The following is a 52,410-nucleotide window of genomic DNA, read 5'->3' as shown; positions in this document are numbered from 1 at the left end:
CAGCGGCTCCAACTTCGGGCCCCGACGAGGAACTGACGCACCAGCAGCAGAAGTCACACAACAACTAACGATCAACTACTGACGCAGGACACTAGGGCCTGACTCGTCGATCACGCTAACTGCCCGTCCTGGACTCTTCAGCCCTGTCGTCGGGCAATCGGTTGCGGACGGCGGTATCAGGTGCCAAGTGCATCTGCTACCGCCGTTTCATGGGCAGTGGAGGGGGAAATTGGCGTGTCAGACCAAGGTCTGGGTGAGTTCGCTCCGCGTTGATGTGTGGACCAGGCGGCCGTGCGCCCCATTGACGATCGGCATGTATGGCGGGACGTGGCCGCATTCCACGTCGGCAATGATCGGCACATTCAATGGACCAAGCGCGTCCAGCACGGCCTGGTGCTGGGACAATGAAGGGGCGCCTGGTGCCGAGGTCCGTCCGACGAGCACCGCGTTCGCCGCGTCGAAGAAGCCGGCCAGCCGCATACCGTGCAGGTTCCGGCAGATGGTGAAGGCATCGTCGCCTGCGGCCTCCACATACACCAGCAGCGCGTCCGCAGCCTCAGTCCGTGCGAAGTCGGACACGTTGAGAAAGGCGGTCCCGGTGAGGTTGCACAGTGTCTCGATGCAGCCCCCGATCAGGCGGCCCTCGACTTCAAGATCTCCGCTTCCGTCCAGCCGTGTCCATGTGCCACGGGCGTCGAGCGTGTACTCCCGTACCTCGGGCTGGGCGGCGTAGTCGTCCCAGCCAGTGGATCTGTGGTGGCCAGGCGGGATCTGTGTGAACTGGTGCCCCCGTGGTGCGCTGACGATGTCGAGCCAGGAGACCAGCCCGTCAGGGGTCCGGTAAGGAGTGTCCATGAGGTTGTTGCCGTGAATGGTCGCGGTCCCGGTGAGGAGGGTCAGCGGGGTGATGATGGTCGACAGGTCGGAGAACCCCACGAGCCAGGTCGGTTCAGCGACGCGCAGTTGGTCCCAGTCGAGCAGCGGCAAGAGGTCAATCGCCAGCTCCCCGCCCCAGGGCGGCACCACAGCACTGATTTCGGGATCGGTCAGCAGCGACGTCAGTTCGTCTGCGCGCGCGGCGGCGGGAGCACTGACATGTCCCGAGCCGTCCATGCATTTTCCGAGGACCACCTCGAATCCGCGTGCCTCCACGTCGCGGATGGCCACGTGGAGGCGCTCGCGGAGCTTCTCGTTGACTCCGCTGGATGGAGAGGTGATTCCGACGCGGTCACCGGGGCGCAAGGGGCGCGGGTATCGAACTGGCATGCGCTGGATTCTGGCACGGCACCGTGTCGGCCGGGCAGCGAGTTTCAGCGCATGCCCTTCACCGCCGTGGGTGGCCTGTCGGTCACGTCCGGAGCCAGATGAGGAGTGCGGCGGCCGTGACAGTGCCCAGGTAAACGTAGCCGCGCTTGTCATATCGGGTGGCTACAGCCCTGAACTGCTTCAGCTTGTTGATCGCTTTTTCCACCGAGTTCCTGGCCCGGTATCGGGCCTTGTCGAAGCCCGCCGGCCGGCCGCCGCGTGAACCACGCTTCCGGCGGGCGGCCTTGCGGTCGCTCTTCTCCGGGATCACGTGCCGGATCCCGCGACGGCGCAGATAGGCGCGGATCACACTGTTGCTGTACGCCTTATCGGCTCCAACACTGTCCGGCAGACGTCGTGGTCTGCCCGGACCGAGCCGAGGGACACGAATCTTGTCCATGACCAACTCGAACTGGGTGCAGTCCGCCCGCTGCCCGGGGGCGACCACGAGGGAGAGTGGGCGGCACCTGCCGTCCGCACTCAGGTGGACCTTGGTGGTCAGCCCGCCACGGGAACGGCCGAGGGCTTCGCCTGCCGCGCCGCCTCCACCAGGAACAGGAGTAGGCGCACATGCGCGGCAAGTGAAGTGATCTTTGTGTGGCCCCTTTTGAGGCCTGGGCGGTCGGGGCGGCGGGTTCTTTGGAGCCCCTGCGGCATGCTGGTGGGCGCGGATCGAGGTGGAGTCGATGTTGACGTTCCAGTCGACTTCGCCCGCGGCGTCGGCGATGGCCTGGACACGCTGCAGCAATCTCTCCCAGGTGCCGTCGGCCGACCACAGCATGTGCCGATTGTGGACGGTCTGCCACGGGCCGAAGCGTTCAGGCAGCTTGCGCCACTGACACCCGGTGCTGGACTCAGAATGAGCCCTCAGCTGGTCAGGGGCGTTGTCCTTGGCCTTCTTGCGCTTCGTCGGAAGCGGGGGTGCCCTCGGCAAACGTGAGCTGCTCGACGACGTTGTCGTCGTAGACGGTCTTCGGCCGCGCCATCTGCTCCAAGAGCCGCAGATTCACCCGCGTGAGGTTGGTAATCGGATCACCCGTGACCGGATGAACTCCGGCCGTGGCCCTGGGTGGCACCGGGGTCATGGCCGCCGAGTGTTCAGGAGTGCGATGAACCGGCGGCCGAAGAGGTAGGCGTCGCCCGGCCAGCGGGCGGAGAGGTAGTTGCCGTCCTCCACGACGAACGCGGGAGTGTCGTCCGTGGCTGTCCCGCGGGTCGTAAGGGACTTGGGGCCGCGTTCGAACTGCCTGCCCGGGTCGGCCAGTGCGGCCCTGACCTCGTCCTCCACGTAGGCGGGATAGGTCCGGTAGTAACGGCCGAGCCGCCAAGCCGTCGTCAGATAGGCTGTCCGTTCCATGTACTTCGGCAGACATGTGGTACGGCGGTCCGCGAGCACACTCCGGTCTGAGCCGTCCTCACGCGCCCGCGCCAGGACCAGCACGCCGTGGCAGATCGCCCCGACGGGCCTGTCCAGCGCCCAGAACCTGGCGACCTGCTGCTGCAGCCCGGCGGAGCCGAGGTACTGCCGCATCCCTGGTGCGTGACCGCCGGGCAGGATCAGCCCGTCGAAGCCGGTCACGTCGAGATCCGCCCACGCCAGGGTGGTGCTGAACTCCTGGGACCGGACGAGCTGTTCGTAGAAGGCCTTCGGTTCCCTCTCCGCGCCGAGCTGCCCGAAGAGCACACCTGTCAGGAGTCTCGGATCCGCCGCGGGCCGCGTGCCCGCGTGCTCGGTGGCGAAGACGACCTGGTGCCCGGCGTCGGTGAGCATCCGCCAGGGCACGGCCACTTCGGTGACGTCGAAATCGCGGTCGGGGACCGGCATCAGCACACGCATCCGTGCATGATGGCAGGCGAAGTTGGCAGGCGAGGTGACCAACTGGCCTGACAGGATGGCGCGATGGCTGGCCATCTGTTCGCCGGTCCCGGTCTCGCCGTGTTGTACGACGTACTCAACCCGGCCGAGGACCGGGGCGACTTCGGCTTCTATCTGCCCTTGGTGATGTCCGCCCGGTCCGTGCTGGATGCCGGCTGTGGCACCGGCACGCTGCTGCACTCCGCGCGGGAGGCCGGTCATGGCGGACGGCTGTGCGGTGTGGACCCGGCGGAGGGGATGCTGGAACAGGCACGGCTGCGTACGGGCATCGAGTGGGTTCTCGGCGACCTCGGGACGGGTGGCTGGGACGGCGAGTTCGAGCTGATCGTGATGACGGGGGACGCGTTCCAGGTGCTCGTCGAGGACGGCGAGCTGCGCACCGCGCTCGCCGCGGTCCGCACGGCGCTGACCGACGACGGCCGCTTTGCGTTCGAGACGCGCAGTCCGCGGGTGCGGGCGTGGGAGAACTGGACGCCGGACAGAGCTGTGGAGGCGGTGGGCCCGACCGGTTGCGTGGTGCGGCTGGCCTGTGAGGTCGAGACGCCGGTCGGCGGAGACCTGGTCTCGTTCACGCAGACCTTCACCGGTCCCGACTGGGACCGACCGCAGGCCAGCCGCAGCACGCTGAGATTCCTCGACACGGACGCGCTCTCCTCGTTTCTGGAGGGCGCGGGCCTGGTCGTCGAGGAACAGTTCGGTGACTGGGACGGCAGCCCGCTGACCGACAGCAGCCCGGAGATCATCACCGTCGTACGGCGAGGCCCGTCGAGCAGGAGAAGACCGCGAAATTCAGTGCTCTGCTCACGAACGCGGTGATCTTCCGCAACGCCCTGGACATCGCCGAGATCGTGCGTCAGCTCCAGGAGGAGGGCCACGTCATCGACCCCGAGGACCTGGTGCACATCTCGCTGTACCTGACCGAGCACATCCGCCGCTTCGGCGAGTACTCCACCCATGAACTCGGCCTCCAGCCCGAGGCGTAGGACCCGCACCTGGACGTCGACTTCAGCCCGCTGCGCGGCGACGGCCCGCCCGCCCCGGACGGCTACGGCCAGGCCGCCTGACCCCGTCTCACAGGAAGACTTCTCCATGCCCGCTAAACAGTTCGGGCGCTGGTCCAGCGCCGCCACCACTGACCTTGCGCAGGGTGCGGCCGGCGCGGTGCTGGCTCGTCGTTAAGGAAGCTGTCACCAGGTACACGCGATTGCGGCGCATGACCACGACCGCCAGGTCCCGGCCGCCGCGTCCGCGTTGCGGCTGGCGTGCGAGCTACGGGCTGCCGAGCCGTGCACTTCGGGTTTGGTTTCCGGGCCGGAGCGTCAGCTGTTGGCCAGGGTGCGGTCGAGGAGGGCGAGCAGTCGGTCCCAGTGGCGCTGCAGTGCGGAGGGGTTGAAGGCGTCGGTGTCGGACATCGTGAAGCCGTGGATGGTGCCAGGGTAGATCTCGGTGGTGTGGCCGACACCTGCTGCATCCAGGGCCTGGTAGAGCTCGGTGGGGGCCTCGGCCGCCATGTCGTTCTCGGAGATGCCGAGGTGGACTTGGGCGGTGAGCTTGGGGAGGAGGCGGTGCGGGCTGTCGGGCGCGTCGGTGACCAAGGGGCCGGGGTGGAATCCGGCGAGGGCGGCCACCTGGCCGGGGTGGGCCGCTGCGGTGCGCATCGCATAGGCGCCGCCTATGCAGTAGCCGGTCACGGCGACCGGTCCGGCGCTGGCCTCGGGCTGGGTGGTGAGGAACCTGAGGTAGGCGTCGGCGTCGCGCAGGACGCGTTCGGTGGTGTGCGCCTCGATCAAGGGCATCAGCTGGGCGATGACCGCGGGCCGGATCTCTTCTCCGATGTGCCCGGGAAGTTCGATCACTGGTGCCGGGCCGTGCCGGTAGTAGAGGTTGGGGACGAGCACGTAGTAGCCGTGGTCGGCCAGTTCGCGGGCCATTTCCTTCAGCACGGGCCGCACGCCGAAGGCGTCCGTGTACATCAGCACCCCCGGGTGCTGCTGTACACGGTCGGGGCAGGCGGCGAAAGCGTCGGCCTGGCCGTCCGTGGTGGGGATCTGCAGTGTCTTGGTGGGCAAGAGCTTCCTTCCTTGGAGTTCACTCGATAAACGTTCATCGCACTAATGTTTTCGGCGCGAGTGACCGTATATCGTTAGTGGGACTAACGCAATGGGTAGGATGGGCGCCGTGATCAGAGCCGAAGCCGCGGACATGCCCGACGACGGCGCGCTCAAGACGCCCGACCGGCTGCGTCGACGGGCGAGCCGACTGTTGTCGCAGCTGACCATGCGGTCGGACCGGCTGATAACCGAGGGGCTGGCCCAGGCCGACGCCCACAAGTGGCACTACGCCGTGCTCGCCTCACTGCAGGACTTCGGGCCCGGCAGCCAAGCGACGCTGAGCGGGCGCACCGGCATCTACCGCAGCGACATGGTCGGCGTGCTCAACGAACTGGCCGAGCGTGACCTCGTCGAGCGGGCACCGGATCCCGGCGACCGGCGCCGCAACATCATCACGATCTCCGCCCAGGGCCGCCGCCACCTACGCCGCCTTGACAAGGTCCTGGACGACCTCCACGACGAACTGCTCGCGCCGCTGAGCCCGGCCGAACGCGACCAGTTCGTGCAGTTGCTCACCCGCCTGCTGGACCACCACACCCGGACCTCCTGAGCCGCGTAGCGGCATCCGGCATCAACGCCGCCCGGGGCGCTGTTTCATAGGTGGCCGCCTGTGAAACAGGCGGCCGTCCGGCGGTCCACCTGCGGCGATCATGTTTCATGAGTTGCTGCAAACGGCTGGACGTCTGAAACACCCTCATGAAACGGGCTGGGGTCGTGAGCGACGACTTCAAGCGCGTGGAAGCGCTGCCTGCCCGATGTCCACCTGCGCCGCTCCGGCGGGCTCGCCCTGCCGCACTGGGAAGGGCAAGGTGGCCATCCAGTACCACACCGCCCGCTTCCGGCTCGTGCCCCAACTCGCCAAGGCGTTGAACGTGCCGACCCCCGCCGTGCGCAAGCCGGGCTCGGCGTGGACCGAGCTGCCCCGGCCCGCGAGCGCCGGCACCGAGCCGGTCGGGCGCGTCCGCCCCGGGTACGCCCGCGCCTCGACCGCGCGGCAGTCCCTGGACGCCCAGTTGGACTCCCTCGCCGAATCCGGGGTCACCCGGGTCTTCTCCGAGAAGATCTCCACCCGCGCCACCAAGCGCCCCGAGTTGGAGGCCGCCGTGAAGGTTGCCGGGGAGATCCGTTCCTCCGGCGTGCGCGTCACCCTCGTCGTCCACGAACACAAACGGCTCGGCCGCGGCATCGAACTCGCCATGCTCGCCGAAGAGCTGAAGGCGAGCGACGTCGGCCTGGAGTTCCTCACCGGGGAACTGAAGGGCTCGCACGACCCCTCCGGCATCGTGTTCACTGTGCTCGCGGCCCTGTCCGGCATGGAGCGCGAGTACATCCGCGACCGCACCCTCGAAGGCCACGAGTCCGCCCGCAAGCGCGGCAAGACCATCGGCGGCGCGGGCGTCACCGACGAGGACATGCTGTCCATGGCTCTCCACCTGCGCGATCAGGAGATGAGCCTGCGCGACATCGCCAAGCGGCCCATCATCACCACGGGCGCGAAGAAGGGACTGCATCCCTCGCCCGCCACCGTCATGCGAATGTTGCGCGCGCACGACGACCAGGCGGCTGCGGTCTCGGCGTCGTAGACGACCCGTCAGACGCTCAAGGTCATCCTGCGGCGGGTTTCCGGCGTACCTGGGTCATGCCCCCACAGGCTCTCGGCGGGAGGCGTCACGCGGTTGACCATTCCCCTTCGACCAACTCCTTGAAGCGCTCGAGGTCGTTCCGTACCAGCCGTTCAATCGCGGTCGCCTGGGCGAAGCCCCTCGGCCCGCCGAACGCCTCTTTGACGGTGCCTGGGTCGTACTCGACCCGGGCCTGGACTCGGGTGTGCGCCCGGTCGATGGGCAGCAGTGAGAAGGTTCCCGCCAGGTCGGGACCCTTCGTGGTCTGCCACTCCATAGTGTGGGCCTTGCCACGGTCGGTGATCTCGGCCTCGAGCTCCTGAGCCCGGCCGCCCGCGTCGACCTCCAGGTGCGCCCCGTGCCCGCCCTCCGAGCGAGCCTCGCGTACTCCTTCAAGGAACCGCGGATAGGTCTCCACACGGTGGAGGCAGTCCCAGGCCACATCGCTCGGAACACGGACGTCGATCTGTTCTTCGAGAGTGCTCATCGGCCACCTCAAAACTCGGTTCGCGCTCTACGGGCCATGTCTCCAGTGTCCCCCCGGGGGGGCGATGGCGGCTGGTGTCAGTGCGTGAGGGCCGACGGGTAGGCGGGCTGGTGCCGGCCTCGGTGTTGCGCCGAAGGTCTCGTCGTCCTCACCCGCCGGGCTGACCCGACCCGGTCAGCAGCGTAGGCGCCGACGGCCGCTGCCGGAGCGAACGTGCGCCCGCACTCCGGATGAACCGCTCACGCCGTCCCCGGCCTCCCTTGCCGGACGACCGCGGTGCGGGGGCTGCTCACGGCGCACCAACTGCCACGGGGCCCTCGCCTGGACCGACCGGTGCCTGCCTCTTCGGCTCAAGGAGGCTCCTTGCCCGCACTCCTGATCCGACTGGCGACCCCCCTGGCGCAAGCACGAGCTCGTGTTCACCGACCGGGTACTCGTCACCCTGGTCCACCTGCGCACCCGGCTGCCGCATGCGGCGCGCGCCGAGCCCTACGGGGTGGGCCGCTCCACCGTCACCGAGGCCATCTGCGAGATGCGCCCGCTGCTCGCCGACCGGGGCTTCGCCGTCCCCGACCGGCCCGGCCTGCGGCTGCGGACCCTGGCCGATGTGTTCGCCTACGCCGCCGCCGAGGCTGCGGATCGGCGGCACCGAGACCCAGGTCCGCCGCCCCAAGGCCCACCGGTCCGGCCGCTGCGCGTTCGTGTCGGGGAAGAAGGAGCAGGTGGCCGCGTGTCTGGTTTCGGGGTGGGTTGGGGGCTGCCGGGGTGGGGTTTTTGTGGGGTTTTACCTGGTGTGTCTGGCTGCGTCAAGTCCCGAGTCCTCGGAACGTGACGGTGTGCTGCGGGTCGGGCCTACTGGAAGTGCGGCCCCACCCGAAAGGGAACGGGGCGGCACGGTAAAGCGGAAATCCTCGCCGAGGATTCTCCCTTCATATAGTCCCTCTTTATCAGTAGGAGAAATCCCATGAATCGCACTGTTCACACCCACAACGATGACCGTCCCAGGCGTCGGGGCCTTCGCCTTGCGACGGTTGTCGCTTCGGCCGCTGTGATCGGCGGAGGTGTCATTCTTCCGGCGACCGCCGCGACGGCGGCCCCGATGCCCGCCTCGTCGGTCGTGAGTCTCGCCGACTCCCACAAGCACCCCGACCACCACCCTGACAAGCATCACGGCAAGGGAAAGGACAAGGACAAGCACAAGAGCAAGGGAAAGGGCAAGAGCAAGAGTAAGAGCAAGGGCAAGAATAAGGGCGGTGACGCCAAGGGAGGTAATGCGTCCGGTATCGGCACCAATAAGGGCGGTAACGCCAAGGGCGGTAATGCGTCTGGTGTAGGTACCAATACCGGTGGTGACGCTCAGGGTGGTAATGCGTCCGGGACTGGCACCAACACCGGTGGTGACGCTCAGGGTGGTAATGCGTCCGGGACTGGCACCAACACGGGTGGTGACGCTCAGGGCGGTAATGCGTCCGGGACTGGTACGAACACCGGTGGTGACGCCACGGGCGGTAATGCGTCCGGGACTGGTACGAACACCGGTGGTGACGCTCAGGGCGGTAATGCGTCCGGGACTGGCACCAACACCGGTGGTGACGCTCAGGGTGGTAATGCGTCCGGGACTGGCACTAACACGGGTGGTGACGCTCAGGGTGGTGACGCTACGGGCTAGGAGCTGACGGGCGCGGACAGCGTCGAGTGAGTTCGCAGTCTGGCTGGGTGGCCAAGGCCGGCGGCCGCGCCACCCAGCCAGACCGCCAGTGTCCCCGCGGAAGCGGAAGGTGCGGCTGTTTCAGGCGGCCTCGCACGGTGCGGCGAATGCGCCCACCCCGGCATCGGGTAAAGACCCGTCTCGAAAGATTATGGTTTTCGCTCGTTCTCGCCTTCTCGAGAGCATGCGGAAGAGGAACGAGAATTCTTATGAAGCGTAGTATCCGGAAGAGCAGTCTGGCCGTAGCCACCGCCTCCGTCCTCCTGGCTGCCGGCGGTGTACTGATCCCGGCGGGCGCAGCGTTTGCGGCACCGACGCTGCAGAGCCAGACGGTGTCGGCAGTCAGCGGCGACCACGAGAAGCGTGACGGTCACAAGAAGCGCGACGGTCACAAGAAGCGCGACAGTCACAAGCACAAGAAGAGCGACGGTCACAAGCACAAGAAGCGTGGCGGCCACGGAAAGCACGACGGTCACAAGAAGCGTGGGAGCCACGGCGACTACTGCCGCAGCGGGACGGGCGGGGATGGCACCGGCGGCAACGGGACGGGCAGCAACGCCCCCGTCTGCCAGGCTCCGGGCGGCACCGGCACGGGCGGCACCGGCCGCGGCGGCAGGGGCAGCTGTGGTGGCCGCGATGGCAACGGCCGCAACGGTACGGGCACCAACGGCAACGGCGGCGGCCCCTGCCCGGACGCGCCGGCCCCGCACGCTCCGCCGAAGGACGACACCGGCAGCCCCTCTACTCCGGACGCGCCGGCCCCGCAGGCTCCGCCGAAGGACGACACCGGCGGCCACTCTGTTCCGGATGCGCCGGCGCCGCAGGCTCCGCCGAAGGACGAGACCGGCGGAGCCTCTGTTCCGGATGCGCCGGCGCCGCAGGCTCCGCCGAAGGACGAGACCGGCAGCGCCTCTGTTCCTGAGCCCGCCCCGCAGGCTCCGGCCGACGACGTCATCGTCACGTGACCGCGCGGGGGAACACGCCGAAGGCGGATGGCGCAGACCTGCGGAGGCGGCCCGGGACGGTCTCCTTGCCCTGGTTGCGGGTGTCGTGATGGTGCCGGGTGTCGCCTGGCTGGAAGGCTCGTGAGGATTGTGGGTTCCTGCCCCGCCGCATCTGCGGCGGGGCAGGACTCGTTTCCGTGGCGATGGGGGAGTGGGCGGGCCGTATGAAAGGACGCGGTGCACGATCTGGCCCGGATGCTCCTCAGCCCGTTCTCCATCTTCCAGCCGGTGCTGGGTGCTGCTCGGCTAGCAAATTGCGATGCGCGAGGACGGCAGATCCGTCAGACTCGCGGGCGTGAGCGCGAAGATCACCCGCATCAACCCTGAGCAGTTGCATGAAACGCCCGGCTACCACCACATCACAGTGGTGGAGGCCGGACGGACGGCCTACTTGGCGGGGCAGTGCCCTCTCGATCGGAGCGGTTCCCTCGTCGGTTCCGGGGCTCTGGAGGTGCAAATCGACCAGGTCGTGGCGAACGCGCTGGCCGCCCTGACAGTGCTGGGTGCCCAGCCACAACATGTCGTGCGCTCGGTGATCTACGTGCGGAGCGATGAGTCTGGAGTCCTGGGCACCGCATGGCGCCGGCTCACCGACTCGGCTATCGGTCCGGCGTTCACCACCGCCAGCACGCTCCTGGGCGTCGCGCAACTGGGCTTCGCGGGGCAGCTTGTCGAGGTGGACCTCACCGTTGCACTGCCCGACTGAGCTTGTTCATCATCTTCCGGCCTCGAACGGTTTCTCGAACTTGGTTGCTCGCCTGGGGATTCACCGGACGTGGGGGCGCCCTTCATCTGATGTCCCGTCTCAAATGATCTGGTCCATGGTTTATGGCTGTGACCTGCGGCGACCGGATGATTTGAGACGCTGGACTGGCGGATTTCTCAATTGATCTGGTCTCCGGCGAGCGCGGATACCGGCCGCCGTCTCAGACGATGTGGTCCGGATCTGTCGCTTTGCACTGATACCCGAGCCAGTCGGGCTCGGGTGGGGTGTCGCTGCAGGTGCACGAGGTGCTCAGCCGGAGGAGGTGCCCTGTGCGCGTGACCAGTTCGCCGGTTCGGGATTGGGTCTGCTGTACGTGGTTATGGCCAGGTACCGCGTGTCCGGCTGCGGCAGTCGGGCCACCAGGTCAGCAGGCGGTTCAACTCCAGAACCGATCGCGTCGACGAAGCGCAGGGCTTCGGCGGGGCTCAGCCCGCCCCCAGCATGGCGCACCGCCTTGAACGCGTCGAGCCGGCGCCCGAGATCCGTCAGACGCCGCACCTCGACATCGATCTCTCGTGGCGGGATCTCGCCCCGGACCTTTTGCCGGTACTGGTCCTCCCATTCCAGACCGTCGCTGCAGAACTGGAGGTGCACCATGTGCAGGCTGCCGTCCAGGGCGTCGACGAGGAACGGGCCGTGGCCGACGAAAGCGTCGCGCAGGTCGCGAGTCCGCGCGAACTGCGGTGACTGGCAGATGATCAGCCATCCCAACGCGTGCCGCTCCACGCTGATGACCACCATTGGCGGCAGGGACCTCTCGGCCCCTTCGCCGAGTAGGTGGCGCTCCACCAGCTCGATCGCCCACTCACGCGAAATCACGCAGCCACCGTACGCGGCCAGCCCACACACCCACACACCAATTTGCCGACCACCGAGCTGGCCGACACGCCCCGAGCGGGACGGCCGCCAACGGGCCCCCTTCGCCTGAGACGGCCTACGGATCGGACCAGATCACCTGAGACAGGGACCAGACCGGCTGAGACGGGACACCCTTCATCTGATCATGCATGGGGCATCGGTTGTCCCGTCTCATTCGATCGTGCCCCTGCTCGACGTGGTGACCTGGATGGATGTAACGGTCTGTGAGACAGCTTCCGGTAGGTGTCTCAGGTGCTGTTGTCTCCCTGGTTCGCTTCCTCAGGGTTGTCTGGCTTGATGTTGCCGGTGAGTGAGCTGGTCACGTTCGGATTGCCGGCCGCGTGGCCAAACCGCTCGGGTGAGTGGCGGTCTCAGCCGTTCGCCAAGAAGCTGAGCGACTCGCGGACATCCGCAGGCTCGCGGTAGTGCACGCCGCTCATCCCGAGCGCGACTGCGGCTTCGATGTTCTCCAGCCGGTCATCCACGAAGAGACAACGGTCAATCGCGACACCTGCCTGCTCAGCCGCGATCTCGTATATCTCCCGGTCCGGCTTAGCCACCCCCACCCGGGCGCTGTTGACGACGCGGTCTGCGAAATCCGCCAGCCCCAACGACACCAGGTCGTTCTCCAGCTCCAGGGATGCGTTCGTTACCAGGATCAGGGGCATGTGTGCCCGCACTCGACGAAGCAGGGCCACCACCACCTCGTCGGCCCAGAACGGCGCGTTGGCAAGTGCCGTACCCAGCTCACGCGCCTGCACCGCCGGTACGTGGCCCGCAAGGCCGAGGACGATGGACTCCACCCACTGCTGCTGAGTGATCTTGCCGAGAAGCAGGGGCAGATCTGTCTCCGGCGCATAGGCCACCTTCGCAGTCGTGCCGTGCGCCAGCCCCGCAACACGCTCCAGCCTTGCCAGCTGCGTCGTGTCGTAGAAACGGATCACGTTGTCGACGTCGCACAACACCGCGTCGAAGGGCCTGCCGGAAGTCCTGGAAGTCGTCACTGCCCTTGGATAACACAGTGATCAGCCGGCGGTTGGTTGTCTCACGCGACCGTGTCCCTGACGTGCGAACCGGACAACGTCAGATGAGACGGAAGCAAGGCCTCAAGAGACGGGACATCGACCTTCGAACCCAGGCATTCAGTCTCCGGTGAGGGTTTGTTCGGCCCAGATGGTTTTGCCGATGGGGGCGTGGCGGGTGCCCCAGCGGTGGGCGAGTTGGGCGACCAGGAGCAGGCCGCGTCCTCCTTCGTCGTAGGTGCGGGCGCGTCTGAGGTGGGGGGCGGTGTTGCTGGAGTCGTAGACCTCGCAGATCAGGGTGGTGTCGGCGTGGATGAGGCGGAGCTGGATGGGTGGTTTGCCGTAGCGGATGGCGTTGGTGACCAGTTCGCTGACGGTCAGTTCGGTGATGAAGGCGGCGTCGTCCAGTCCCCAGGCGGTGAGTTGGTCGGTGGCGTTTTTGCGGGCCTGGGCGACGATGGCGGGGTCGCTGGCCAGGTCCCAGGCGGCGACCTTGTCGGCGTGCAGGGCGCGGGTGCGGGCGATGAGCAGGGCGATGTCGTCGTCGGGGCGGTGGGTCAGCAGGGCGGTGAGGATCCTGTCGCAGATGGTGTCCAGGGTGGGGGCGGGGCGGGCGAGGGCCTGGAACAGTTTGTCCAGGGCTTCGTCGATGTCGTGGTGGCGGGGTTCGAGCAGGCCGTCGGTGTAGAGGGCGAGGAGGCTGCCTTCGGGCAGTTCGGTTTCCATGGTTTCGAAGGGCAGGCCGCCCAGGCCCAGTGGCGGGCCGGCCGGGACGTCGAGGAAGTAGACGGCGCCGTCGGGGGTGACCACGGCGGGCGGGGGGTGGCCGGCCCTGGCCAGGGTGCAGTGGCGGGAGACGGGGTCGTAGACCGCGTAGAGGCAGGTGGTGCCGATGCCGCCGGCGGTTTCTGCGGCGCCCTGCGTGCCGCTCTCGTCGGCGGACAGGTGGATGACGAGGTCGTCGAGGTGGGTGAGCAGTTCGTCGGGCGGCAGCTCGACGTCGGCCAGGGTGCGTACCGCGGTGCGCAGCCGGCCCATGGTGGCCGAGGCCCGGATGCCGTGGCCGACCACGTCGCCCACGACCAGGGCGACGCGCGCGCCGGACAGCGGGATCACGTCGAACCAGTCGCCGCCCACGCCGGCCTGGGTACCGGCGGGCAGGTAGCGGGAGGCGATCTCCAGTGCCGCCTGGTCGGGCAGCGTATGCGGGAGCAGGCTGCGCTGCAGGGTCATGGTGGTGGTGCGTTCCCGGCTGTGCCGGCGGGCGGTGTGGATGCTGAGGGCCGCTTGGGCCGTGAGTTCCTCGGCCAGCAGCAGGTCGTCCGGTTCGAAGGGCTCCTGGCGCTGGTGACGGCTGTAGAAGGCCACGCCGAGAGTGATGCCGCGCGCCCGCATCGGCACCACCATCACCGAGTGTGTTCCCACCTCGCGGATCCAGCCGGCCTGGGGGTCCTTCGCCGCCCACCGGGCGATGGCGGGGTCGCTCCCCTCGTACAGGGCGCCATGGCCTTGGGCCAGGCACTCGGCCACCGGTGACAGCGCCGGGTAGGTGGTCCTCTCGCCCACCGCGACCAGGGACTGCGGGCTGTCCTGGAGGACCGAGCGCACAGCGGTGCGGCCCAGGGTGAGGGGTCCTGCCGGCGGGACGGGGGGCGGCTGGTCGCCGTGCTGGGGGGCATCCAGCAGGTCGACGGCGGCGAAGTCCGCGAGCCGGGGGACGGCGACGTCGGCCAGTTCCTGCGCGGTGCGCTGGATGTCGGGGGTGGTGCCGATGCGGGCTTGGGCGTCGTTCAGCAGGAGCATCCGCTGCCGGGCGAGGTACCCCCCGGACCCGGAGTGCGCCGTCAGGCACACGGCGCGCACCCGGCCGTCGGGGTCCTTCAGCGGGGCCAGCGAGGTCGACCAGCCGCGCTCCGCGCTGACACCCGTGGGGCGGATGTAGGCCTCCACCTGCTGCGGCTCGCCGCTCTCCAGCGCGAGGCGCATCTTGCTCTCGGCCTCCTCGCTCACGGGATACGGCGCGATTTCCGGCAGGCGCAGCCCGCGCATCTGGTCCTCGGTGAGGGACAGCGCGCGCTCCATGCCGCTGTTCGCCCGTACCAGCCGCAGGTCCGCATCGAAGACGGCCAGGATGTCGGGGGACTGGGTGAACGTCCATTCCCTCAGCGCTTCGCTCCCGGGCGTGCCGGGCGTGCCGGGCCTGCCCGCCACCGCACACACCACGAGCCACTCGGCGGCCGGGCCGTTTGGCGTCCGGCGGTGCGCGAGCAGTGGCCGCTCAAGGCGGCGGCCGTCCCGGTGGAGCAGCGCCACGGTGCCGCTCCACCTCTCCCGCCCGGCCGCATCCCGCCGCGCCGCCTCGCCGACGTCATCGGCGAGCAGCCGGGCGGCGGCCTGCCCCACGACCTCCGAGGGCAGGTAGCCCAGCAGCCGCCGGGCACCCTGGCTCCACCCCGTCACGATGCCCTGCTCACTGACGGTGGCCGTGGCCGTGTATGCCGACTCGGGACGGGCGTCCGACTCGTCCGGCCGCTCACCGGGAGGGGTGGGAAGTCGCTCCATCGCCGCTCATCTCGCCGTTCGGGAACCTGCACGGCCGGGGCCCTCCTGACAAGCATGATCCTCAGGGCGGGGGAGCACCAACCCGGCGCTGTCACCAGGGGCCCTGCCCCAGGTCCTGCCGCCGGCAATGCCTCAGGGGGCGGCCGGCGGCTCACAAGCCGGCCCGGCCCGCCCCGGCCCCCGCCGGTGAGGCCCGGTCGGCCGCGGACATGCAGCGCCTGCGGCCCCCGGCGGCGGTCACCGCCGGGGGCGGCAGGTCATCTCCGTAGCCATGCTGCTCTTGTCTGTGGCCGGGCTGTGGCGCGTCTGTGGGCGTGGCCTGTGACAGGCCTGTGACAGTCGGCGGACACCGTCATGAAGTGGCCCGGGCAGGCTTTTTGAAAGAGGACAAATTGCAGTATTCGGGCATTTGCCCCCTGCTTCCGAGGGTGTGAGCAGTGATGACCGTGCCGATCCGTCGGAGGAAATCCCATGAGCCTCACCCTCACCACGCCGTACGCCGCCCCCGCACCTGCGCTGGCCCCGCGTGAGCAGGAGACGCTGCGGCATATCGCCGCGGGGCGCACCTACCTGCAGACGGCCCGCCACATGGGGCTCTCCAAGCACACGGTCGACGCCTATCTCCGCCGTATCCGGGCCAAGCTCAACATCAACAGCACGGCCGAACTCACCCGGCTGGCCATCTCCCTGGGACTGTGACACCCCGCCACCCGGGCGGGAACCCGCCGGGAACGCGATCCGGCGCCCGTGCACGTCCCCGGCACACGCGCCGCGCTGCACCGCCGCTGCTCACCGGCCCGGGCCGAGCTCCCCGCCTCGGCCCGGCCCCATAAGCAGCGGTGCGGTATCTCGCTCGAATGTCCCCATGGGTTCTGGCTGGGTTGTCCGTGAAGCGGCAGACCGTGGGGCAGTCCCGGTGACATGGGCTGAGAGCACCTGGTGACACCGATGGAGAACTGGCCGCGCAGTGGAGTGAGAACTCCTGCAGGAAGGCGCGTTCGGCCTGGCATTCTGCTGGCTTGCCGGCCATGCGCGGGGACTCTGGGTGATGTCGTGTTCGCGGGAGAGTTCGCGCGGCGGGCATCGCAGACGCGTTCAACACCGGCTTCGTGGACTATGCCTGACGGTGCGTCGGCACTCCCGCAGGCGCGAGAAGCAGTCGCAGGACCGATGCAGCGTAGGTCGCCGGACCAACCCCGCAGGCGTGGGGAGCACCTGCTGCTCGACGAGCCCCGTCGTGGCTGGACAGACCCCCCACCTGCGTGGGGAGCGCCAAGACGGCCAAGTAGCTCTGCCAGTTGGACGACGACAGACCCCCACATGCGTGGGATAACCGACGGAATTCGCTGACCTGCTGAAACACGGGCGCTGCCGGGCGAGAGTCCCGCGTAGAGGCGTGCAGATTCCCGGTGAACTTCCGTGGGTGGATCGACCGGTCGATCTCCCTCTTTGTTCGAGGCGGTAGGTTGCTGCGCCATGCCTCTTGTGACCTACACCATGGAGTACTTCGACGAGAGTTCCGCGCGTCTGCGGAAGTGGGGGGTGGTCCTGCTCGCCGCCACTGGAGCCCTGTGGCTCTGGTTCGCCGTTCTGCTGTTCACGCCCTACACCGTCGATCAGGCGCAGGGCGGCCCGGCGGACTGCGACTCCCGGTTCTTCACTGACCGGCGGGAAGCCAACGAGCTGGCCGCCGGTGGCGGCCGGTGTGAGGCCGAGCGCGACTGGCCTGAGCTGCTTGCGGTCCTGGGCGCCTCGATTCCGACAGCCATAGCCGGCACAGCCCTCTTTACGACAGGCATGGCCAGCATCCGCATGAACCGACATGTATCCGAGGTGGTCCGCGCCATCACGCCGCAGGACACGGCTTCCTGATGCGACATAACACGGCTCCATGACCGCTCCCGAATTGGACACCCGCCGCGGCTTTGCCGGGCTCGCGGCGGCGTCCCCTCCCAGTGACGCGACGGGCCATTCCGTCACCCCGCGAGCCGCATTCCGTCGGTAGCCCGCGTGGGGAGCACCGTGCGGATGGGAGCTGCACACTCCTCACCGCAAACAGACCCCCACATGTGCGGGGAGCGCCCTTTCTCGCCTGGGCGTCCAGGGCTGTCCGGTGGGTGGTCGGTGACTTGCCGGGCACGCCCTGGTGGGCGGTACTGCGGGGGGCGGGCCGTCGTGGTGCACCACTTGCGCGGGGAGGGGGCGGAGCGGATAGGTCACCGGGTCTGTCACGGAGGGCGGAGAACCGTGGTGTGATGGCGCCGTGGGCCGCGCTGCTGAAGAGTCCAACCGCCGCATGCTGCGGGCACGGGATGCGATGGACCGCGGCTACGCGCAGCCGCTGGACGTCCCGGCGCTGGCCCGGATCGCCCATGTGTCGCAGGCGCACTTCACGCGCACCTTCCGGGCCACGTTCGGCGAGACGCCGCACCGCTACCTGCAGCGCCGCCGTGTCGAGCGGGCGATGTTCCTGCTGCGGGAGACCGACCGCAGTGTGACGGACATCTGCTTCCGGGTCGGCTTCGGCAGCCCGGGAACCTTCAGCCGTACGTTCCGCGCCATCGTCGGCCGGTCACCGAGGGCGTACCGCAAGGAGGCGGCGGCCACGGGTGTACCGACGTGTTTCACGATGGCGTGGATGCGGCCGAGTGCCTGAGCGTCCGCACTGCCCGTACCGTCCGTCGGCTGAGCAGTTTCGGATAAGTTTTCGTCCGGCCTGCCCGGTAGCGTGATGCACATGTTCACCGCCATCACGCACTCGCAGATCTACGTCCTCGACCAGGACGAGGCCCTCGACTTCTACGTCGGCAAGCTTGGCCTGGAGGTCAACGCCGACGTCGAGCTGGGCTCCATGCGCTGGCTGACCGTGAGCGTTCCCGGCCGCCCGGAGCGCCAGATCCTGCTGGAGAAGCCGGGCGCTCCGGCGATGTCCGAGGAGACGGCGCAGCAGGTCCGCGAGCTGGTGACCAAGGGCGTGATGGGTGGCCATCTCATCTTCAGTACGGACGACTGCCGCACGACGTACGAGACGCTGCTGGGCCGGGGCGTGGAGTTCACCGAGGAACCCACCGATCGTCCGTACGGAACCGACTGCGGCCTGCGCGACCCCTTCGGCAACAGCATCCGCTTCACCCAGCCGAAGGCCTGAGGACTGTCCGACGGGTGAGGGGCGGAGCCAGAGCCGGAACGCGGCAACGGTAGCGGTGCCGTGAAAGACAGGGGCCCGCCTATGCGAAGCGCACCGCCGCCGCACGGAAGACCCTGAGCTGGTTGATGCGGTACGTCTGCCCGGCCGGCAGCGAAGGCGGCTTGCGGCCGTAGCACAGGCAGGGAACGAGATCCGAGTACCGCAAACCACTGCCCGCCGGTGTGCAGGCAGAGTCCGCCGGTCGGCTCGTGGCCGGGGCTGAGGATGCCGTGAACGCGGGACCCCGTGGCGGCAAGGACGGCCCCGGCACACGGATCCTGCGCGCGGGGGCGCCCGTCCTTCTCGCGCTGTCATGTACGCCAGCAGGCAGCGAGGGGCCGTCGGGCCGGCCGTGCTCCGGTTCCCGGAACCCGCCTGTGAAGCGGCCGCAGCGAGGGTGCTGGTCGCTGCTCAGGCGGGGGAGTCCAGCCGCCGTGTGCCCTCCCGCTCTCCCCGGGACTGTGGGCTGTGCGGCCGTGGCCGCGGCCGTGGTGGGGCAGGCCGATGCGTCTGAGGGCCGGGACCCCCACGTCCCGCGCGGCGGGGGCAACCGGCACGTTGTCAGGCGGGCCTGTGCCGCTGGGTCTTTGCGATGTGCGGGGGCTTCACCGTGCGGGGGGTCAGGCCGCGTGGGATGCGCTGGTCAGCTCCGGGGAGCCGAGGACGTCCTCGCCGTACAGGTCCTGCACCCAGTTGGTCTGGTAGATGGTCTCCAGATACCGCTCACCCAGATCCGGGGCGATGGCCACCGCGGTCAGCTCCCCTCCCTGCTGCCGGGACAGCCAGTCCATCGCGCCGCTGACCACTGTGCCGGTGGAACCCCCGAACACAAACCCGCGCCTGGCCAGCCGGTGACAGGCCCGGATGGTGTCGGCCTCCGCCACGCACACCACATCGTCGACATAGGACTCGTCCAGCAGCGGCGGGCGCCTGCTGGTGCCCAGGCCGGGAATCATCCGCCGGCCCGGGGCGCCCCCGAAGGTCACCGAGCCCACGCTGTCGACGGCCACGATGCGCACCGGCCGGTGCCACTGGCGGAAGTAGCGCGCGCAGCCCATCAGGGTCCCGGTGGTGCCGGCCCCGACGAACAGCACATCCAGGTCGGGGAACTGCCGGGCGATGGCCGGGGCGGTCCTGCGGTAGTGGGCCATGCCGTTGCTGGGGTTGGTGTACTGGTTGAGCCACACATAGCGGTCGTCGGATGCGCACAGCGCGCGGACGTGGTCGATGCGCGCGCCGAGGAAGCCGCCGACGGGGTCGGGCTCGGTGATGATGTGGACCTGGCTGCCCAGGGCCTCCATCATCATCCTGGTCGACAGGTTGCAGCGGGAGTCGGTCACGCACAGGAACCGGTAGCCCTTGCTGGCTGCGATCATGCTCAGGGCCACGCCCAGGTTGCCCGAGGACGACTCGACCAGGACCGAGTCCTCGGTCAGCAGGCCGTCGCGTTCGGCGGCCTCGACCATTTCGGTGGCGGCCTTGAGTTTGATCGAGCCGGCGAAATTGAATCCCTCGCATTTGAGGAACAGCGACTGCCCGAAGATTCCCTCGAGGTCGACGTAGAGGTCGTCCTCGTTGAAGGCCTGGGGAACGGATATGACGGGCATGGTCGCCTCCTCAGCTGCGGATCAGCGGGCCCCGGCCGCTGATCCGTCTCGGCGCGGCCCGGGGAAGAATTCGCCGGCGGGATTGCGATTCGCCGGAACACTTCCAGTACGCCCGAATCGGAGCAGCCTTGTCATGCCACCCAAATTCGGGACTTGACACACGCCCCGTTCGCGCATAGGCGGTCCTGCTCGTGCCCGGGACAGGGGCTGGACCGGCCACCGGCACCAGGGTCATCCGCCGCCTGCGGGCCTGGTCACGACCGTGTCCCTGCCCTCGTGGCCTGCCCCGCCGGGATACCTGGTCCCCACCCGGAAAACGGCGGGCAAGACGGGGCGGTCAATGCAATTCCCGCGCGATTTTCCCGCGGATTGAACGGGTGCCTGTGATACGCGGCCGAGTGCCGGGCGACGGGCACAGAAAGCAAGGGAACACAGGGCGATGACCGGCAGAGCGGTCGGGCTATCAAGACCGGTGTGTTGCGTCAAGCCCCGACATTCAGGGGCAGGACAGGAACTCCCCGGCCGGGCCTACTGGAGAGGCGGGCATCACGAATCCGCCCCGCACCGACCGACGCTGACCGAAACGTCTTCAAGGAGCTCACGTGCCAGGGAAATCTGTCGAGGTCTTGACGGCCGATCCGGCTGACATCACGGCCCGCCAGGACGGCCAGGACGCCTGCCCGGCGGCCGGCACCGAGGGGCTTTTGGCCGAGGTGCTGGCCGGCGTCGTGCGCGTCGAGCAGGTGCCGGCCGACAGTCACTTCTTCCATGACCTGGGCGCCGATTCCCTGGTGATGGCCCAGTTCTGTGCCCGGGTCAGGAAGCGGGCGGACCTGCCGGCGGTGTCGATGAAGGACATCTACCGGCACCCCACCATCCGGAGCCTGGCCACCGCGCTCACCGACGCCGCACCCGCCCCCGCGCCGTCACCCGCCCCCGGCACGGACCCGGCGCCAGCCCCGGCCGAGGTGCCGGCCGAGGTGCCGACACCGGCCGGCACGCCGCGCTACGTCCTGTGCGGAACGCTGCAGCTGCTGATCTTCCTCGGCTACTCCTGCCTCACCGCCCTCGTCGCCGTCGAAGGCTACGAGTGGATCTGCGCCGGCTCCGGTCTGCTCGACTCCTACCTGCGGTCGGTCCTGTTCGCCGGCGCGGGCTTTGTGGGCCTGTGCACCCTGCCCGTCCTGGCGAAGTGGACGCTCATCGGCCGCTGGAAAGCCGGCGAGTTCCCCGTGTGGGGCATGGCTTATCTGCGTTTCTGGGTCGTCAAGACCCTGATCCGCACCAGCCCCCTGCGCCTGTTCGCCGGCTCGCCGCTCTACGTGCTGTACCTGAGGGCGCTCGGCGCACGGATCGGCAAAGGTGTCACGTTCCTCTCCCGCACGATCCCGGTCTGCACCGACCTGCTGACCATCAAGGAGGGCACGGTCATCCGCAAGGATGCGCTCATCTCCTGCTACCGCGCCCACGCCGGCCTGATCCAGACCGGCCCGGTCACGCTCGGCAGCCACGTCCTGGTCAGCGAGCACACGGTCCTCGACATCGGGACCTCGATGGGCGACGGTGCCCAGCTGGGCCACGCCTCCTGCCTGCACACCGGACAGCGGGTGCCCGACGGCGAACGCCGGCACGGGTCCCCGGCGCAGCCGGCCGAGGTGGACTACCGCACGGTCGGCCCCGCCGGCTGCCCCACCGTCAAAAGGACCGTCTACGGCGTCCTGCAGCTGCTGAACATCCTGGCGGTGTATCTGCCGCTGGCGATAGGCGGCGTGAGCGTCCTGCTCGCCGAAATCCCGCAGCCCAGTGCGCTGCTGCGCCCGGAGCCGGTGGCGTTCACCAGCGCGGCGTTCTACCTGGATGCCCTGACCGTCTCCGTCGTCCTCTTCTTCGGCGCCGCACTCGCCGGCCTCCTCGTCGTGGGCACCGTGCCACGCGTGCTCAACCGGCTCATCAAGCCCGGCAGGGTCTATCCGCTGTACGGCTTCCACTACGGCATCCAGCGGGCGGTCGCGCTGATGACCAACCGGAAGTTCTTCACCGCCCTCTTCGGCGACAGCTCCGGCATCGTGCACTACCTGCGCTACCTCGGATACGACCTGTCCCGCGTCGAGCAGACCGGGTCGAACTTCGGCACGCAGGTGCGGCACGAGAGTCCGTATCTGAGCTCTGTCGGCACCGGCACGATGGTCGCCGACGGACTGTCCATCATGAACGCCGACTTCTCCAGCACCTCCTTCCGGGTGTCCCGCACGTCGATCGGGCCCCGCAACTTCCTCGGGAACAACATCGCCTACCCCGCGCAGGGCAAGACCGGCGACAACTGCCTGCTCGCGACGAAGGTCATGGTCCCCATCGACGGACCGGTGCGCGAGGGGACGGGCCTGCTGGGCTCGCCCAGCTTCGAGATCCCGCGCACGGTGATGCGTGACAACAAGTTCAACCACCTGCAGACCGGCGACGAGCTGCGCCGCCGCCTGGCCGCCAAGAACAAGCACAATGCCGCCACCGCCGGCCTGTACCTGCTGGTGCGGTGGATCCACTTCTTCGTGATCACTCTCATCACGATGGGCGCAGCCGGCCTCTACCCCTCGATCGGCGCGCCGGCGTTCGCGCTGGCCGGCGTTCTCACCCTCGCGTTCACCGTTGTCCACTTCGCTCTGTTCGAACGGGCCGTCACGGGATTCAAGCCCCACAAGCCGCTGTACTGCTCGATCTACGAGCCCTCCTTCTGGCGCCATGAACGCTTCTGGAAGATGGCCTCGACCGACTACATCCAGGTCTTCAACGGCACCCCCTTCAAGAGCATGATCTGGCGGCTGCTGGGGGCCCGGATCGGCAAGCGGGTCTTCGACGACGGCTGCTCCTTCCCGGAGCGCACCCTCGTCACCGTCGGCGACGACAGCACGCTGAACGCAGGGACCGTGATCCAGTGCCACTCGCAGGAGGACGGCGCCTTCAAGTCCGACCACAGCACGATCGGTGCCGGCTGCACCCTCGGGGTCGGCGCCTTCGTCCACTACGGCGTGACGATCGGCGACGGCGCCCTGCTCGCCCCCGACTCCTTCCTCATGAAGGGCGAGGAAATCCCCGCGCACGCCGGGTGGGGAGGCAACCCGGCCCGGGACATGCGGGACGGCAGAACCCGCCTCGAGGCCCGCCGGGAACAGACCGCCACCCACGCCGCCCCGGCACGCGGCAACTGACCGCAACTGACACCGCGACACCGGCACCAAGCAGAGGAAGAGACCCGATGGCAACGCATATGAGTCGCACGCAGACCGGCCGGGAGTACTGGCGCGGCGTCCTGACAGCCGGCGGTTTCACCCCGGCCCCGCGCTTCACCCTCCACCCGGTGACCGGCGTGGGCCAGTACGAGACACCGGCCCCCCACGACACCGTGGCCGGGCTGCGCCGGCTGGCGGGCGAGCTGGCGGTGCCGCTCAGTTCCCTCCTGCTGGCCGCGCACGCCAAGGTGCTCGCGGCACTGTCCGGCGAGCAGGAGATCACCACCGGCTACGTCGCCGAGGGCGGCAGCCTGCTGCCGTGCCGGCTGACCACCGCACCCGCCTCATGGCGCCAACTGCTGCACCACACCCACCGGGCCGCCACCGAACTGCTGGCACACCAGCACGTCCCGGCCGAGGACATCGACGCCCAACGGCGCGAACTGGGCCTGACCGGGCCGTCGTTCGAGACCGTCCTCGATCTCACCGGCGCCGGCGCAGACCTCACCGGGGACACCGTGCTGCGGGTGGGCATCGCTCACCACGACGGCCGGCTCGTAGTGCGGCTGCGCTACCGCACCGAGATGCTCGACGCCGACAGCGCCGCCCGCATCGCCGGCTATCACCTGACCGCGCTCGCGCTGATCACCGCCGACCCCGATGCCGAACACGCACGCCAGAGCCTGCTGTCCGGCCAGGAGCTGCGCTTCCAGCTCGAGGAACTGGCCGGAGTGGTCCGGGAGTTGCCCGATCGGCGGGTGCATGAGCTGTTCGAGGACCGGGTGCGGATGCATCCGGATGCGCTCGCCGCCGTGCACGCCGGCCGGCAGTGGACCTATGGGGAGCTCAACGCCCGGGCAAACCGGCTGGCCCGCGCCCTTGCGGCCCGCGGGCTTGCCCGCGAAGGCGTCGTCGCGGTGGTGAGCGAACGCAACCTCAACTGGCTGGCCGCCGTCATCGCGGTCTTCAAAGCCGGAGGTGTCTACCTCCCCATCGAGCCGCACTTCCCGGCCGAACGCATCGCTGCCACCCTCTCCCGCGCCCAATGCACCCTGGTGCTGACCGAATCCGGCAGCACCACCACCCTCGACCAGGCACTCGACTCCCTGCCCGGAGCCGAGAGGCTCTTGGTCGAGGCGGCCTGCGAAGAAGACCACGCCGACGATGATCTCGGCATCCGCGTCACGCCCGGCCAGCTCGCCTACATCTACTTCACCTCCGGCTCCACGGGCGCGCCGAAAGGCGCGATGTGTGAACACGCCGGCATGCTCAACCACCTCTACGCCAAGATCGACGACCTGAAGGTCGGCGAGGGACAGGTGGTGGCCCAGACCGCGCCGCAGTGCTTCGACATCTCCCTGTGGCAACTTCTCTGCGCGCTGCTGGCCGGCGGGCGGACCCTGCTGGTCGAACAGGACGTCATCCTCGACGTCCCCCGCTTCCTCGACACCCTCACCGACGGCAAGGTCACCGTCCTGCAGGTCGTGCCCTCCTACCTCGAAGCCGTCCTGACCGAGCTCGAACAGCGCCCCCGCACGCTGCCCGACCTGCGCTACGTGTCGGTGACCGGCGAGGCGCTGAAGAAGGAACTCGCCGAGCGCTGGTTCACCGCCCAGCCCCGGATCGCCCTGGTCAACGCCTACGGGCTGACCGAGACCTCCGACGACACCAACCACGACGTCATGGACCGGGCGCCGGAGCGCATCCTGCTCGGCCGCGCGGTCAACAACGTGCACGTCTACGTCGTCGACGAACACCTCGCACCGGTGCCGCTGGGCGCCCCGGGTGTGATCGCGTTCTCCGGGGTCTGTGTCGGCCGCGGCTACATCAACGACCCCGAACGCACCCAGGCGGCCTACCTGGCCGATCCGCACCGCGAAGGCATGCGGCTCTACCTCGGCGGCGACTACGGCCGCTGGCACCCTTCGGGGAAGCTGGAGTTCCTCGGCCGCCGCGACGCCCAGGTCAAGATCCGCGGGTTCCGGATCGAGATCGGCGAGATCGAGAACACCCTGCTGCGCCTTGCCGGTGTCCGCGACGGCGCGGTGGTGGTGGCCGAACGCGCCGACCGGAGCAGGCACCTGGTCGCCTTCTACTGCGGCCCCCACCCCCTCGACACCCAGGCCCTTGCCGACCGGCTGGGTGCCTCGCTGCCCGCCTACATGGTCCCCTGCGCCTTCCACTGGCGCGAAAGCCTGCCGCTGACCGCCAACAGCAAGACCGACAAGAAGGCGCTGGTGGCGCTCGCCGCGCAACTGGGCACCACCGAGGACGACCACGAGCCGCCGGCCACACCGGCCGAGCAGCGGCTGGCGGCCGCCTGGGGACAGGTCCTCGGCATCCAGGAGGACCGGATCGGACGCCGCGACCACTTCTTCGACCGCGGCGGCACCTCCCTGTCGGCGGTGAAGCTCGCCATCGCCCTGGACCGCGCCGTGTCCCTCAAGGACGTCACCGCACACCCGGTCCTCACCGACCTCGCCGCCCTGCTCGACAACCAACCCCAGCGCCACGCAACCGCACCACTGACCTCCTGCTGAACCACATCGAAAGGAAAAGCACCATGCCCAACCCGATCCCGGCGTCCCTGCTCGAGGCGGACCTGCACGCCGGCAAACCCCCGATCCTGCACACCGGCACCCCCGACGACGCGCCGGCCTGGGCGGCCGGACACCGCCACGCACTGCGCACCCTGGTCACCGAACACGGCGCACTCCTCGTCCGCGGCCTGCACCTGCGCGACGCGGACCAGGCCGGCGCCGTCTTCCACGAACTGGCCCCGGCCCTGATGACCGACAAGGAAGCCTTCGCGCCCCGCCAGAGCTACACCCCGGGCGTGTACTCCTCCTCGGCATGGCCGCCGAACCAGCCGATGTGCATGCACCACGAACTCAGCTACACCCACCAGCCCCCCGGCCTGATGCTGTTCGCCTGCCTGAGCGCACCCACCACCGGCGGAGCCACCGCCATCGCCGACGCCCCCACCGTCCTTGAGGCACTGCCCACCGAGCTGGTCCACCGCTTCGAACAGGAAGGCTGGCTGCTCACCCGCACCTACAACGACGAGATCGGCGCCCCCTGCGCCCAGGCCTTCGGCACCGACGACCGCACCGCCATCGAGGACTACTGCCGCACCCACGCCATCGACTTCGCCTGGCAGAGCGACGGCAGCCTGCGCACCCGCCAGCACCGCCCCGCCGTGACGGCCCACCCGGTCACCGGCCGCCGCTGCTGGTTCAACCAGATCGCGTTCCTCAACGAATGGACGATCGAACCCGAAATCCGCGAATACCTCATCGACGTCTACGGCGCCGGCCAACTGCCGTTCAACACCCGCTTCGGCAGCGGCGACCCGATCGGCGAGGACATCATCCGGCTCCTGGGCGACACCTACACCGCCCACACCATCCGCGAACCGTGGCAGAGCGGCGACCTGATGCTCGTCGACAACCTGCGCACCGCACACAGCAGGGAGGCCTACGAGGGACCCCGCGAGGTACTCGTCGCCCTGGCCGAGCCGCTGCACCGGGCCGACTGCACGCCGGCTGCCGAGGTGAGCTGCCGATGACCGCCCAGCGCCCGCCCGCCGCGCAGCCCCCCATGTCCCAGCCGCCCGCCGTGCCCCCGTTCGCCGTGATCTCCGGCGCCCAGGTCCAGCAGGCCCTGGGGGGCCGGGAAAAGCAGATCGTGGACCTCATCGAGGCCACCTACCGGCTGCACGCCGCCGGAGAGTCGGTCAACCCGCCCTCCTACTTCCTGCGCTTCCCCGACCGCCCCTCCTCCCGGATCATCGCGCTGCCCGCCTCGATCGGCGGCCAGGTGCGCGTCGACGGCCTCAAATGGATCTCCAGCTTCCCCGGCAACGTCGAAGCAGGCATCCCGCGCGCCTCGGCCGTGCTCATCCTCAACGACCACGACACCGGCTACCCCTTCGCCTGCCTGGAAAGCTCCATCATCAGCGCCACCAGAACCGCCGCATCGGCCGCCCTCGCCGCCGGCCACCTCACCCGCAACCGGCAACGCCCCACCCGCATCGGGTTCTTCGGCACGGGCCTGATCGCCCGCTACATCCACACCTTCCTGACCGGCACCGGCTGGACCTTCGAGGAGACGGGCGTCCACGACCTGTCCCCCCACAGCGCCGCCGGCTTCCGCGACTGCCTGGAGCAGACCGGCACCGCCGGACAGATCACCGTCCACGACAGCCCCGAGGAACTGATCCGCTGCAGCGACCTCGTCGTCTTCGCCACCATCGCCGGCGAGCCGCACATCAGCGACCCGGCCTGGTTCGGCCACAACCCCCTGGTCCTGCACGTGTCCCTGCGCGACCTCGCACCCGAGATCATCCTCGCCTCGGCCAACATCGTCGACGACGTCGAACACTGCCTCACAGCCAACACCTCCCCGCACCTGGCCGAACAGCTCACCGGCAACCGCGACTTCCTGAACGGCACACTCGACGACGTCATGACCGGACGAGTGACACCCCCCGCGGACCGGCCACTGGTGTTCTCACCCTTCGGCCTCGGAGTACTCGACCTCGCCGTCGGCAAATACGTCTACGACCAGACGGCCCGCTCCGGGCAGCTCCACGTCATCGCGGACTTCTTCCACGACCTGCGCCGGCACGGATGACCGGCCCGCAGCACCCTGCGCGGAGGCCGGCGGGCCTGTCGTATCCGCTGCCGAAGGCCAGGAGCAGGGTGCTCGGCGGCGGGACGGGCATCGGCGGATGCCTGTGCGGTGCCCTGCCACGTCCAGCGAGAGATGCAGTCCACCGACGGCCTGTGACCTGCCCGGCTTCAAGCAGGAGCAGGCGGTGGACAAAAGCTGCTGAGCTGCGGACTTCCGCCTCGATCTTGAACGTGTGCGCGTTGACCTGCTGTGCCGCAACGCGCTGCGGACGACAGCAAGTTCGCTCGGAGGCGTTAAGAGGTCGAACCCCTTGGTGTCCTTGGGCCGGGAGACCGTTTTGAGGGTGGTGTGGAGGAAGTCGTCGGCCCAGTCGACAAGTTGGCCGGTGTAGGCGCAGTCGCCCAGACCGGGGTGATCTGGGGCTGGGGCCGCCGTCGGGCGAGTACCGACACAGCTGACCAAGCCCGAAACGCCGTTCGAAGCTATCCGCAAGGCCCCCCATGTCTAGGAAGCGGCGAGGTCGTCCCTCATTGCTGCCCGGAGCGCTTTGAGGGCGTCGGTGAGCGCCGATAGTGCGTCGCTCCACTGAGGGTCCGCGCGTACGTCGGGTTCATCGAAGCAGTCACCGGATGCCTCCGAGGATGCCCCGGCCTTCAGGCCGGGGAGGAATCGGACTCCTGCGGAGCAGGGCAGGGATAGCCGAATCGCCGCCAGTGCGATTCGGCGTCCACCACGGGATTGGGCTAGCCAGTCCACAAGGATCAAGAGCTCCCAACTGTCAGTCCTCCCGGATAGGTTTCGGATGCATGACGACGGAAGCGATCACGGGCCAGGAGGCCGGGCAGGCCCGGTACACCTACCGTGTGCGCGTTTCTTCGTCCGCGCTCGCTCTGCTGGCCGCGGAGTGGGCGCGCTGCCGGTGGATCTGGAACGAGTGCGTGGTCCGGTCGAAGAAGGCCCACCGCGAGGGGGAGAAGTGCGGACCGGCAGCACTCGACAAGATGCTGACCGAGGCGCGGAGGACAACGCCGTGGCTGCGAGAGGGCTCCAGCGTTCCTCAGCAGCAGCTCATACGTGACTTCGGTAAATCCCGCGCCAAGGCGCTCAAGGACATCAAGGACCGGCTTCCGCAGCACCGGCGGGCGGGAATGCCGCGCTGGAAGAAGAAGCGTGAAGCACGGCCGAGCCTGAACTACACCCGGCGCGGCTTCCGCCTCAAGGACGGCCGTCTGCACCTGGCGGGCGGAATCGTGCTGCGGGTGGTGTGGTCGCGGGATCTTCCGGCCGACCCGTCCAGCGTCCGCGTGTACCAGGACAGCACGGGGGCGTGGTACGCCTCCTTCGTCGTGCCCGCAGCCGTCGAACGGCTTCCCGCAACCGGCCGGGTGATCGGCGTGGACTGGGGCGTGCGCGAGACGGCCACCACCACATCCGACGCCCACGACCTTCTCCACGCCCAGCACGGCAAGACGGCCGCGCAGAAGCTCGCGCGCTATCAGCGGATGATGGCCCGGCGCCGACCGGCCAAGGGCAAGCCCGCGTCGAACGGCTACCGCGAGGCAAAGCGGCAGACAGCGAAACTGCACGCCAAGGTGGCACGGCAGCGACAGGACACCGTCAGAAAGTGGGCGAAGAATGTGGTCCGCGACCATGACGCCCTCGCGGTGGAGGACTTCCGCCCGAAGTTCCTCGCCAGGACCACCATGGCCAAGAAGGCGGCCGACGCCGCGATCGGCGCCGCAAAGGCGGCGCTGGTCGAGATGGCCCGCAAGCACGGCCGGACCGTGCACCTGATCCACCCCGCGCACACCACGATGGACTGTGCGCAGTGCGGAGCGAGAACCAAGCACGCATTACCTCTTTCCAAGAGAACGTATGCCTGCACCGCATGCGGAGCCGTATCCCCCAGGGATAAGAACTCCGCCCGCGTGATGCTGGTCCGGGCTGGTCTGGCCCCGGCTGGTGTTGAGGGCGTAAGACCCGTTGAGGCGCTGCCTCAGCGGGCAGTCTGAGCCAGGAATCCCCTCCCTTCAGGGAGGGGAGCAGTCAAGCAGATCACGAAGTCTCGTGAATGCCTGATCCGCCATGTGTCCTAGCGTTTCGGGGGCCGTGATCAGCATCTGATAGCGCAGCCCGTAGGCGCCGCCGGAGCCCAAGATCTCGCCTGCCTGCCGCACCCGGTCCTCGGACGTCAGCGATGGGGACCGTCTGAGATCGTGCAACCGGTGCGTGGTCCCTTCGGATCAACCTGGGAAGGGGCAGGGCGAGGTGACAAGAACTTCTCCGTGAAGTACCTCGACGCCTCCCAAAACCGGTCGGCCGGCGCGCTGCTGGGCAACTGGTACTCCAACGACCGCATCCTGCACCGGGACAGGTTCTACGTCACGATCCTCTAGCCATCCTGACGGCAAAACGCCCCGGCCGGTATCACTGGCCGGGGCTCGGCCACACGCGGATGTCGTACTGCTCCGGCCGGTCAGAGACGCGCCGCCACACCTTCACCTCATACGCACCGGAGTCCGGAAGCACCAGGGCCGGGCCCGGCTCCCGTCCCTCCACGTTGACGACTCTCAGCTCCCGCTCCGGGACATCGATGCGGCACGCGTTGAGGTATACGCCGTCTGCGTCGGGCGGCGTGTCGTCCCAGACAGAGAGGGCGACTTCGATGCCCGTCCGTGATTCCCGCGTGGGCACGCCAACCGCCGTGCCATGACCAGAGACCGCATCGCCTTCCGGGATGGCGGATTCCACGTCGTCACGATCACCGCCCTCAGCCAGCACCCAGAACTCGCCGTACGAGACGGTGAGCGCGTCGAAGACAACATCCCAGGGCTGCCGGCCAGGAAACACGTCCTCGCCGAACACCGTTGCTGGTTCCATGAGAGCCACCGTAACCAGCGCTGCAATCCAGGACTAGTGACCTCTGTGCCAGGTAGCAGCTACTCCTCTGCGACCGCACCGGACGTTGCCGCTGCCCCCTTGAGGAACCGACGGAATGCGATGACCTGCGGAAACGTGGCTCGAAAGGTGCGGAGGTCCCGTGTTGAAACGTGAAGGTCCCCGGCAAGCACGTCAGTTGGCCGGTTGAGCATCACCGTTGGCCATGTCGTCTGACCTGGACGAATGCCTCGTCACCGTGATGGTGCCGATCGTTGCGGTCGCTCACCGGCCGGCAGCGGCCCGGCAGCTGCTCCTCGCCGTCCTGTCATGTCCGCCCTCGCGTTCAGTCCTGGCGAGGCCGGCTGGCCGCGGCCGCCTCTTTCCTGACCCGAGCCCGGTCAAGGGACCACGCGCTCAGGCCCACCAGTGCGGCCGCCCCGGCCGCGTAGACCGGCAGCCACAGGGTCGTCGTGGCTGAAAGGCAGTCGGAAACGGCGGCTTCGCTCTGGATTTCCTGCGCGTGAGTCATGGCGGCACGGTCGCGACCAGCCAGGTTGGCCAGTGCGGCCTCCGCGTGGATGCCCTCGTACGTGCCCAGCTCAGGACACGCGCCGCGGGTGCCTGGCATCGGGAAGAGCCACGCCCAGCGCTGCAGCGCCGGGGCCAATGTGATCGCTACGCACAGGCCGACGACCAGCGAGTACGCAGTCAGATTCCGCATGTACGCAGAGAGGGCGCCAGGCATCCATGCCGGCAGCCGGTAAAAGGTGAAGATCAGCGCAAGAAGCGTCACCCCGACGTAGGTGGCGAACCATTGCCAGGAACCCTGTGCGAGCGCGGCTGTGAGCACGGCGGCGAGCGCAATGCCGATGACCCCCGGCTGACTGGAAGTGTCATGGCCCGCGCCGGTGGTTGCCAATTTCCCGGCTCCTTGAAGGCTGGGGTCGTCCACGGTCTCTCCCGCATGGCTCGCAGGCCGCCAGCATCCGGTCACCTCGTGCCGTCGGCCCGGCACCATGCCGGACCGGCTCTAAAATCCCGCTCGGTTGGCCGGGGTCCGCAAGCCGGGCGCTGCCGCCGAGGGACCGGCGAAGCCCGCCGCGCTCTCTCACCCGCCACGGCTGGGAACTGGCCCCAACACGTCGCCGGATGTCCTTTGACACGGAAGATAGTCGGACCCGATTCCCTGACCTGCGTGGAATGGATTGATTGTCCAAGCCGTCTGGCTCAGCGGCAGCTTGGGTTTGTCGGACCGCCTGCCGTGTGACCCGGCGCTGCGAGGCCGCGCCGTGAGCGACGTCGAACTCGTAGAAGCCTCCTGCCGTGGCTCTCTGCGTTCGTCGCTTCGGCTCCCGACTTCGTGAGTGCTCCAGAACTCTCCTGGGTACGGCTACTCATGCGTCGCGCAATGCTGACGCCTACCGTCACATGCATGTTCAAGAGCCCTGTATCTAGAGCCCGGGCCTCCGGGCGGTCCGTCCTGTATGCCGTCACAGGGCTCGTGATGGTGGCGCTGCTAGTCGCTGCCGTGGTGGCGGGGAACGTCGTGTGGAACGGCGCGCCGTATCCTTCGGCCGACCCCGACGCGGTCGCGCAACGGCTCAAGGCCCGGTCCGACGAGGTGTACGACGGCTTCGCGCTGCCCGAAAAGTACGCCGCGGACTCGGGCAGGGTCGAAGGAGGCACGGATGAAGTCGCAGATCAAGTGCATCGAGCCGTACACGAACGAGCGGAGGGCGTGCAGTGCGCACGGGGTCGCCGCCAGATGCACACCGCTCGTCGCCGATGTCATTCTCCGCGACGAGGGAAGTCCGAGGATCCGCTGGGCGGTGTGCGGCCGGTGGCTGCGCGAGAACCCGAGCGCCGTCGACTGGCTGGCGAGGAATCCCGCGGCGACCGCGCGGCTCGGCGACTACTGAGTCAGACGGCCGCGGCCTGTCTGCCCGCAGAGGGCCGGAAGGGGGCTTGATCTCTACTCCTGACGATGTCAGTCGCGGCGGGCATCCTCGTGGAGCAAGGAAAGGGCCGCAGCGACGGGGATGACGCGTGTCCCTGGACGACTGTCGTGCCGTGCAATTGAACCGTCCAACGAGGTTCTGGGAGGAGCTCATGTCCGCCGAGCAGTTCGGCCGCTGGACGACGACAAGTTCGCTGCAACCGTCAGGCACGGCGGTTGATGGTCTGCATCACCACGTCGTACTAGGGTCCGTCTTCAAACGGATCTTGCCCAGAGTAGGAACGACGCCAGGCTGACCGCTGCTTCGTAGGAGGTGGCGGTCTTGTCGTACCTGGTGGCGAGGCCGCGGAAGTGTTTGAGGGTGTTGAAGCACCGCTCGACTGTGTTGCGTCGGCGATAGGTGGCCGGGTTGAAGCCGTGTGGCCGGCCGCCGCGGCTGCCTCTGTTGCGGCGGTGCCGTTTCTGGTCGGTCTTCTCCGGGATGGTGTGGCCGATGCCGCGTCGTCGCAGGTAGGTGCGGAATCCGCGGGAGCTGTATGCCTTGTCGGCGATGACGTGGTCAGGTCTGCAGCGTGGGCGGCCAAGGCCGGTGCGGGGCACTCGGATGCGTTCCAGCAAGGGTTGCGCACACACGCCGTCGTGGCGTTGGCCTGCGGTGAGGAGGATGGCCAGGGGTCTGCCGCGGCCGTCGCAGGCGAGGTGGAGTTTGGTGGTCAGGCCTCCTCGGGATCGACCGAGGGCGTGATCGTCTGGTTCGTCCTGCCGGTGCTTCCCCCTTTTCGGCCGGTGGCGGCGGCGTGCTGGTGGGCTCGGACGATGGTGGAGTCGATCTGGACCAGCCAGTCGATGTCCCCGGCCGCGTCGGCCTGGGCCTGGATCTGCTGGAGGGCGTGGGTGAACACGCCCTCCAGGGCGTATCGGCGGAAGCGGGTGTAGACCGTTTTCCATGGGCCGTAGCGTTCGGGCAGGTCACGCCAGCTGATCCCGGTGCGAATCTTGTAGACCATGCCGTTGACGACCAGCCGGTCGTCAACCCGAGGCCGTCCGGTCACGGCCCGGGGTATGAGGGGAGCAAGTAACTCCCATTCCTGATCGGTGAGTTCATGTCGGCCCACCCGGCCATGATCCACCACCCGGATGATCTTTGAAGACGGACCCTAGGCCGCTCGCCGGTGGATGCGGGATGGTGGGCCGAGTTGGAGCAGCCGACTACCCAGGTAGCCGTAGACGCGGCAGGAGCCGTTGCCGGAGTCGTCTCCTCCGCGATCCGCCCCAAAGAACGACACCGGACAGTTGCTGTGGCTGCACTGTCGGGAGGACGCCCGGACCGCAGAGGCGCTGATCAGTCACGCCGTCGCCGCCCTCGGACCCCGGCCCGTCCACGCGTTCCACTTCGCCTTCGCCCTGACCCTTGCCCTCGAAGCTCTGGCGGTCCGTCACCGGCCCGCTACCGCCCAGGCGTTGGAGCGGGCTGGTTTCTCGGGGGAGCGGCTGTGGCGGTACATGCGGGCCGATCTGCCCGCGCAGGGTCTGCCGCGCCTCGCTCACGTGACGGTGGGGCCTGATCCCAGCGGGACGAGTGCGCGGCGTCTGGAAGCGCGGGAGGGGGGCCGTACGGTCGCCGAGGCGGTTGTGGGTCTGCCGCAGCAGGGCATCGGCGTCCTGTGGTGGATCGGGGTGGAGCCCGATGCGCGGGGACGCGGACTGGGGCGCGCGATGCTCGGTGTCACGTCCAGCGAGAGATGCAGTCCATGGAGGGCCTGTGACCTGTGCCACTTCAAGTGGGGGTGGACGGTAGACGGAAGCTGCTGAGCTGCGGACTTCTGTCTCGATCTTGAACGTGTGGGGCATTGACCTGCTACGCCGCAACGTGCGCCGGACGACAGCAAGTTCGCTCGGACGCGTTATAGGGCCGGATCCGCTGAGCGTGATCGATCCGCGCGGACACCCGGGTCCTCGCTGTGGGGTGCGGGAGGCGCAAGGGGCTTTCGGATTGGCCGGGCTCGAGGCGAAGGCGCACGCTCTCACCGTCGCCCACCACGGCGGCGGCCGTGGCTGTCACCCACACCGCTGACGCCTGGCGCGGCGCACTGCTTCGGTCTCGATGAGTTGCTGCCCTTGGCGAAGGACGCTCTGTCCGACGTCGCTGTCAACGGCATCACCGCGGCCGCCTTCCTGCGGCGGACTGCGTAACCGACCACCCGCCGACCGCCGCCGGCCCGTCGGCTCCGAGACGCCTCCCGCGCCCCTATCCGCTGTTCTCCCTGCCCTCGTTGAGCAAGCCCATGACCACCTCGGTCATCTCCTGACCTGCTTGTTCGCAGAGCAGCACCGTGAACCGCTCGTGGCCCAGTGCTTCACGGCATGGCCCAAGCTGCCGCACGCAGGTCCCCACGTGTGGTGACTGCAGGCGGACGAACACCGTCAGCGCTTTTCCATAGAAAGACACCGCCTCTTCCCAGCTGCCTTCATGCTGGGCGAGGTTGCCGAGCTGGTGGTGGCTGGTGGCGGCGCCGGCCTGGTTGCCGAGGCGCTGTTTGATGTCGAGGGCTTGCTGGTAGCGGCGTCGGGCCTCGTCGTAGTCACCCTGCAGGTAGGCGAGGTTGCCGAGCTGGCCGTAGCTGTTGGCGGTGCCGGCCTGGTCGCCGAGGCGCTGTTCGATGTCGAGGGCTTGCTGGTAGAGGCGTCGGGCCTCGTCGTAGTCACCCTGGTGCTGGGCGATCATGCCGAGCTGGTGGTGGCTGTTGGCGGTGCCGGCCTGGTTGCCGAGGCGCTGGAAGGTGTCGAGGGCTTGCTGGTAGAGGCGTCGGGCCTCGTCGTGGTCACCCTGCAGGTAGGCGAGGTTGCCGAGTTCGTGGATCCAGGCCCCGTGTCTGGGTGAGTCGGGGGGGAGCCATGTGCGGGTGGTGGTGATGAGGGTGCGGGCGCGGTTCCATGCGCTTCGGTTTCGCAGCATGACGAAAGCGTGTTCGGTGACTTGGGCGGCTTGTTCGAGGTCGCCGACCTGGAGCAGGTGGTGGCGTGCTTCGAGGCCGTCGTGGATGTCCGCGTCCGGGGCTTGGGGCCATCTCGACACGCGCCACAGCCAGTAGGCGGCGGCGTTGCGGTGGGCCTGGCGGATGTCTTCGATGCCGTCGTTGCTGTGGGTGTGGCGGTGGAGTTCGGTGGCGGTCCAGCGGTGGACGAAGAACCGGCTGGTGCGCCGGTCGGTGTGGAGCAGGCCGGTACGGGCGCATTGGGTAATGAGCTGTTCAAGGCCGGCGGGCCGGGTGCGGGGTGGTGTGGGTAGTTGCCTGGTCTGGGCGAGATGGGGGGCGAGTTCCTGCTGCAGCCCGGCAGGCAGGGCTCCGGCGTCCACCGGTTGGTCGAGGGGGATGCCGGCGGCGGTGAGGATGTCGCTGATGCGCTTCCATGCGGCGGCGGTGTCGGGGGTGGTGGCGGCATTGTCGTCAGGTGTGCCGGTCTGGAAGAGCAGGGCGTTGATGTCGACGGGCTCGCGGTAGACCGCCGCGCCGTTGAGGAGGGTCCCGGCGGCGGGGGACAGGCGTGCGGTCAGGTCGGGCAGGAGAACCTCGTCGGCGGCGAGTGTGGCGGTTTCGGCGAGGCGTACGTCCAGCCTTCCGCTGCCGGTCCTTTCCGTGCCTTCCGGTTCGTTGTTTCCACGGTTCTCGCCCGCTGTGTGTGCTGCGGTGGCGGTGCCGTTGGCTGGTGAGAGCGCAGGGGCGGCGGCTTCTTGCCGTTGTCTGTTGCGGAGGGCCTGGGCGAGGCGGTGGGTGATGTCGGGGTAGCGGGCGACGCGATTGTTGAGGAGGGCGTCGAGGTATTCCAGGGCGCGGGGGTGGCCGCCGACCAGGTGCCAGACGCGGGTGAGTTCGGGTTCGGTGAGCCGGTCCAGGGCGGGGAGTGACCAGGCGAGTTTGAGGGTTTCGGCGTGGGTGAGGGGGCCGAGGTGTTCGAAGACGAGTGCGTCGTGGGCGTGGCCGGGCAGCGGGAACGGGAACCTGGAGGTGATCAGGAGTTTGCTGTCGCCGGGATCCAGGACCCAGGCCGCCAGGAGGCCGGCCAGATCCGGGTCGCTGATCCGCATCCCGCCAGGGTCGCCGTGTTCGTCATGCGCTGTCGCAGCGGTGTACGAGGCTGCGGGGGCGGAGCCGCCAGCTGTGGCGAGGTTGTCTTCGAAGTTGTCGAGGCTGACCAGAACGGGGATGTCGCCGATGGCCTTGCGCAGGTGTTTGAGGCGCTGCTGCCACGGCAGATCGCTGCGGCGGGCCTGGAGCAGGTATGCGTGCTGCTGCCGGGACAGGACCACACCTGACTCTCCTGTCTGCTCCGGCATCTGTCCTTGCGTCTGTCCCGGTCCGGGTGTTGCTGGGGGGTGGGGGAGGAAGGGGTCGGTGACGGCGGTGAAGAAGTCGTCGGCGGAGATTTCTCCGGTGAGCCCGGTGTGGGTCCACGCGGGGCGCAGGTGTTGCATGCGCAGGACGAGTTCGGCGGCGAGGGTGGTCTTACCGATGCCGCCTATGCCGTGGAGGACCAGGCCGGCGGTGGCGGGGGAGTCCAGGGTGCGGGGCCAGGCGCGTTGTTCGCGGCGGCGGCCGACGAACTCTCCTTCCGGACGGACCACTAGGCCGTCCAGCCGCGGCCGTCCCTGAGCCGGGACGCCCTCGCCCTCTCCCTCGCTGCGGTCGCTCCCCGCGTTGTTGTCGGGGGTGTTCCCGTGCAGGAGGGGGAGGGTGCCGGTGGCCGCGAGGACGGTGAGGGCGGACCATTCCTCCAGTGCGGCGATCTTGTGTTCGCGCGCGTTGGGGGAGCGGGCGAGGTCGGTGTGGACGGTACGGCGGGCCTGGGCGACGGCGTGGATAAGGTCCGCGGTCGGGTGGGCGGCGAGGGTGCTGTAGATGCGGGCGAAGACGCGGGTGGCGTAGATGTCGGTGATGGAGGTCTCGGTGGCGATCACGGCGGCGGCGCCGTGGGCGGCCAGGCCTGCGGCGAACGACGGCCGTTCACTGTCGCCGGTGGCGGTGTGGCAGGCGGCCAGCGCGACGACGGGGGGCATCCGCCCTGCGGGAACGGCCTCGGTGATGAAGGTGTCGGCGTCCACCAGCCGGGACTGGCCCTCGTCGTCCTCCAGTTCCAACTGTCCGGGATTGCCGTGGCCGGACAGGTGCAGGATGTGGAACCGCTCGCGTCCCAGCTCGGCGCGGATCGCGGCGGTGGTGGCGAACGGCACGATCCGCACCCGGGCTCTGCCCTGGCGCGCCGAGCGTACGGAGGCCAGGACGTTGCGCAGTTCGCGTTCGTAGTCCAGCGTTCCGCCGCTGCTGTCCTTGGGCCCGGAGACTGCCACCAGGATCCGCAGCGGCCCCGGCAGGGCGGACGCGGCGTGAGTCGGGGTTTTCCGGTAGAGGGTGATCTGCGGGCGCAGGGCCAGCGGCAGGCCGGTGTCGGGGTCGGTGAGCATCTCCCACGGCAGCCGCCCGGCCGGTCCGTTGGCCTGCACAGACAGCCGGACCGGTTTGTGCTCGCGCTCGGCCTGCCGCAGCACACCGGCCAGCGCCTGGGCCACATCCCCGGTGACGAACGCCTCGGTCAGCAGTCGGCCGGCCCGCTGCACGGCGGCCGCCACCGACACCTCCTGCACGGTCCCGCTCCCGCGGTACACCGCCCCACCACCGGCTGCCATGTGTGCGTCCGCTGGCGCTTCCGCTGCTGCCCTCAACCGGGCCTGTCGGACCTCGTCCAGCGCGGTGAGCAGAGCGGGCCGGACTCCGTGGTGTCCGGCCACAGCCGGCTGTGGACCGGCTCCGCTGAGCCGTACCTCGTCCGGGCCGATGTGCAAGGTCAGCTCGGCACCGTCCGCGGGCAGCATGGCCGCCGGCAGTGCGAGGGGAGCCAGGCCCTTCAGGAGGGGGGCGAGGTTTTCGGTCCGGGCGATCCAGATGCTGTGTTGGAGCCATCCGTCCGCGCTGTTGTAGCGGGCGGACAGGACACCGATGACATGGTCGTCAAGGGCGCGGCGGACCGGTGCCCCGCTCATCCCGGGAAGAACGTCCTGGGCCTTCGCCCGCCCCAGCGGCACCGCGTCGTCACGCATGGTCCCGCCCTCGCACGTTCCCCGCGCGTCCAGGTACCGGTACTCGTGTACGTCCTCGACCTCGGGCGCGCCAGTGATCACCACTTCGGCGCCGCGCTGCTGGTCGTCGGTGCGGTCCCATCCGGCCATCGACGCCGCCAGCACTTCCTGCGCACGGATCACCGCCAGGTCGTGCACCGCGTCGAGTGCCGCCACGGTTCCGCCGAAGGCGCTCCCGCCCGCCAGCGGGTCCACGGACACCTCCGCCCCCAGCCCGCCTGCCCCGATGCTGTCCAGGACGTGCCAGGCGGTGACCAGCAGCCCGGGCGCTGCCTGGAAACACGTCCCGGCCGGAGCGCCGCCGGCGTCCAGGACCCTCCCCAGATACCCAGGTACCGGTACCGCCAGGGCCGGACCGTGAGCGCTCACCTCATGCCCCCGCAGAACCCGAAATGGCGCCACTCCCCGAGTCGGCAGACGCCACGGGACCGGCCGCAGGACCAGTGGCCGGCTCCGTAGCACCACGGTTGTAGGTGAGCTTCACCCGCAGCGTGGCCTCACCCGCTGAGCCCGCCACGATGACGTTCCCCTGCGCGGAGAACTTCAGCCCGAACTCCACCTCCATCGCGTCCGGCCGTGCCGCCCGCCGCCCCGCCCTGTCGAGCACCGCCATCGTGGACGTGGCTACCTCCACGATCGCGGTCTGAGCCCGCACGAAAGCCTCGCGCACACTCTCCGCCGCGTCACCCACCCGCGAGGTGGCCTGCGTGCCGCCTGCCTGCACCGTCTCCACGAGGAGTTCGGTCTCCCCGACCTGGACCGTGATCGACCCGCCAGCCATAAATCCCCCCAGAAAACAGCGCTGCACCTGATGACGAATAATCAGGACAATCCTTACCAGGCACACGGCCACCTCCGGCCGACAATCACACAAATGACGCCTGATTCAGCGATACCTCGTACCGGATGGAACTATTCGGTAACGGGCGCATCATCTGCGGGGGCGGAGTGCTTGGAGATGTACACCGACAGCATGCAATGTGGGCGTCCCACGACGGCAGGACACCACGGCGGGGGCCGGTGGGCCGTCACTCACCGCGCCGGCGTCCCCCCTCGATGCCGCTGGCCCTTGATCGTGAACCAGGGATGCAGAAAGCCGTCGCCTCCCCGGGCGGGTACCCGGTGATGAGTACGGAACAGGCGTCACCGCCACAGTGTCCGCTGCTGTCCGCATCGCCTTGAGGCTGGGCACAGCAACCACATCCGAGAGACAGGCGAGGAGTGCGTACTGCTGGGGGCGTGGTCGAGGGGCGTACCGACCGGACTGTGCTACGCAGCAACGTATTTGGCAGGGGCTCGATAGTCTTCCGCCAGGGGAAACAGGGGTGGAAGTTGTATCTGGGGCGGGTCAAAGCCAGGGGTTTCAAGTCGCTGCTGGACATGGATGTTCCGTTGCGGCAGGGCGTCACGGTGGTGGTGGGTGAGAACAACGCGGGCAAGTCGAACTTCATCGACGCCCTGCAGTTGTTGACCGACCCGTTGGACGGGCGGCGCAGCAGGTGGCGGGAGGCCGACGACGTCCATCCCTGGGCCGAGGGCGGGGCGGAACTGACCGCGGTGTACGGAGGGTTGGAGCCTGTGGAGGCCGGCACACACCTGCAGGCGCTGGTGGGTGCGGCCGAGGAGCCCGGCCTGCCGGACGGCCACCGGGCCCGCTACACCGTCCAGTTCGCCCGACCGGCCGCCGACGTCAGACCGCAGCGCCCCGCCTGGTCGGCGGGTCGGCTGCTGGATGACCCGGAACCGGAGGCACGCCGCACGATCCGGCACGTCTACCTGCCGCCGACGCCCAACGCCCAGCAGGAACTGGCCTCCAGCGCCGGAAACCGGCTGCGGCTGATCCTCGCCGCCGAGCTGGGTGCGGAGGAGGCCATCAAGGACTTCGAGCGGGAACAGGCCGACCACTTCAGGAGCCTGGAAGAGCACGAGAAGATCAAAGCGGCCCGCAAGAGGATCATCCAGTCGGTGACGAGCCTCGGCGATACGAAGTCGGTCTCCCAGGCCCAGCCGCCCAAGCCGTTGATCAAGCTTCTGGGACGCTTCGACGCGATGCCGACCCGGCGCGAGCAAACGCCGTCAGCGCCCGGTCGGTGATCCCGGCCCGGGGCACAGCACACGCTGCGCATGTTGTAGGTCTGCTGCGGACGAGCCGACGTACCGCCGGACGCTGGAATCTGGCACGTTGGGAGCGCGAGCCCGAGAACCGCCACGAGAATCAGCAAGCGGAGCGGCGACGCATCCAACAGCCCGCGTCCGGAACGCAGGACTCCATCCGCGCCGCAGCCGCGGCCAAGGCCCGCGTCCGGAAGCGCAATCGCCGCGGCCGCCTCATCGACAGCAAGTCCTGGAACCGCCACTGACTACCAGGGCGCAGCCGCCTAAGGCGGCGACCGGGCGGGCTTGAGCCGGGCCGCAGCGCATGACGGCCAGGGTCGGACCCCACCTGACACGGGTCTGGCCGTCACCCGGAGCTGCTTGCTGCCCTCCTGCCCTGTCAACACTCAGCCGTCCCTCAACAGACGAGGAACCATGACTCTCCGGACCGCGACAGTGGCAGCCTGCATGCTCTCTTTGGCGCTCACTGGCTGCGCCACCTCCGACACCTGATCTCCAGCGGCTTCGGCCAGCGCGACGAGTTCGTGTGGGTCACATCGCTCGTTCGAAACGACTCCAAGAAGGTCGGGCAGACCGTCACCGTCCAGTTCAACATCCTCAATCAACCGGCAAGATCATCAGCAGTGAGAGCCAGGTTGAGTCATTCAGCCGTCCGGAACAGCTGCTCGTCGTCGGTACCCAGGCCAGCGTTCCGGCGAACGAGAAGGCCGTGAAGGTTCGAGGCCACCCTCCTCGTCGAAGGCAATGGCGCCTTCTCCGGCAAGCCGTTCCCCGAGATCAGCACCGGCGCCGTCACCATCGGCAAGGACGAGTACGGCGAGACAACGGGAACCTTCGAGATCAGCAACCCGGCCAACGCGCCGCTGAAGAACGCCCACGTGGGCATCATCTGCTACGACACGAAGCAGACGGTCATCGGCGGCGCCGCCGAGTACCCCGACCTTGTTCCTGCCTCGGGGAAGATCCGCATCGATTCCACCCTAAATACACGTGGCACTCCCGAATACACGTGGCACTCCCGCCAAGTGCGACGCCTACGCCGACCAGGCATCTGACCACCAGCGTTGGGGGCTGACCGCCGACGTCGACGAGATGGCCGCGCTGAGGGTGCGTGCGAGTCGGCAGTAAAAGCGAGTTGCTCCAATGGACTCGTCATGATGAACAGCTGGAGGCAGGCAACTGCTGTATCGGGACCCGCTGATGAGGGAAGCCATCCGATGGGAGCCGCTTGTTCGGAGTTGGAGGCCTTGGCTGCCATGCGTGATCACGATTGACGAGTAGGTATGGCAGGCCGGGTGTGGGTGCAGGCATGTGCTCGCGCAGCATCATGTGAACGTGCGGGGGGACGGACGAAGTGTCGTTCGATGAGGAATGGGGCCGGCTGAAGGCTGCCGCGGCAGCCAGGCAGGACTCGGTGCAGATGCGGTTGAACCAGGCGCCGAGCGGTGGCGATCACCCTGGTGGTTCAGGAGCCGGTGGCGAAGGGTTCTCGGCGAACGCCGCGTCCATCAACGGCAGTTCGCATGTGCTCATGGAGATCGCGGGTCTCCTCTACGAGGGTCGGATGGACGGCGAGAACGCGACGATGTGCCGGTCTCCGCGCGCGCATGCGGATGTGGCCTCGAACGTCGACATCTTCGCCCGGTTCGCGAAAGACCAGTACAACGACATGGTCGTCCTTCTCGCGGCGCTGTCCACCAAGCTCAAGGCCTCGGGCAACGACTACACGAGGACCGACCAGGACGTCCAGGGGCGGATGAACGCGATGCTGGACTGCGGGCGCTATGTCGCCCCCCGGGGACAGATGATCGGCTGTGGCATAGGCATACCGCAAGGACGTGGAGTTCCTCGAGGACGCCAACCCGGCACTCATCGACCGCAACGCCGCAGAGTTCCGACGCCTCTACACGCTGATCGAGTCGACCGACGATGCCTTCCGCAAGGCGTCCAAGGTTGACTGGCAGAGCGAGGCCCGCGACCTCTACGTCAATCGGCTCAAGGAGAGCAAGAGCATCGCCGACGCCCTCTCCGAGGCCTTCCGCAAGGCAGGGACGGCGCTCGCCACGTATGCGGACGCTGTCACCACCGCCCAAGGGCACTACAAGAGCGGCAAGCACACCGAGGGAAAACTCTCGGAAGTCATGTCCCGCGAGGCCGAGGCGATCACCCCGACTGCCCGGGCCGCTGAGCCCCTGCGGCAGTGGGAAGACCTGCGCGGGACCAGCGGCGTGCTGGACTTCCTGGCCGAGGTGACCGTCGACGTGGACGCGATCCGCGAAGAGGCTGAGGGCTACTACAACCAGCCAAGGGCCACTATGGCGATGCCCTCCGCGTCGAGTCCGAGGCGCGAGAGAAGTGCATCGCCGACATCAAGGCGGCGTACAAGTCGATCCCCGACTATCAGGGCACCATCCCGAATGCGGAGGAGTTCCTCAAGGGGCTCGGGCCCCTGCAGACGGAGGCGCGGGAGGCGAGCGACAACCCGAACGTGCAGCTGCCGGGCTCGGGGCCGAAGGCCGATGGGATCCCCACGGTCGGCAGCAATGTCGTGGTCTCCGAAAGCCTGTACCGCATCTCGACGCGGGTTGACGGACTCCCGGATGGCCAGGGCAACAACTACTGGCTGCCGTCGAACTCCGACGAAGGGCGCCGCGAATACATATCCGGCAACAAGGAACTCATCAAGGCCGCGGCAGCAGACTCGGGCCTCCCGCCCGAGATGGTCGCAGGTATCGCCTGGCAGGAAGTCCAGGGCGACCCCGGGGTCCTGGACGATCTGGCCTACGAAGGACGCAAGATCCTTCCGGGCAGCGAGGACCCCGACCGGACCTCGATGGGTCCCATGGCGATCCAGGTCCGCCGGGCCGCCGAGGTACTCGGCTACGATCCGCACAACCTCACCGACATGCAGCGCAGTGTCATCGTGGATGCGGTGAAGGACCCCGCGAAGAACATCTTCATTGCCTCCGAGTACCTGGCCCAGCTCAAGGCCGAGAGCGGGTTCGCCGACGTGCCGCCCGAGCAGATGACCCGCGCGCAGATGCAGGAACTCGCCGCCCGCTACAACGGCGGCCCCTACTACGCCAGCGACGACGCCCAGGCGTACGGTCGAGGCTTCGACACCCGAGTGGACCAGGCCAAGGAGGCCCTGAGGTGAGCGGCACGAGCTCTTCGACTCAGCAGCGTCAGGCCCCGCGCCTGAACGCACCCAGTCGTGCCGGCACCGTGGTGTGTGCCGTGTTCCTCGCCCTGGGACACCTGATCACCCTCTACGTCGCGTTCCTTGCCTACGCGGCCGAGCCCGCAGGACCCTGGGACAGAGAGACCGTCTCCCACTCAGGGTTCGCCGCGGGCCTCGCCTTGGCCCTGTGCGTTGCGACAGCGCTCCTTACCGCCCTGTTCGTGAAGGCCAGGTGGCTGCGCGCATGGTGGTTCATCCTCCCGGCCGTGCTGGCCACTGCTGCGTTCCTGCGACTCACGCTCCTCGCCCCCGAGCTCTGACGGTGCCCGGTCACGGGCGGGTGCAGCACCGTGCGACGATCAGTCACTCGCCCACCCTGGCGGGGATGTTGCTGGTGGGCCTTGTCCGGGGCGCAGGAATGCCCAGTGGACGTCGTCGGTCTGCGGGTCGCGGCTCCATTCTGTGATCGTCCCGGCTGCGAGGAGTTGGTCGAGGAGCGGGCCGAGGCCGACGGGGCCGATGCCGCATGCCCTGCTGAGGCGGTCGGCTCCACACCGGTGCGTGCGTGGCGGGGGGAGTGGTGCGCCTCCAGTGCCAGTGCGGCCAGCCGCACACCGGCCGCCAGGTGCCTCAGGGGCGGGCGTGAGGTGATGCGCAAGACCCAGTCGGCGCCCTGGAGACGGTCGGGACGCCCGGGGGACTGGGTGAGAGGGTCGATCAGCTGGGCTGCGACAGCACGGGGTGACCTGATCGAGGAGGTGCAGCCACCGGTGACGTTCAAGCTCGCGCCAGGCAGCCGCAGCGTGCTGGAGGCGCATGCCGCGCAGGAATCCGGCGGGGAGCCGCACGTGCCCGTGGCCGTTGGAGCGCAGGGCGCACTGAATTGCCAGCAGTCGGGCTTCGGGGCTGGTGCCGGTGGGGAGTGCGGATGCGAGGTAGCTGAGCATGTCCTGGACGCGGACCTGCTCGGACGGTCCGCGCGGCCGCCCTGCCCGCTTCCTCTGACGGCCCAAGCCCCGGCCGTCCACGGGTAACTGCCGTGGTGGCGGGCCGTTGAGGGCGATGTCGGGGACAGCGGCCGCGTGGGGGGTGGCGGCGGCGCATGCGGCGCAGACGTCGGCCAGGCGCCAAGTGCGGCCGCCGTGTTCGCGGGTGAGCGGAAGCCGCCGACTAGCCCCGGCGCAACGGCCGGGACAGTTCACCTGATCCGGTCACCGGCATCGCACGCGCCTGCGACGAGTCGCGCATCAGTTCCAGCGCATTGGGCCGATCGCCGGACATTGACGGCCCGGGCACCGTGCCTGCGGCGCGTCGCCTGCCACCTTCGCGGCCATGTGTTCCCTCACCACCCCGTCCAGCCGCCGCTGGGACGGCAGCCCCGCCGCTTCTCGACGCCCGCGGGCGCTGCGAGTTGCCGCCGACAGCCCCAGCCGGCTCCTGCGCACCGCCCAGCCTCAAACGCTGCCGTGACTGCGGCCACCGCGTCGACTGGTACACCCGCGCCCATGGGCGACCCGTCGGCCTGCACCCGCAGGAACTCGACGCAGCCGCGGTCCCCGTCTCCTGCCGCTGGCACGTCGACTCCGGCATCGCGCACGCCGCGGGCGACGGCAGCCGGTGGTGCCGCATCCCGCACCCCGTCCTGTGCCCCCGCACGCGAGCCCACCCAGCAGCTGACCCCGCAACTGACGGAACTACGCCGCCGCCTCGCCGTGCGCACCCGCCGCCTGCTCGACAGCGGCGCCTTCACCCCGCCCCCGGCCGGCGCACCGACTCTGCGGCGGAGCCGGTGCGCCGGCCCGCCCGGCCCGTGGTGCAGATCCTGTACGGCCGCTACCTCGCCGCCCGCCCCGTCGACGACATCCAGTGCGTCGCCCAGACCCGCCGACGCCACCGCTGCCCCCACCCGGTCCTCGCCCCCGAGGAACCGGCGGGCATCTGGACGCTCATGAGCGAGGTGGAGCTGGGGCAACAGGCGGTTGCGATACGGCAGCGCGGTATGGGCGAGGTACGCGTCCGGCCGGAGCACCTGCTCGAATGAACCCACCTCAGGGTGCCAGACGCTGCACCACATCGTCCTCGGCGAGCCCGCTGGGGAAGATGACGGCCCGGGTGACGAAGTCGGTCAGGAGCCCGAACAGCTCGGGATGCACACGCCGACCGCTCCGGGTGCCCGCCACGAGGGCAGCTTCCATGATCGTGATCACGTGCCGCCGACGCGCGAGCTCCTCGGCGTCGGGCCGTGGGGCCGGTCACCGGTGGCCTCATCCTCCTCGGTCACCTCGAAGATCCGGTAGAGCCCGGTGACCCCATACAGGCCGGGCGAGGTCTCGTTCGCCTGGCGCACCGTGGCCGCGGGCCGGGAGAGAACGCACAGTCCCCCGAGTTCCCCATTCGTTCCGCGATCACACAGTTGCTGAGCGTATTCTTCGGGCGGGGGCGAGGCGCAACGGGGGGCCGTGCAATGCGGTATGGGCGGCGCGGCATGGGCGGGATTTGGACGATTCGCGGAGTCTGGGTTGCGGCCGTGCTCGTCACGGGACTCGTCTTCGTCGTCGCGGGCGCGAACGGCGATCTCTACGAGACCTCGGGCCTGACCTCCGTACTCGGCCTTGCCGTGTCCGTGACCGGGCTGGCCGTCTCGCGGATGCGCGAGCGCGCCACGGGCGACGGCCGGCCCGCGTCGGACGAACGGCTCGACCGCCTGGCCCGGCAACTGGCCGACGCCGTCGGGGAGCAGTGGACCGAGGAGTGGCGGCTGCGCAGGCTTCAGGACCCCGAGCCGATGCCCGTTCGGTGGACCCGGGCCGAGGCGTGGCTGGCCGACCATCAGGAGAACATCGGCGGTTCGGCGGACCTGAGCGACTGGCTGGGGAACGTCACCGCCGTCGTCGACCGGGTGCCGTCACGGCGGCTGGTGGTTCTCGGCGGGCCGGGCGGCGGCAAGACCGTGCTCGCGGTGCGCTACGCCCTGGACACGCTGGAGCGGTGGCAGCCCGGCGCGCCCGTTCCCGTGGTCTTCCCGCTCGCCGCCTGGCAGCCGGACCGCGAGACCCTGAGCGCCTGGATGGCGGCCCATATCGCGCAGACGTACCCGGGTGCCACCTGGGGCGGCGAGCTGCTGGCCGCCGAGCGCATCCTGCCGGTCCTCGACGGTCTCGACGAACTCGCCGCACCCCTGCGGGCCCACGCCGTGCGACGGCTGAACGCGGAGCTGGACCCCGGCAGTCCGGTGCTGCTGACCTGCCGTACTCAGGTGTACGGGGAGGTGGTGGAGGCAGGGGACGTCTTCACCTCCGCGGCCGTGGTCGAGCTCCAGCCGCTGTCGTTCAAGGAGGCGAGCCGCTATCTGGTGCGTACCGCCCGCCCGTTGAGGGGAAGCGACGGACAGCGCTCGACGTGCTGGGACCCCGTCCTCACGCGGCTGCGCGCACACCCCGGGGACCCGTCCGGCGCCGCCCTGCGACAGGTCCTCGGCACACCGCTGATGGTGGCCATGGCCCGCACGGTGTACGGCGACACCGGCGCCGACCCCATGGAGCTGCTCGACGGCGGGCGCTTCTCCGGCCCGGAGGCGCTGGAGCAGCACTTCCTCGACGCGTTCGTACCCGCGGCCTTCGGGGACGCCCCCGACGCCGACCGGGCCGGGCACTGGCTCCGCTTTCTGGCCCGGCACCTGGAGCGGCGGCGGACCCGCGACCTGGCATGGTGGGAACTGCGGCTGGCACTGCCGTGGTTGCTCAGGCGCCTTGGGCCGGTGCTGCTCCTGGGATGCATGGCGACGGCGGTCGCCGTCGGCCTGGGGGAGCCCACGACACCCCTCGCCTTCGTCGCCGGGGTCTGTACGGGACACGTGGTCCTGTCGCGCGGCCGCACATGGGCGGAACCCGGCCGGGCGGCGCGTTCCGGACAGCCGGCCGAACGGTGGCGGATACCGCGCGAGCTGGTGTTGTCGGTCGCGGTCGCCGCACCCCTGGGGGCCGCCGTCGGTTCCGCCGGCAGTCTCGGATTCGCCTGGGGGGACTTCAACCCGATCCATTTCAACGCGGGCGGACGGCTGGGCCCGGTTGCCGCGGCGATGGCCGCCGGTCTTGTCACCGCGACGATGCTCGCTGTTCTCGGTCTTGCCGGAGACGTCCGCCCGTCCACCATGCCGCTTCTCGGGCGCCAAAGGCTCCAGTCTCCCGTCCTGGGCGTGCTGAGCGTGGCAGCCGTCCTGCTGGCGGCCTTCGTCGCCTTCGTGCTCGGGACCGAATTCGTTTCCGAGCCCGTGTCCTTGGCGATCGGCGCGCTCGCCGGGCTCGTCGTCGCGCTCGCCGTGTGGCCGGGCGTCACCGGCCGGGCGGCGGCACCGGTGATCAGGCGGGAGCGACGCCGTCGTCCCGGCCCGGCCCTGCTGCGGCCGCTGTCCGTCGGTCTGCTCGGCGGTCTGTGTCTGGGTGCCGCGTTCGGCCTGGCCCACGCCTCGACGCTGGGCGCACGGGCTTCGATGAACGCAGACTTCCCGTCCGGCGCCGTCGTGCACCGGACGGCGGACGGAGGCGCGTACGCCCTTACACCGGGTGGCTGGCACTACGGCCGGCACCCGGACGGGACACGGTTCGTCCGTACTCCCGGACCGGTGCTCGGAGTCGTCAGCACGTGGGGCGGCAGGAGTTACGCGAGGTTCGGCGCTGACGAGGTCCGGGACTGCGCGCACGAGCCGGACTGCACGACCTTCTACGGTCCCATCGAGCTGCACCTCTCCCGGGGCAGCTACACGAACGTGCGCGTGGGGCTGCCCAACGGCGTCTTCGCCGAAGACACCGGGTTCCAGAACGAACTGCCACCACGCGTCGAGGACTGGCTGTACGCCGTCCCTCCCCTTCGCCTCTTCGAAGCCGCGCTGACCTTCGGACTGGCATTTGGCCTCAGCATCGGCGTGATCACTGGTGTCGCGGCCGGGGTGCACAGGTGGCTGGCCACTCCGGTCGACATCGCACGGGCGTCCAGCCCACTGGCGGGCCTGCGCAGCGACAGGGCGGCGGCGGTCACGCGGGGCATCGTCGTGATGGCGTTCGGGACCACGCTCGGCGTCTTCCTGCTCAGGTCGCTGCCGATGAGTCAGAACAGCATGGGGCTGCCCATGGTCGTCTGGCTGCCGGTCGGCCTGCTGGCCATCGCCCTGAGCGCCTGGGGCTGGCTGCTCGTCGTCCGCCTGTGGCTGTGCGGGACGGGCAGGCTGCCCTGGCGGCTCATGGCGTTCCTCGACGAAGCTCATCGGCGGGGCGTCCTGCGCCAGGCGGGGGCCGTCTACCAGTTCCGCCACGCCCGGCTCCAGGAACAGCTCGCCGCCGCCGACCGGACGTGACATGACCGCGGGCCGTGGGAGGTGGGTTCTCCCCGGCCCGCGGCCGCTTTGTGGGGGGTTGGCAGCGTTCAGTACCTCAGCAGGAGAGGTTCCCGCCGGTCGGCACGCCCAGGATCGCCGCGAACTGCGTGTACTTGTCCAACCGGCTCTGGACCTGCGCCGGGTTCTTGCCGCCGCACTCCAGCGAGCCGTTGATCGAACGGATCGTCTGGCCGAAGCCGGCCTGGTTCACCATCGCGTTGTGGCCCGTCATCGTGCCCGGCCCGTTCTGGGTGTTCCAGTACCAGAGGCCCGTCTTCCAGGCGACGGCGGCGTTGCGCTCGACCTGGTAGGGGTCGGCGAGCAGGTTGATGCCCAGCGCGTCGCCCGCGTCCTTGTACTGGCCTGCGGAAATATCCCGACGGGGGCAGCTCTCGGAGTTGCGGCTCAATGTGACGGGCGAGGCTGGCGCGCAGTGGGGAGGGTTCTCCCAGCTGACGCAGAGTCAGCCGACGCGGCCCGGTCAGACTCAAGTCATACGCGTCGGCTACCGGTGCCCGCCCCAACCCAGCTGGCCGAGCCGCAAGCAGCACAACAGACCATGGGCTCCCCGACCGCTACGACCGACAAGTGCGCGTCTTCGGTGACCTGGGACAGCAGACCTTCCAACAGATGCACGTCGCTGTCGTAGGTCTTGGAGGTATCGGCAGCCTCCTTACCGAGTTCCTCGCCCGCCCGCCTCGGGGTCACCTCGTCCTGATCGACGACGACACCGTGGACGCCTCCAACCTCCCGCGCCTGACCGGCGCCGGCCATAACAACGTGGGCCGGCCCAAGACCGAACTCGCTGCCCGCCTGGCACACCAGGCCAATCCCAGCATCGAACTCACTATCCTGCGCGCCCGGGCCGAACGCCCCGACGTCCGGCATGAGTTGACCATGTGCGACTGGATCTTCCTTGCTGCCGACGGCGCAGCTGCCCGCCACTTCACGAATGCCACCGTGCACCAGTACCTCATCCCCGCCACTCAAGCCGGCGCGAAGATCCCGGTGCGCGACGGCACCGTCGGGCAGATACACGCAGTCACCCGACTCCTCCTGCCCGGATCCGGATGCCTGTGGTGCGATGGCCTGATCAATCCCACGGATCTAGCCGTCGACATGCAAGCACTCGCCGACCAGGCAGCAGCCCATTACGTTCCCGGCGTTCCAGCAGCCAGCGTCATGCCGCTGAACGCCGTAGCGGCAGCTGAAGCCGCCAGCCATTTCATGCATGCCGTGACGGGCCTTCACGACGACGACCTCGACACCGCCAGCGTCCTGCATCGCCCGCGAAGCCGAGAGCGAGACCCGGTCGTTTCGAGAAAGGACGACCAGTGCAGATGGCGCTCTTCGCATGCATTCCTGGGACGCGGTGACCCGTATTCGACGGATTGAGAGTGTGAAGCTGCTGTGGCTCTCACGTACGAACTAGTGGCTGTAAATGCCGTCCACGAACAACGCTCCACGCGTTGAGCATCGAGTGGTTGGGACGACAGCGAGAGACCAGCAATCCGTGCCACATGTTTCACGCTGGGAGTCAGGCCCGAGACCATGAGCTCGTAACGGGCTTCAGCCTCCCGAGCCAGGCGTTCTGTTGCGTTGCGCAGTATGTTTGCGCGGTACTTTTCGACAGCTGCCACGGCCAGCGTGATGGCGGTGCTCACGATACCGCCGATGAGTAATGACCAGTTAATTTTGGGAGCTTGACCCGCGACGACCGACAACGCAAATGCAACGCTACCGAAGATGACGGCTAGGGCTGTCAGGGAGTGCTCGATGACTTTATTTTTCTGCGCTGGCGTCATTCACCCGTCCCACATTGCGATTCAGGGCCAGGCATCAGATCGTACTTAAGAGGCGGGTGGTTGCGTGGTGATACGGCGGAAGAGGGGCAATCACCGCCACGCGTCAGGCCGAGTAGAAATGCTTGCCGGGACCGGCGGCGCGCGCAGTTGCCACACCTCGGCCGTCATAACAGACCCGCCCCCGCTTGGTACCGGGGCGAGTCCGTCCGGGCCGGCAGTGAGCCAGCGCCACACCGTCCGCTCGGACCCTCCCCAACGCTTCTACCAGCAGCCGCAGGCCCGGCCGACTGTGAACCACGGCCGCGTTGCGCTTTGAAGCCCGGGGCCATGCTGGTGCGGGAGGCCAGCACAGCGAACGGAGGGCGCTGGGACGTGGTGTGAGCCTGCGCCAGGGGCAGCTGCGTGCGTGCTCGGGACGACCTTGCGGCGCGCAACGCTGCCGTCGAGATCCTGGAAGACACCGGCTGCGCCGAGGAAGCTGACGCCTGGATCCGGGACCGCGCCGAAACCGGTGACATCACCGCGAGGAATCCGAACCGTTGACCAGGCTCAGAGACGACCAGCCCGAAGCGGACAGGCAGGGTAGACGGAGACTCGCGCGCACCCGGGCATGGGATCACTGCGGGGGGCTACCCGCGCGGTTCATAACGGTGGGTGGTTGTGTGTTGTGGGTGGTGGTGGTTCAGTTGGGTGATTTGGGAGAGGAGGTAGTGTCGGTGTTCTGTTCTGGTAGGCGGTCCGGGTTCTTTTTCCAGGGTCGCGTCTGACGGTTTGTCAGGAGTCTTCGGTGAATGCCATTCCGGGAATTCCGAGCCCCGCACCCTTTCCTCTAGCCAGCGCTTTTATGAATTCGCGGAGCGAATTCTGTTCGGGAATGCGGAGCATTTCCGAATTCTTGCGTCACGGAGTGACGCAGTATCAATTTCCTTGCGGAGCAAGGAAATTGACTGGCGCGTAGCGCCAGCGCGATGTGTTCGCGGAGCGAACCGCGCGC

General features: G+C 68.8%; 44 protein-coding genes and 3 pseudogenes. 29 read left to right on the top strand and 18 right to left on the bottom strand.

What is annotated here, in order from left to right; genetic code table 11:
- Positions 1–237: 237 nt before the first annotated feature.
- The 4 genes from ACZ3H8_RS36410 to ACZ3H8_RS36395 all read right to left on the bottom strand — a co-directional run bounded on the left by ACZ3H8_RS36410 (position 238) and on the right by ACZ3H8_RS36395 (position 3,142).
- Positions 238–1,266 (bottom strand): S66 family peptidase, encoded by a 1,029-nt coding sequence (locus ACZ3H8_RS36410; RefSeq protein WP_467409103.1) that lies wholly within the window; start codon positions 1,264–1,266, stop codon positions 238–240.
- A gap of 82 nt (positions 1,267–1,348) precedes the next feature.
- The gene (locus tag ACZ3H8_RS36405; RefSeq protein WP_467409106.1) at positions 1,349–2,176 is read right to left on the bottom strand and encodes an IS5 family transposase; all 828 of its coding nucleotides are present in this window, start codon (positions 2,174–2,176) and stop codon (positions 1,349–1,351) included.
- A gap of 4 nt (positions 2,177–2,180) precedes the next feature.
- Positions 2,181–2,390: a hypothetical protein gene (locus ACZ3H8_RS36400; RefSeq protein ID WP_467409102.1), complete on the bottom strand. Its 210-nt coding sequence runs from the start codon at positions 2,388–2,390 to the stop codon at positions 2,181–2,183.
- Positions 2,387–3,142, bottom strand: a complete 756-nt coding sequence (locus tag ACZ3H8_RS36395) for a type 1 glutamine amidotransferase domain-containing protein (RefSeq protein WP_467409101.1) — start codon at positions 3,140–3,142, stop codon at positions 2,387–2,389. The genes ACZ3H8_RS36400 and ACZ3H8_RS36395 overlap by 4 nt, the downstream gene beginning before the upstream one ends.
- A gap of 63 nt (positions 3,143–3,205) precedes the next feature.
- On the opposite strand from ACZ3H8_RS36395, the gene ACZ3H8_RS36390 reads away from it, so the two are divergent.
- Both ACZ3H8_RS36390 and ACZ3H8_RS36385 read left to right on the top strand, forming a co-directional pair.
- Entirely contained in the window at positions 3,206–3,997 is a 792-nt protein-coding gene (locus ACZ3H8_RS36390) for a class I SAM-dependent DNA methyltransferase (RefSeq protein WP_467409098.1), read from the top strand.
- On the top strand, positions 3,883–4,164 hold the full coding sequence (locus ACZ3H8_RS36385; RefSeq protein WP_467409105.1) for a Tn3 family transposase: 282 nt from the start codon (positions 3,883–3,885) through the stop codon (positions 4,162–4,164). The genes ACZ3H8_RS36390 and ACZ3H8_RS36385 overlap by 115 nt, the downstream gene beginning before the upstream one ends.
- Before the next feature lie 336 nt (positions 4,165–4,500).
- On the opposite strand, the gene ACZ3H8_RS36380 is transcribed toward ACZ3H8_RS36385, so the two are convergent.
- On the bottom strand, positions 4,501–5,250 hold the full coding sequence (locus ACZ3H8_RS36380) for a dienelactone hydrolase family protein (RefSeq protein WP_467409097.1): 750 nt from the start codon (positions 5,248–5,250) through the stop codon (positions 4,501–4,503).
- Positions 5,251–5,350: 100 nt separating this feature from the next.
- On the opposite strand from ACZ3H8_RS36380, the gene ACZ3H8_RS36375 reads away from it, so the two are divergent.
- On the top strand, positions 5,351–5,842 hold the full coding sequence (locus ACZ3H8_RS36375) for a MarR family winged helix-turn-helix transcriptional regulator (RefSeq protein ID WP_467409096.1): 492 nt from the start codon (positions 5,351–5,353) through the stop codon (positions 5,840–5,842).
- Positions 5,843–6,047: 205 nt separating this feature from the next.
- Positions 6,048–6,875 (top strand): recombinase family protein, encoded by an 828-nt coding sequence (locus ACZ3H8_RS36370; RefSeq protein ID WP_467409094.1) that lies wholly within the window; start codon positions 6,048–6,050, stop codon positions 6,873–6,875.
- Positions 6,876–6,960: 85 nt separating this feature from the next.
- Here the strand turns inward: ACZ3H8_RS36370 and ACZ3H8_RS36365 are convergent, their stop codons facing one another.
- Entirely contained in the window at positions 6,961–7,401 is a 441-nt protein-coding gene (locus ACZ3H8_RS36365) for an SRPBCC family protein (RefSeq protein ID WP_467409093.1), read from the bottom strand.
- A gap of 403 nt (positions 7,402–7,804) precedes the next feature.
- Here ACZ3H8_RS36365 and ACZ3H8_RS36360 point away from each other — a divergent pair.
- The 4 genes and pseudogenes from ACZ3H8_RS36360 to ACZ3H8_RS36345 form a co-directional block, all read left to right on the top strand.
- Positions 7,805–8,123, top strand: a pseudogene (locus tag ACZ3H8_RS36360) (transposase family protein); the annotation flags it as partial.
- A gap of 242 nt (positions 8,124–8,365) precedes the next feature.
- Positions 8,366–9,070 (top strand): hypothetical protein, encoded by a 705-nt coding sequence (locus tag ACZ3H8_RS36355; protein WP_467409092.1) that lies wholly within the window; start codon positions 8,366–8,368, stop codon positions 9,068–9,070.
- Between the two features lie 248 nt (positions 9,071–9,318).
- Positions 9,319–10,074, top strand: coding sequence for a hypothetical protein (locus tag ACZ3H8_RS36350; protein ID WP_467409090.1), 756 nt, complete (start codon positions 9,319–9,321; stop codon positions 10,072–10,074).
- A 298-nt stretch (positions 10,075–10,372) separates the two neighbouring features.
- On the top strand, positions 10,373–10,819 hold the full coding sequence (locus tag ACZ3H8_RS36345; RefSeq protein WP_467409088.1) for a RidA family protein: 447 nt from the start codon (positions 10,373–10,375) through the stop codon (positions 10,817–10,819).
- A gap of 309 nt (positions 10,820–11,128) precedes the next feature.
- Here the strand turns inward: ACZ3H8_RS36345 and ACZ3H8_RS36340 are convergent, their stop codons facing one another.
- From ACZ3H8_RS36340 to ACZ3H8_RS36330, 3 genes are all read right to left on the bottom strand, one after another.
- Positions 11,129–11,698, bottom strand: a complete 570-nt coding sequence (locus tag ACZ3H8_RS36340; RefSeq protein ID WP_467409086.1) for a YrhB domain-containing protein — start codon at positions 11,696–11,698, stop codon at positions 11,129–11,131.
- A gap of 410 nt (positions 11,699–12,108) precedes the next feature.
- Positions 12,109–12,741 carry an HAD family hydrolase gene (locus ACZ3H8_RS36335; protein WP_467409085.1) on the bottom strand — a complete coding sequence of 211 codons (633 nt, stop codon included), beginning with the start codon at positions 12,739–12,741 and terminating at the stop codon, positions 12,109–12,111.
- A 138-nt stretch (positions 12,742–12,879) separates the two neighbouring features.
- Positions 12,880–15,321: a SpoIIE family protein phosphatase gene (locus ACZ3H8_RS36330; protein WP_467409083.1), complete on the bottom strand. Its 2,442-nt coding sequence runs from the start codon at positions 15,319–15,321 to the stop codon at positions 12,880–12,882.
- Positions 15,322–15,792: 471 nt separating this feature from the next.
- Here ACZ3H8_RS36330 and ACZ3H8_RS36325 point away from each other — a divergent pair, with 471 nt between their 5' ends.
- From ACZ3H8_RS36325 to ACZ3H8_RS36310, 4 genes are all read left to right on the top strand, one after another.
- Positions 15,793–16,020: a response regulator transcription factor gene (locus tag ACZ3H8_RS36325; protein WP_467409081.1), complete on the top strand. Its 228-nt coding sequence runs from the start codon at positions 15,793–15,795 to the stop codon at positions 16,018–16,020.
- Positions 16,021–16,797: 777 nt separating this feature from the next.
- Positions 16,798–17,193 carry a hypothetical protein gene (locus ACZ3H8_RS36320; protein WP_467409079.1) on the top strand — a complete coding sequence of 132 codons (396 nt, stop codon included), beginning with the start codon at positions 16,798–16,800 and terminating at the stop codon, positions 17,191–17,193.
- Positions 17,194–17,584: 391 nt separating this feature from the next.
- Entirely contained in the window at positions 17,585–17,977 is a 393-nt protein-coding gene (locus ACZ3H8_RS36315) for a helix-turn-helix domain-containing protein (protein ID WP_467409078.1), read from the top strand.
- A gap of 81 nt (positions 17,978–18,058) precedes the next feature.
- Positions 18,059–18,469, top strand: a complete 411-nt coding sequence (locus tag ACZ3H8_RS36310) for a VOC family protein (RefSeq protein WP_467409075.1) — start codon at positions 18,059–18,061, stop codon at positions 18,467–18,469.
- A gap of 659 nt (positions 18,470–19,128) precedes the next feature.
- On the opposite strand, the gene sbnA is transcribed toward ACZ3H8_RS36310, so the two are convergent.
- Entirely contained in the window at positions 19,129–20,115 is a 987-nt protein-coding gene (gene sbnA / locus ACZ3H8_RS36305; RefSeq protein WP_467409074.1) for a 2,3-diaminopropionate biosynthesis protein SbnA, read from the bottom strand.
- Positions 20,116–20,717: 602 nt separating this feature from the next.
- On the opposite strand from sbnA, the gene ACZ3H8_RS36300 reads away from it, so the two are divergent.
- The 5 genes from ACZ3H8_RS36300 to ACZ3H8_RS36280 all read left to right on the top strand — a co-directional run bounded on the left by ACZ3H8_RS36300 (position 20,718) and on the right by ACZ3H8_RS36280 (position 29,986).
- On the top strand, positions 20,718–23,318 hold the full coding sequence (locus ACZ3H8_RS36300; protein ID WP_467409073.1) for a Pls/PosA family non-ribosomal peptide synthetase: 2,601 nt from the start codon (positions 20,718–20,720) through the stop codon (positions 23,316–23,318).
- Positions 23,319–23,377: 59 nt separating this feature from the next.
- A complete protein-coding gene (locus ACZ3H8_RS36295; RefSeq protein ID WP_467409070.1) occupies positions 23,378–25,879 on the top strand; it encodes a non-ribosomal peptide synthetase in 2,502 nt (833 codons plus the stop codon).
- Between the two features lie 23 nt (positions 25,880–25,902).
- The gene (locus ACZ3H8_RS36290; protein ID WP_467409069.1) at positions 25,903–26,907 is read left to right on the top strand and encodes a TauD/TfdA family dioxygenase; all 1,005 of its coding nucleotides are present in this window, start codon (positions 25,903–25,905) and stop codon (positions 26,905–26,907) included.
- Positions 26,904–27,974 (top strand): 2,3-diaminopropionate biosynthesis protein SbnB, encoded by a 1,071-nt coding sequence (sbnB, locus tag ACZ3H8_RS36285; protein ID WP_467409067.1) that lies wholly within the window; start codon positions 26,904–26,906, stop codon positions 27,972–27,974. The genes ACZ3H8_RS36290 and sbnB overlap by 4 nt, the downstream gene beginning before the upstream one ends.
- 806 nt (positions 27,975–28,780) lie before the next feature.
- Complete coding sequence (locus tag ACZ3H8_RS36280; RefSeq protein ID WP_467409066.1) at positions 28,781–29,986, top strand: RNA-guided endonuclease InsQ/TnpB family protein; 1,206 nt, start codon at positions 28,781–28,783, stop codon at positions 29,984–29,986.
- Between the two features lie 415 nt (positions 29,987–30,401).
- Here ACZ3H8_RS36280 and ACZ3H8_RS36275 read toward each other — a convergent pair whose 3' ends face one another.
- Both ACZ3H8_RS36275 and ACZ3H8_RS36270 read right to left on the bottom strand, forming a co-directional pair.
- Positions 30,402–30,854 (bottom strand): hypothetical protein, encoded by a 453-nt coding sequence (locus ACZ3H8_RS36275; RefSeq protein ID WP_467409065.1) that lies wholly within the window; start codon positions 30,852–30,854, stop codon positions 30,402–30,404.
- Between the two features lie 343 nt (positions 30,855–31,197).
- Positions 31,198–31,773 carry a hypothetical protein gene (locus ACZ3H8_RS36270; protein WP_467409062.1) on the bottom strand — a complete coding sequence of 192 codons (576 nt, stop codon included), beginning with the start codon at positions 31,771–31,773 and terminating at the stop codon, positions 31,198–31,200.
- Between the two features lie 769 nt (positions 31,774–32,542).
- Here ACZ3H8_RS36270 and ACZ3H8_RS36265 point away from each other — a divergent pair.
- Positions 32,543–32,773 (top strand): hypothetical protein, encoded by a 231-nt coding sequence (locus ACZ3H8_RS36265; protein WP_467409061.1) that lies wholly within the window; start codon positions 32,543–32,545, stop codon positions 32,771–32,773.
- A 293-nt stretch (positions 32,774–33,066) separates the two neighbouring features.
- Here ACZ3H8_RS36265 and ACZ3H8_RS36260 read toward each other — a convergent pair.
- Positions 33,067–33,926, bottom strand: a protein-coding gene (locus ACZ3H8_RS36260; protein ID WP_467409059.1) for an IS5 family transposase whose coding sequence is annotated in 2 segments (ribosomal slippage) — positions 33,067–33,560 and positions 33,560–33,926 — 861 coding nt in all. Because the reading frame shifts where the segments join, the coding sequence is not laid out codon by codon here.
- A 178-nt stretch (positions 33,927–34,104) separates the two neighbouring features.
- Between ACZ3H8_RS36260 and ACZ3H8_RS36255 the strand changes: the two genes are divergently transcribed.
- Positions 34,105–34,623 (top strand): hypothetical protein, encoded by a 519-nt coding sequence (locus ACZ3H8_RS36255; protein WP_467409057.1) that lies wholly within the window; start codon positions 34,105–34,107, stop codon positions 34,621–34,623.
- Between the two features lie 436 nt (positions 34,624–35,059).
- On the opposite strand, the gene ACZ3H8_RS36250 is transcribed toward ACZ3H8_RS36255, so the two are convergent.
- Together ACZ3H8_RS36250 and ACZ3H8_RS36245 are read right to left on the bottom strand one after the other, a co-directional pair.
- Positions 35,060–39,313, bottom strand: a complete 4,254-nt coding sequence (locus ACZ3H8_RS36250; RefSeq protein WP_467409056.1) for a tetratricopeptide repeat protein — start codon at positions 39,311–39,313, stop codon at positions 35,060–35,062.
- 1 nt (position 39,314) lies between these two features.
- Positions 39,315–39,725 (bottom strand): CU044_2847 family protein, encoded by a 411-nt coding sequence (locus ACZ3H8_RS36245; protein WP_467409054.1) that lies wholly within the window; start codon positions 39,723–39,725, stop codon positions 39,315–39,317.
- A gap of 440 nt (positions 39,726–40,165) precedes the next feature.
- On the opposite strand from ACZ3H8_RS36245, the gene ACZ3H8_RS36240 reads away from it, so the two are divergent.
- The 7 genes and pseudogenes from ACZ3H8_RS36240 to ACZ3H8_RS36210 all read left to right on the top strand — a co-directional run bounded on the left by ACZ3H8_RS36240 (position 40,166) and on the right by ACZ3H8_RS36210 (position 46,281).
- Complete coding sequence (locus tag ACZ3H8_RS36240) at positions 40,166–41,038, top strand: AAA family ATPase (RefSeq protein ID WP_467409053.1); 873 nt, start codon at positions 40,166–40,168, stop codon at positions 41,036–41,038.
- A gap of 1,011 nt (positions 41,039–42,049) precedes the next feature.
- Positions 42,050–42,187, top strand: coding sequence for a hypothetical protein (locus tag ACZ3H8_RS36235; RefSeq protein ID WP_467409052.1), 138 nt, complete (start codon positions 42,050–42,052; stop codon positions 42,185–42,187).
- A 226-nt stretch (positions 42,188–42,413) separates the two neighbouring features.
- Entirely contained in the window at positions 42,414–43,016 is a 603-nt protein-coding gene (locus tag ACZ3H8_RS36230; protein ID WP_467409049.1) for a hypothetical protein, read from the top strand.
- Positions 43,017–43,547: 531 nt separating this feature from the next.
- The gene (locus ACZ3H8_RS36225; RefSeq protein ID WP_467409048.1) at positions 43,548–44,216 is read left to right on the top strand and encodes a hypothetical protein; all 669 of its coding nucleotides are present in this window, start codon (positions 43,548–43,550) and stop codon (positions 44,214–44,216) included.
- Positions 44,213–44,560 (top strand): hypothetical protein, encoded by a 348-nt coding sequence (locus ACZ3H8_RS36220; protein WP_467409047.1) that lies wholly within the window; start codon positions 44,213–44,215, stop codon positions 44,558–44,560. The genes ACZ3H8_RS36225 and ACZ3H8_RS36220 overlap by 4 nt, the downstream gene beginning before the upstream one ends.
- A gap of 977 nt (positions 44,561–45,537) precedes the next feature.
- Positions 45,538–45,867: pseudogene (locus tag ACZ3H8_RS36215) on the top strand (DUF6083 domain-containing protein); the annotation flags it as partial.
- A gap of 162 nt (positions 45,868–46,029) precedes the next feature.
- Positions 46,030–46,281: a hypothetical protein gene (locus ACZ3H8_RS36210; protein ID WP_467409108.1), complete on the top strand. Its 252-nt coding sequence runs from the start codon at positions 46,030–46,032 to the stop codon at positions 46,279–46,281.
- A 7-nt stretch (positions 46,282–46,288) separates the two neighbouring features.
- Here ACZ3H8_RS36210 and ACZ3H8_RS36205 read toward each other — a convergent pair whose 3' ends face one another.
- Both ACZ3H8_RS36205 and ACZ3H8_RS36200 read right to left on the bottom strand, forming a co-directional pair.
- Entirely contained in the window at positions 46,289–46,435 is a 147-nt protein-coding gene (locus ACZ3H8_RS36205) for a hypothetical protein (protein WP_467409044.1), read from the bottom strand.
- 8 nt (positions 46,436–46,443) lie between these two features.
- Positions 46,444–46,587, bottom strand: coding sequence for a hypothetical protein (locus ACZ3H8_RS36200; RefSeq protein WP_467409043.1), 144 nt, complete (start codon positions 46,585–46,587; stop codon positions 46,444–46,446).
- A 180-nt stretch (positions 46,588–46,767) separates the two neighbouring features.
- On the opposite strand from ACZ3H8_RS36200, the gene ACZ3H8_RS36195 reads away from it, so the two are divergent.
- Positions 46,768–49,590: an NACHT domain-containing protein gene (locus ACZ3H8_RS36195; protein ID WP_467409042.1), complete on the top strand. Its 2,823-nt coding sequence runs from the start codon at positions 46,768–46,770 to the stop codon at positions 49,588–49,590.
- 76 nt (positions 49,591–49,666) lie between these two features.
- Here ACZ3H8_RS36195 and ACZ3H8_RS36190 read toward each other — a convergent pair.
- A pseudogene (locus ACZ3H8_RS36190) lies at positions 49,667–49,969 on the bottom strand (chitinase); the annotation flags it as partial.
- Positions 49,970–50,199: 230 nt separating this feature from the next.
- On the opposite strand from ACZ3H8_RS36190, the gene ACZ3H8_RS36185 reads away from it, so the two are divergent.
- Together ACZ3H8_RS36185 and ACZ3H8_RS36180 are read left to right on the top strand one after the other, a co-directional pair.
- Positions 50,200–51,006 (top strand): ThiF family adenylyltransferase, encoded by an 807-nt coding sequence (locus ACZ3H8_RS36185; RefSeq protein ID WP_467409040.1) that lies wholly within the window; start codon positions 50,200–50,202, stop codon positions 51,004–51,006.
- Positions 51,007–51,818: 812 nt separating this feature from the next.
- A complete protein-coding gene (locus ACZ3H8_RS36180) occupies positions 51,819–51,959 on the top strand; it encodes a hypothetical protein (protein ID WP_467409038.1) in 141 nt (46 codons plus the stop codon).
- Positions 51,960–52,410 lie beyond the last annotated feature (451 nt).

The sequence above is a fragment of the Streptomyces sp. NPDC002868 genome (genome assembly GCF_055563295.1).
The sequence above is the reverse complement of the archived record's forward strand: the minus strand, read 5'-3'. Positions and strand labels throughout refer to the sequence as shown.

Excerpts from the sequence above, each read along its gene's own strand:
- ACZ3H8_RS36395 (WP_467409101.1), bottom strand. The coding sequence starts at position 3,142 with ATGCGTGTGCTGATGCCGGTCCCCGACCGCGATTTCGACGTCACCGAA.
- ACZ3H8_RS36370 (WP_467409094.1), top strand. The coding sequence starts at position 6,048 with ATGTCCACCTGCGCCGCTCCGGCGGGCTCGCCCTGCCGCACTGGGAAG.
- ACZ3H8_RS36290 (WP_467409069.1), top strand. The coding sequence starts at position 25,903 with ATGCCCAACCCGATCCCGGCGTCCCTGCTCGAGGCGGACCTGCACGCC.
- ACZ3H8_RS36345 (WP_467409088.1), top strand. The coding sequence starts at position 10,373 with ATGCGCGAGGACGGCAGATCCGTCAGACTCGCGGGCGTGAGCGCGAAG.
- ACZ3H8_RS36365 (WP_467409093.1), bottom strand. The coding sequence starts at position 7,401 with ATGAGCACTCTCGAAGAACAGATCGACGTCCGTGTTCCGAGCGATGTG.
- ACZ3H8_RS36355 (WP_467409092.1), top strand. The coding sequence starts at position 8,366 with ATGAATCGCACTGTTCACACCCACAACGATGACCGTCCCAGGCGTCGG.
- ACZ3H8_RS36390 (WP_467409098.1), top strand. The coding sequence starts at position 3,206 with ATGGCTGGCCATCTGTTCGCCGGTCCCGGTCTCGCCGTGTTGTACGAC.
- ACZ3H8_RS36400 (WP_467409102.1), bottom strand. The coding sequence starts at position 2,390 with ATGACCCCGGTGCCACCCAGGGCCACGGCCGGAGTTCATCCGGTCACG.
- ACZ3H8_RS36320 (WP_467409079.1), top strand. The coding sequence starts at position 16,798 with ATGCCTCTTGTGACCTACACCATGGAGTACTTCGACGAGAGTTCCGCG.
- ACZ3H8_RS36350 (WP_467409090.1), top strand. The coding sequence starts at position 9,319 with ATGAAGCGTAGTATCCGGAAGAGCAGTCTGGCCGTAGCCACCGCCTCC.
- ACZ3H8_RS36275 (WP_467409065.1), bottom strand. The coding sequence starts at position 30,854 with ATGGAACCAGCAACGGTGTTCGGCGAGGACGTGTTTCCTGGCCGGCAG.
- ACZ3H8_RS36205 (WP_467409044.1), bottom strand. The coding sequence starts at position 46,435 with ATGGAAGCTGCCCTCGTGGCGGGCACCCGGAGCGGTCGGCGTGTGCAT.
- ACZ3H8_RS36310 (WP_467409075.1), top strand. The coding sequence starts at position 18,059 with ATGTTCACCGCCATCACGCACTCGCAGATCTACGTCCTCGACCAGGAC.
- ACZ3H8_RS36375 (WP_467409096.1), top strand. The coding sequence starts at position 5,351 with ATGGGCGCCGTGATCAGAGCCGAAGCCGCGGACATGCCCGACGACGGC.
- ACZ3H8_RS36245 (WP_467409054.1), bottom strand. The coding sequence starts at position 39,725 with ATGGCTGGCGGGTCGATCACGGTCCAGGTCGGGGAGACCGAACTCCTC.
- ACZ3H8_RS36295 (WP_467409070.1), top strand. The coding sequence starts at position 23,378 with ATGAGTCGCACGCAGACCGGCCGGGAGTACTGGCGCGGCGTCCTGACA.
- sbnB (WP_467409067.1), top strand. The coding sequence starts at position 26,904 with ATGACCGCCCAGCGCCCGCCCGCCGCGCAGCCCCCCATGTCCCAGCCG.
- ACZ3H8_RS36410 (WP_467409103.1), bottom strand. The coding sequence starts at position 1,266 with ATGCCAGTTCGATACCCGCGCCCCTTGCGCCCCGGTGACCGCGTCGGA.
- ACZ3H8_RS36330 (WP_467409083.1), bottom strand. The coding sequence starts at position 15,321 with ATGGAGCGACTTCCCACCCCTCCCGGTGAGCGGCCGGACGAGTCGGAC.
- ACZ3H8_RS36265 (WP_467409061.1), top strand. The coding sequence starts at position 32,543 with ATGAAGTCGCAGATCAAGTGCATCGAGCCGTACACGAACGAGCGGAGG.
- sbnA (WP_467409074.1), bottom strand. The coding sequence starts at position 20,115 with ATGCCCGTCATATCCGTTCCCCAGGCCTTCAACGAGGACGACCTCTAC.
- ACZ3H8_RS36325 (WP_467409081.1), top strand. The coding sequence starts at position 15,793 with ATGAGCCTCACCCTCACCACGCCGTACGCCGCCCCCGCACCTGCGCTG.
- ACZ3H8_RS36280 (WP_467409066.1), top strand. The coding sequence starts at position 28,781 with ATGACGACGGAAGCGATCACGGGCCAGGAGGCCGGGCAGGCCCGGTAC.